The following is a 56,174-nucleotide window of genomic DNA, read 5'->3' on the forward strand; positions in this document are numbered from 1 at the left end:
TCCCCACTACTCCCCCCCCCCCCCCCCCCACCCCCCCCCCCCCCCCCCCCCCCCCCCCCGGGGGGGGGGGCGGGGGGGCCGCCCCCCCCCCCCCCCCCCCGCTTCTCTGCCTGCCGACTCGCCCGACCGCGGCCGCTAATCCGGATCGGTGGTTTCGTGAACCTTGCCGACCGGGCTCGAATCTGGTGACGTCCTTCATGTGGTGGGGAATCGCGGCGAAATAGCGGCGCAGGTCTTCTCGGGTGCGGAGCGGATGGTCACCCAGTGGGGCGAAGGGATGCCTCACATCGGTTTGTCCGGCGTAGAGCAGCGCCAGGCAGATGGCCTCGGCATCCGCTTCCATTGTGGACACGCCTACGGCCAGGCGGCTTACGCCGGCGGCCACGGCTAGGACGATCTCGGCGGGTGTGTTGGTCACCAGCGACCTCCGGGCTCGCGCCGGTCAGCGGCGAAGTGGCCGTGGTGACCGTGAGGGCGACTGCGCCGACCGGCGAGGTGCCGACGATCCCGGTCGGTGACGGCCATCCGCCTACGCTATGCCCCGGTCCGGGACGCGCTGCGGGCGGACGCCGCGTCTCTGGGCGGGCCGGTGCGGCTCCCAGCGGAACGTGGTGATCGCGAGCGCGAGTCCGGCGACCGCCCAGGCGGCGAGGACCAGGACGTCACGGGTGGGGAGCCAGGGTTGGCCGGCGGTGTGGCCGAGGGCGGTGGTCAAGGCGTGGATGAGCGGCTGTGCGGGGAGGTATTCGGCGATGGTGGTCAGCCATGACGGTTCGCTGATGCTGCCGAAGACGCCGGAGATGACGATGACGGGGAAGTAGACGGCCATGCAGGTGGGGGCGGCCGCTTCGATGGTGGGGATCACGGCGGTGAGCGCGGTGGCGGTGGCCGCCCAGGCGCATGCGCCGAGGATGAAGACGACGAGTGCGGCAAGGGCGCCGCTGACGGTCACCCGGGTGTGGAAGAGCAGGGCGGCGGCGGCGACGGTCGCGGCACCCGCGATCGCGGCCACGACCACGGTAGCGAGAATGCGGCCCAGGAAATAGCACCAGCGCGGCAACGGTGTGGCCCGCCATCGTTTGAGGACGCCGGATTCGCGGGCGGCGACGAGGCGTACGCCATAGGTGTTCCAGGCAGTCAGGGTGAGGCCGAAGGTGGCGTAGCCCGCGGCCGCGGCGGTGTCGGCGGCGGTGTCGGTGTGGCGGCCCTGCGAGGCGATCAGCAGGAGGACGGGGAGTCCGACGCCGATGATGATCGCCCGGCCGCCGGCCAGGAGCCGGGCCTGATAAACGATCTGTGCGGCGAGCAGCCGCCCGATGCCCGGCATCCGGGTCTCTTCGGTCATGACGGGCTCACTTTCGGTCCGGCCGGCTCGCCGATCGCGGCGAGGTAGGCGTCCTCCAGGCTCGGTTGTCCGATCTGGACTCCGGCGAGGTCGAGGTGATGGCGGTCGGCCCAGTTCAGGAGGTCCCGCAGGGGAACCGCCGGATCCGTCGCGGGAACGATCAGGGTCTGGGTGTCCGGGTCGAGGTACGGCGCGAGGCTCGGCGGGAGGCCGTCGCGGGACGAGTCCCCGGGCGGCCGGTAGCGGATGACGGCGGGGCCGCCCTGCGATCGGAGCCCCGCCGGCGTCGTGTCGGCCAGCACCCGTCCGCCGGCGAGGAGGATGAGCCGGTCGGCGAGGTGGTCGGCCTCGTCGATGTAGTGGGTGGTGAGGATGACCGTGGTGCCGGCGGTGGTCAGGTTCCCCACGGCCGACCAGGCTCGTCGCCGCGCTTCGGGGTCGAGTCCGGTCGTGGGCTCGTCCAGGAAGAGCACTTCGGGCCGGCCGATGATGCCGATGGCGACATCGACCCGCCGGCGTTGACCGCCGGAGAGAAGCCCGACTCTGGTCCCGGCGTCGTCGGCGAGGTCGACCAGGTCGAGCGCCTCGTCGATCGGGCGTGGGTGGGGGTAGAGGCCCGCGAAGATCGCCAGGGTGTCACGCACGGTCAGCTCGGCGTCCAGGCTGGTGGACTGGAGCACGAGCCCGATCCGCGCCCGCCACCGCCGGTCGCCTCGCCGTGGGTCGACGCCGAGCACCCGGGCGGTGCCCGTGGTGGGAGTGAGGAACCCCTCGAGCATCTCCAGAGTGGTGGTCTTGCCGGCCCCGTTGGGCCCGAGCAGGGCGACGACCTGTCCCGCGGGCACCTCGAAGCTGACGCCGTCGACGGCGGCGAAGTCCGTGAAGCGTTTCGTGAGCGCCTCGACGACGACGGCGTTCACGACTGTCGTCCATTGCCGTGCGGGGTCTGCCGTCGGGCGCTGATAAGTCCGGCCGCGCCCCAGAGGAGGAGCACGGCGCCGATGACGGCCACGATCAGCCAGCCGTGGTGGAGCAGCCCGACGACGAGCATGACCAGGCCGAGGACGATGCGCACCATCGGCCCGTGCCGGCCGCGGAAGAGGAACAGCATGACTGAGCTCGCTTTCTTCTCGATTCAGCGCAGGGTGATGCCGGTGAAGGCGGTGCCACTCGTCGCCAGGGCGACGGCGGTGCGGACGACCTCGATCAACCGGGTCGATCGGGTGCTCTGGCCGGACCAGTGCAGGACGGCCGCTCGTTCGGCGGCGATGACCACCCCGGCGAGCACCAGAGGTCGAAGGCTTCCGGGCTCCGCCCCGGTGCGGCGGGCGATGGCGTCGGCGAGCGCCCGCTCGCCGGCCGCCTGAGTCTTCAGGTATTCGCCCTGGAGCATCGGCTCGGTGGCGACGAGGGCTCGGAAGCCGCCCAGCCATTCTTTGGGCAGACCGTCCTGGCTACCCGGTCCGTAGAGGCCGGCCACGGCTTCGACGAGGGCGTCGGCCAGAAGCTCCCCACTCGGGCGGGCGTCGACGTTCGAGATCAGCTGAGCGCCGCGCAGCGTGGCCGGCCAGACGATCGCCGCCTCCTTGCTGGGGAAGTAGTTGTTGAACGTGCGGGTCGAGACGCCGATGGACTCGGCGATCTGCGGAACCCGCAGGTTGGCCAGGCCCTCGGTCCGGGCCAGCTCGAAGGCGGCCAGGGCGAGGTCGAGCCGGGTCTGCTCCTTTTGAAGGTCCCGGCGCCGCTGGGGCGCCGGGACCGGCGTGCTGGGGAGTTCGGGCATGCCTTCAGCATGGCGCCTAATTGCGTACCACGCAATAACTGCGCGACACGCAAAGCTGACGTGTTGCGCAGAAAGGTGAGGGAATGAATGATCACCGGCGTGCAGCCCGGACGCTGCCTCGACGTCTGGGGCACCGGCAACGGCAGATCTACGACTGCAGCAGGCAGACCACCAGCGATTCAGCCTGAACTGGCACCGACGGTCCGATCGCGGCGCGGCGGCCGTTGCCGCCGAGCCGCTTCAGCGTGTCCTCACCGGCGCGCGGGTGGGATCGGAAAGATCCGGGTCCTCGGCTTCGATCGCCCGCTCCAGTGCCTTCCACCCGTCCCGCCGGATCAGCTCCGCCTCGCCGGTGGTGATCGGGACCAGCCACGTCATGACCACGGGCACCGAGTCGTCGATGTGGGCGACCTCGAACGCCTCCGGCAGGTAGCGGGGGGTGATCGCGACCAGGGCGGTGGCGGTACTGCCGGGGAAGAGCGGCCCGCGCGGGCCGATCACGTGGGCGTGCGGCAGGGCGGCGCCGCGGCGGGTCATCTCGCCGGCCACCTGGAACAGGAGGCCGGCGGCCCGGTCCGGGTAGCCGTTGCTCGGGACGTGCATCAACAGTTCCTGGTGCAGGGCGTTGCCGCCAGGGAGGGCGAGGTGCCGTCGCGACAGCCCTACGGTGACGAGCGTGGTCACGCCGTGGAACGGCCGGTCGGGGAACCAGGCGATCTGTACCCCCTCCGGGGTGGTCTCATCGCCGCGGCTTCCGCCCGTCAAGGGCCCGAGAAAAGATTCCAGATGTTCGATCAGATCGGCCACGTGCTGATCATCGTCGTTTGGCTTCGGGGCGCCAAACGGCATTCAACCCAGGATCCTAGGATGCCAAAGGGGGCGACGGGTGCACCACACCCGCGGGGCTCGCACGGCTTCGCTGGAGAAGGCGGCCACCAGGGTGCTCGGCTCACGCCTTCGGCGACGACGACCTCTGATCATGAGCGGACTCCGAGAACGCCGGGTGCGGCGGCTAGGAACCGGCGGCCACGGCGCCGATCAGGGCCTCCAGGAAGTTGTGGCGCCAGTTGACGTAGTCGTGGGCGCCGGAATATTCGACGTAGGTTACCGGGCAGCCGCGGGCGGTCAGGGCGTCGCGTGGTCGTCGTCGACGCGGTCGAACAGCGGGGCGGACAGGCCGGTGCAGAAGCGTTCGACGGCGCCGGAGAGGTCGTCGAGCAGGGCGGAGAGGCGGGGGCTCCCTTTACCGGCAAGGACCAGCCTTCAGACTCACGCCCGATGTCTCAACAGCGGACGCCGGGTCAGCCGCCGCCGACGCGGAGGACGTCGCTCAGGCGGCGGCGTCGGCGGGTGGCGGCCTCCGCGGCGACCACGGCGAAGAGGGTGCCGATCAGCAGCAGGGCCACGATGCCGAGCAGCCACCACGGGATGAGCGGGGCCGGGTCGGTGGTCTGGCCGGTCAGGTTGCGCAGCGCGAGCGGACCGAAGGTCAACTTGACCAGCAGCAGGGCCAGCAGCGGGCCGCAGATCGCGGCGAGGAGGATCGGCGGGAGCAACTCGGCGGCCGCGACGCGGCGGGTGTCGCGGGTGCGCAGGCCGAGGGTGCGCAGGCGGGCCAGGGTTTCCCAGCGCTCGGGGGCGCTCGCCGCGGCGGCCAGGGCGAAGCCGAGCAGGCCGAGCGCCAGCAGCGTGCCGAAGACCGCCCAGTCGAGCGCGACCAGGCCGGCGTTCAACGGTGCCTTGCGCTGCTCCTGGAGCACCTCGGAGCGGATGGCGGCGTGGTAGCCGTGCGAGGCCATGTGGACCGCGGCGCCCGCGCCGGGACCGGTGACCCAGACCGTGTTGGGGATGAACGGCAGCCCGGCCGCGGCGTCCACGATGACCACGTCGGCGATGTTGTCCACCAACGGTGCCGTGCCGACCGCCTGCACCTGGATCGGAGCCGCGTTTTCCTGCTGCTCGACCTGCATTGTCATGCCGGGGCGCAGGCTGCCGTCGCTGGTGTGGACCAGGGCCGGGATGGGTTTCCCGCCCTTTTTCAACAACGACAGCTGGGATGCGTCGGGAAGCGGGGTGCTCGCGAGAAGGCGCTGGAAGGCGGCCGAGTCCACGACGATCAGGGTCGGGACGACCGCGTTGGAGTTGGCGATGACCCGCACGCCGTTGCTGACGTCGGCCGTCACGGCCTGGGTGACGCCGGGCGCGGCCGCGATGCGGGCCGCGATCTGGGCGGTCGAGCCGGGGTTCGTGGGGTCGGCCGGAAGGTCGAGGCGGGCCTCGGCGCCGACCGTCTGCCACGCGCCCTGCCGCATGCCGTTCGAGGTGGTGCGGTCGAGGGTGGCCGCGAACGCGGCCAGCGCGACCGTCGTGGTCAGCACCAGCACCGGCAGCACCCGGGTGGCGGTCGCGGCGGCCCGGGCGGTGCCGAAGACGGCCAGGGCGCGCCGCGACCGCAGCGACTGCCGCAGGGCGATCCCGGTGCCCGCCGGGAGGAGCCGCAGCAGGACCAGGGCGCCGGTGACGACGCCGAGAGTGGGTGCGCTGGCCGGGAGGGCGGTGTCGGACCCGGGCACGACGCCGCGCTGCCGGAGGGCGACGATCGCGCCGACGGTCAGGGCCACGACGGCCACATCCAGCGCCGCGCGGCGCAACTGCCGGGTGCGTTGCGCCCATCGCCGTGCGGCGCGGTTGGCGGGCGTACGCCGGTCGCGCGTGGCCTTCGCGGCCGCGAGTGTCCCGAAAGCCGGCCCGGCGATCAGTCCACAGAGGATGACCGGAGCAGACCAGGTCACGGACGCCCCGCCGGTCAGCACCAGGGCGAGGACCAGGCCGGCCGCGGCGGCCGGCAGGGTCACCGCGGCCGCCTCGATCAGCAGTTCGGTGGCGAGCGTCGGCAGGCCGGCGCCGCGCTGGCGGGCCGCGGTCAGCGCGGTCGCCCGCCGCCGCACGAGCAGCTCGGCCGCGAGCAGCAGCACCAGCGCGCCCCCGGTCAGCACCGCGATCAGCAGTACCGAGGCCTGGGCGGTCGCCGCGTTCACCTTCTCGCGGACGTTACGCAGCACGCTGTCGAGCTGGGTGGCCCACTTGATCGAGGTGTCGTGGGCCCCGGACGCGGCGGAGGTGGCCTTCAGGTTGGCGACGGTCGCCGCCAGCGTCTGGGCCGATATCCAGGTGAGCTTGCCCGGGTCGGCCGAGAACCAGACGGTGCGCTGCATCTGGTCGGCCAGCATGGCGAGCCGGCCGTCGGGCAGCGAGTCGGCCGACATCAGGCCGCCGAACCGGGTGGTGCCGAGGCCGTCGATGTCGGCGACCGGGCGCAGCAGCCAAGGTATGAGCTGCCAGGCCGGGTCGTTCGGGTCGACCGCCCGGTAAATGCCGCTCACCCGGTAGTTGTATTTGTTGTGCAGGTCGTCCTCGACCGGGACGTGGTCGCCCGGTTTGAGCTTCAGCGCGGCCGCCTCGGGTTCCGAGAGGCCGATCTGTACCTCCCATTTCGGCGCGGTGACCGGGACGTCGACGCTGCCCTCGGCCGTGGCCCGCGGCGCATGACCGGCGACCCAGGTGACGGCCGGACCGCCGTGGTCGTCATGCACATAGTCGATCTGGAAGTGCCGCTGGACGCTGCCGTCGGCGACCGACAGGGTGGTCGCGGTGACCGTGCTGATCGGCGGCTGGAGTTTGGCCCGCAGATCCGGGGCGAGCTGCATTTGGGCCCGCTGGCGGAGGCTGTCGATGTCGGCGGCCAGACCCGGGTTGCGGGTGCGCCCGTCTCCGCTGTCGTCGTACTCGAAGAGGGCCTGGGCCTGCACGGCGGAATCCGACACGGCCTTGCGGACGGCGTCCTGGGACGCCGCGTCGGAGGTCGAGGTGATGAGCGGTGGCACGGCGGCCGCGATCAGCGAGACGATCAGGACGACGCCGGCCGCCAGGAGCAACGGACCGCGGTCGGCGCGGGCCCGGCCGCGGATGCTGGGCCAGTGCAGGGCGGGCGGGTGAGGAGCAGGCAGGTTCATGACGCGACTCGCAGGTGGGCGGCGTCGGCCCGGCGGGCCTGGACGGTGACGACGGCCGCGACCGCCAGGGCGGAGCCGACCACGAGCAGGCCGAGCAGGGCGCCCTCGGCGGCCCACGGCCACTGGGCGAGGGCGCGGGGGACCGGTGCGGCGCCGGTGTCGGACCGGATGAGCAGCGGCGCGACGAGCCAGGTGGCAAGCGCGCCGATGACCGCGCCCGCGACCAGCAGCGGGAGCAGGACGGCGGCGTGCTCGCCGAGCAGCGCCGCCCGGATGTCGCGCCGGGACATGCCCAGGCCGCGCAGCCGGGCCACCTCGAGCGCCCGCAACTGCACGTCGCAGGCGACGTGCAGGACGACGCCGCCGAGCAGCAGCACGATGGCCGCGGCGACCAGCACCCGGAGCACGGCGGGCAGCGAGGCGCGGGCCGGGCTGCCGGTCAGCCGCGCGGTTTCGGCCACCCGGGTCGCGGTCCTGCCGATGTGCAGATCGGCGACCCGGGCCGTGGCTCCGGGCCGGGGATCGCCGGCCCACCAGCCGGTGACCGGCGAGTCGAACTCGCCATGGTTGACCAGCGAGCGGGAGAGGGCGTCGAGGTCGGCCATCGCCGCGGGCGCCCCGGGCGCGGACGGGATCGTCGGCACGATCTCGCTGACCACCGCCGCGACCGGCGTGGTGGAGAAGGTCAGGCTGAGCTCGGAGCCCAGGTGGGCGCTGACGTCGCGGGCGAAAGCGGTCGAGACGGCGACCGGCACCGGGCCCGGGTCCGGGAAGGTCGTGGCGACCAGCACGCGGGTCGAGTCGGCCGGCTCGGAGAAGTAGACCGAGGCGGTCATGCGGAGCCGGTTGCCGGTGGCCTTGACGGTCGTGTTGACGAGCTGGGCCGCCTCGGGGGAGGCCGCGCGAGCGGTCCATGCGATGGGCGGGTCGGCCCCGTCGGGCCAGGTGAGTGTGACGTCGAAGGCGGTGCCCGGCTGGCTCCACGCCTCGGTGGTCACCGGCATGGCGACGGCGACCAGGTGCAGCCCGGCGGTCGGGACGCAGCCGGGCACCGGGTGCGGATGGCCGTCCAGCACGACCGGTGGCCCGCTGCAGGCGGTGCGCAGACCGTTGGCGTCCTGCAACAGCAGGCGAGGAGTCACCGTGAGGCTTCCTTGGCGCGCCTTGCCGGTGATCGTCGGGGTCGCGCCCTTGGCCAGCGCCGGCCCGGTCACCGGGGTCCTGGGGGTGAGGGGCCGGGCCACATCGGCCCAGCTGGTGTCGACGCGGCCGCGCAACACGGCGGACGCCTGCCGGGTGTCGAAAGCCAGCAGCCAGGGCGACGCACCCTCGCCGCCGAGCCACTGGCCGACGGCGATGTTCTGCCCGGCGACCGGGCTGACCGTCCCGCCGGTGGCGGCCGTGACCGCGGCGCCCTGCCCGGCGGTCGGCGGCGCGTCCAGGGTGATGGCGAGGTCGGTGCCGACGGCAAGGTCGGCCTGGTCGTGCTGGGAGGTGTTCCAGGTGGCGGCGAAGGCGGTGCCGAAGGTCGCGGCGGCGCAGGCCAGTCCGATCAGCAGACCGGCCGCGTAGGCCTGGGGACGCCGGGCGGCCTGGAACGCGGCCAGCGGGAGGACGGTGCCCCGCGAGCGGCCGGCCAGCCGCTCGGCCTGGCGCAGCGCGGGCGGGAGCAGCCGCAGGGTCAGGGCCGTGCCGGCGGTGAGGAGCAGGGCCGGGGCCAGCACGCGTACGACGTCGGCGCGCGAGCCGGCCGCCGCGGGCTGCGACTGCAGCTGCCACCAGCCGACGCCGGCCAGGGCGAACAGCAGCACGTCGGCGCCGGACCGGGCGAGCAGTTCGCGGCGGGTGCGCCGGTCACCGGAGTCGGCCGCGGGCCGCACCGCGAGCCCGACGTGCAGCAGCGCGAGGGCCAGCACGCCGCCGGCGATCGCGAGCACCTGGGGCAGCGTGACCGCCGGCCGGGCCGCGAGCCCGGCGCCCTTCAGCGGCGGGAGATGGGTGAGCAGCGCGTGCAGCACCGACGAGGCCGGCACGGCCAGGACGGCCGCGAGTAGGGCCAGGACCGCGGCCTCGATCGCCGAGGCGAAGGCGTTCTGGGCGCGGCTGGTGCCCAGGGCGGTGAACAGGGCGCTCTCCTCGGCGCGTACGCCGGTGGTGAGACGTCCGGCCAGGGCGAGCGCGATCGCGGTGAGCAGCACGCCGATCAGCGTCAGCGCGAGCACCTCGCCCGCGGTCAGCTCCTGCTGGTCGCGGCTCGCCAGCAGGGTATGCGGGAGCGGCGAGGCGACCCGCTCGAGCTGGACGCGGTCGGTGAGCGTGCCCGCCAGCTTGCCGTCGGCCCCGAGCACCGCATCGGTCAGCCGGTCGAGGTCGCGGCTGGTCGGCGCGGACAGGTCGGGGTGGGCGGTGACCTCCAGCCGGGCCAGGTCGGACCTGCTGGCCAGCAGGTCGTCGAGGGTGACCAGGAACGGCCCGTACGCGTTGACGTCGGCCGCGTAGGCCACGTCCTCCGGGTCGGGGTCGAAGCCGGCGCCGCCCAGCACGTCGCGGTCCCAGCCCGCGTCGGGCAGCGGGTGCACGATGCCGACGATCGTCACGTCGAGCTGCGGCGCGTTGAAGCGGCCCAGTTCGGTGCCGAGGTGCTCGTGGCTGCCCACCTTCAGGCCGAGCAGCCGCGCGGTGCTGTCGAACAGCACCGCCTCCAGCGGGGCTCCCGGACGGGCGCCGTCGGCAGCCGACCGCGGCCAGCGCCCGGCGGTCAGGGTGGCCGAGTTTTGCAGGCCGTCGAACCCGGAGAGGTAGCCCTCGCTGAGCAGACCGTGTGCCTCGTCGCTCTGCGCCGGCAGCCGGCGCATCTCCGACGACGCGCGGGTCGACATCGTCGCGGCGAACGGCCGGACCGACGAGATGAGGACCGTACGCGTGTCGGCGGCGACCGACCGCGCGCCGGCCGCCCCGATCGTGCCCGTGTAGGCCGTGACCTCGACGTCGTCGGCGCCGGCGCGCGCGGCCGCGACCTCGACCGCCCGCTGGGAGGTGCGGGTCACCAGCAGCGTGCACGCCCCGAGCAGGGTGGCGCCGATGGTGAGGACCGCGAGCAGGGACAGCAGCAGCGGCCATTGCGCCCGGGCGCGCCGCAGGAGCAGCGCGATCACGGGGTGAGCTGTCCGTCGGCGATGTGGACGATCCGGTCGGCGAGCTCCATCATGACCGGATCGTGGGTGGAGACCAGCGCGGTCACGCCCTCCGACTCGACCACCCCGCGCAGCAGGGCCATGACGGCGAGACCGGTCTCGGCGTCGAGCTGGCCGGTGGGCTCGTCGGCCACCAGCAGCCGCGGCGAGGCGGCGAGCGCCCGGGCGATCGCGACCCGCTGCTGCTGACCGCCGGAGAGCTCACCCGGCCGCTGCCGGGCGTGATCGGACAGCCCGACCAGGTCCAGCAGAAGCTCGACGCGGCGCTCGCGTTCCTTCTGTTCGGTGCGGGCCAGACGCAGCGGGACACCCACGTTCTCGGCCGCGGACAGCACCGGGATGAGGCCGAACGTCTGGAAGACGTACGAGACCTTCTCGCGCCGCAGGAGGGAGAGACCGTCCTCGTCGAGCCCGGTGACCTCGACACCGTCGACGGTGACCGTGCCGCTGTCCGGCCGGTCGAGGCCGCCGATGACGTTGAGCAGGGTCGTCTTGCCGGAGCCGGAGCGTCCGACCAGCGCGACCATCGTGCCCGGCTCGACGGAGAACGTGATGTCGCGCAGCGCGTGCACGACAGCCGGGCCGTTGCCGAAGGTGCGGTGCACCCCCTGCACGGTCAGGAGCGGGGCCGTCATGCGTCGGGCCGGATCGTGACGTGGTCGGGTTCGAGCGCGAGCCGGACCCGGCGGGTGAGGGCCAGGGCCTCGCGGTAGTCGCGCGGGATCTGGACGCGGCCGGCGCGGTCCATCACCGCGTATTCCTCGGCGATGACATGCTCGCCCCCGTCTTCGCGTGTGTGGGTGCGGCGCAGCACCTCGCTGCTGGTGCGCCCGTCGCGGATCGCCACCGTGCGTTCCACCTGGCCGCTGACCCCCGGGTCGTGGGTGACGATGACGATGGTGACGCCGAGGTTGCGGTTGACCGTGCGCAGCATCTCGAACACCTCGGCCGAGGTGGCCGTGTCGAGCTCGCCGGTCGGCTCGTCGGCGAACAGCACGTGCGGCTCGTTGGCCAGCGCCACCGCGATCGCGACCCGCATCTGCTGACCGCCGGAGAGCTGGCCCGGCCTGCGGTCGGCGAGGTCGCCCATGCCGAGCGCGCCCAGCAACTCCATGCTGCGGGCCTTGCGGGTGCGCGCTGGGACCCGCGCCGCGGTCATCGGCAGGTCGACCATCTGGCGCGCGGTCAGGTAGGGAACGAGGTTGCTCGCGGTCTGCTGCCGCACGAAGCCGACGGTGTGCCGCCGGTAGCGCACCCGGTCGGTGCGCGACATCGACAGCAGGTCCCACTTCTCGACCCGGGCCCGGCCGGCGGTCGGCGCGTCGATGCCGGCCAGGATCGACAGCAGCGTCGACTTGCCCGACCCGGAGGCGCCGACGACGGCGACCATCTCGCCGCTCTCGACGATCAGGTCGAGGCCCTGAAGTGCCTGAACCTCGATCGGCCCGGTCTGGTAGATGCGGACCAGGCTCTCGCAGACGATCAGCGCGTCGGCCCCGAATTCGGGCGCCTTGGGAGGTGGTGTGGGCAGTGACAGTGGTGCGGACATTTCCCTCCCCGGGCCGTGAGGCGCCTCACCCTACAACAAGGCTGTAAGTAACAGCGGCCGTTCCGGCGCCAAGCGCAGCGGCCGCCGAGGGTTTCCGAAATCGTCGACGCACCGGCGGTCGGGTGCTCACCAGGTGGTGAGCAGCAGGTGGTTGACGAGCAGGGCGACCGCGGCCTGAGCGAGCAGCCACCAGCGCCGGTCGCGGGCGGGCAACGAGCCGGTGGCGGCGAGCAGCCAGACCGCGAACGGCAACCAGATGCGTTCGACCTCGGCCTTGCTGAACCCCGACAGGTCGGCGGCGACGATGGCCAGGACGGCGCCCACGGCCGCCGTCCGGACCGTACGCGGCAGGGCCGCGGCCGCCGCCGGCCCGGCGCTGACCACGAGGATCGCCAGGTCGGCCCAGACCCAGTAGAAGTACGGCCGGTGGGCCGCCAGACCCTGGTAGTAACGCTGCTGCACGAGGTGGTAGCCGGTCAGCCAGTCGAAACCGGCGGCGGTGAAGGCGGCCGCGACCGCCCCGGCGCCGAGCAGGCCGGCGATCAGTGCTTTTGCGCTGCGGCGCCGGAGGACGACGGCGAAGGCGGGTATCGCCATCAGGACGAGGCCGTAGGACAGGTAGCAGCCGACGCCGAGCAGGACGCCACCGGCCAGCGGCCGCAGCCACCCGTTGGCGGCGAGCAGCATGATGCCGGCCGAGGTGACGCCGGCGAAGAGGCCGTCGGCGGAGACTCCCGACCAGACCGCGCCCGGGAAGAGGACCAGGAACGGGACGCAGGCCCGGGCCGTGGCGTCGTCGCCCAGCCGGCGCACGGTCTGCGGCACGGTGACCGCCACCAGCGCCCCGGCCAGGATGCAGAGCAGGCCCGCCCAGCCGCCGCCGGGCAGGCCGAGCCGGTCGAGGGCGACGAAGACGAGCAGGGCGCCCGGCGGATGCCCGGCCACGTGCGTGGTCCAGGAGTCCGGCTGGAAGTCGAGGATGCGGGCGGTGAAGCCGCGCAACATCGCGGGTATGCCGGTGACACCGCGGACGTCGTGCAGGTATTCCGGGCGGGTGGTCAGGCGCCCGGCGATCCCGCGCTGCCAGCCGTCGATCAGGGCCAGCGAAAGGGTCCAGGCGACCGCGGTCGCGTACGCGGCGGCGTGCAGGGCCGCCCAGCGCAGCCGGGCCGACAGGGCCGGGCCGAAGTGCCAGGTCAGGCCGGCCACCAGCACGGCGAGCGGGGTGCCCGGGCCGACGTGCGGTAGCCAGTGCGCGTAGAGCGGGGCCGCGCTCGCCTGCACCGGATGACCGGCCAGGTAGAGCAGGCCGCCGACGAGCCCGGCGACCGCGAACGACCCCAGCCCGATCCCCGCCGCGACGAGGCCGGCCCTGCGGGTCATCCGCGCAGCGGGGCGTGCGCGAACTCGGCCAGCCCCTCGGCGAGGCCGATCCGGGCCCGGAAGCCGAGCTCGGCCTCGGCCCGGGCCGGCGACGCGACCACGTGCCGCACGTCGCCCAGGCGGAACTCGCCGGTGACGACCGGTTCCGGGCCGCCGGCCGCCAGGGCCAGCCCGGCCGCCATCTCGCCCACCGTCGCCGGCCGGCCGGAGGCGACGTTGAACGCGCGCCAGCCCGCAGGCGCCGCGGTCGCGTCGAGCGCGGCCAGGTTGGCCGCGGCCACGTCGCGTACGTGGACGAAGTCGCGCCGCTGGCCGCCGTCCTCGAACACCCGCGGCGCCGTTCCCGCCTCCAGCGCCGACCGGAAGATCGCGGCCACTCCGCTGTACGGGGTGTCCTTCGGCATCCGCGGGCCGTAGACGTTGTGGTAGCGCAGCGCGGCGACGCTTCCGCCGGTCTGGCGGGCCCAGGCGGCGCTCAGATGCTCCTGGGCGAGCTTGGTCGCGGCGTAGACGCTGCGCGGGTCCAGCGGCGCGTCCTCGCCGATCTCCAGCCAGGCCAGCGCGTGACCGCAGTGCGGGCAGCCGGGCTCGAACCGGCCCGCCGCCAGGTGGTCGATCCGGCGGGCGGCCGGGCGCACCGGGCCGTGTCGGTCGCAGGCGTACGCGCCCTCGCCGTAGACCACCATCGAACTGGCCAGCACCAGGCGCCCTACGCCCCGGCGGGCCATCGCCGCCAGCAGCACGGCCGTGCCGAGGTCGTTGCAGCCGACGTACTCGGGCAGGTCGTCCAGGTCGACGCCGAGACCGACCATCGCGGCCTGGTGGACGACCACGTCGACGCCGGCCAGGAGTGGTTCGAGCGCGGTCCCGTCGCGTACGTCGACAAGCCGCAGCGGAATCCCGGCGACGGAGTCCGGCAGGGGCGCCCGATGGGCGCCCGGGTGTCCGGAGTCGACGATTGTCACCTCGTCGCCGCGGGCCGCCAGGGCCTCGACGACGTGAGATCCGATGAAGCCGGCACCGCCGGTCACGAGTACGTGGGTCACCGCGCCGACGCTAGGGCCCGGCCGGGGTGCCGCGATATGCCCGTCATCGATCCGTAAGAACTGGTCACTTCTTCGTAAGCCCTGGTCACGGCCGTCGTGGCTAGCGTCGCCTCTTATGACCGACGTGGTGTTGCCCTGCCGGAACGAGGCCCCGGCGCTGCCTGCCCTGCTGTCCCGGATGCCGTCGGGCTACCGGCCGATCGTGGTCGACAACGGCTCGTCCGACGGCACCGCCGAGGTGGCCCGGGCGTTCGGGGCCGAAGTGGTGACGGTGGCCGAGCCGGGCTACGGCGCGGCGGTGCACGCCGGAGTGCTGGCGAGCGACCCGGACGACGGGGTGGTGTGCGTGATGGACGCCGACGGCTCGTTCGATCCCGGATTTCTGCCGCTGGTCGCCGGTCCCGTGCTCACCGGAGCCTCTCAGCTGGGTACCGCCCGGCGGCGCCCGACCGGCCGCGGGGCCTGGCCGCTGCACGCCCGGGCCGGCAACGCCCTGCTGGCCCGGCGGATCCGGCGCACGACCGGCCTGGCCGTGCACGACATCGGGCCGATGCGTGCGGTACGCCGGGACGATCTGCTCGGGCTGGGCCTGCGGGACCGCAGGTTCGGCTATCCGCTCGAACTGCTGCTGGCCGCGGGCCGGGCCGGCTGGCGAGTGACCGAAGTGGACGTCGACTACCACCCGCGGGCGGCCGGGACCCGGTCCAAGGTGTCGGGCAGCGTGCTCGGAACCGTGCGCGCGGTGCGGGACATGAGCGCGGTGCTCGCCCGGTGAGCGGCCCCCAGGTGATCGTGCTGGCCAAGGCGCCGGTGCCGGGACGAGTGAAGACGCGGCTGTGCCCGCCGTGCACCCCGGCGCAGGCCGCGCTGGTGGCCGCGGCCGCGCTGGCCGACACGCTCGACGTCGTCGCCGCCTCGCGGGCCGGTCGGCGGATCCTGGCCGTCGACGGCGCTTTCGAGGCGCCGCCCGGCTGGGAGGTGATGCCGCAGCGCGGGGAGTCCCTCGGGGCGCGGCTGGCCCATGCCTTCGCCGACAGCGACCGGCCGGGAACGGCCACGGTGCTGGTCGGGATGGACACGCCGCAGCTGTCGGCCCGCGACCTCGACGAGACGTTCCGGCGGCTGGCCGCGCCGCACGGGCCCGGTGCGGTTCTCGGTCCGGCCGCGGACGGCGGGTGGTGGGCGCTCGGCCTGCGCGACAGCCGGCACGCCTCGGTGCTGGCCGGCATCGCCACGTCGACTGCCAGGACCGGGGCGGACACGTGGGAAGCGCTGCGGCGACGCGGATTGCGAGTGGCCGCGCTGCGCCGGCTGACCGATGTGGACACCGCGGACGACGCGCGCGCCGTGGCCGCCCTGTGCCCGGTCGCCTCCCGCTTCCCGGCCGCGGTGGCCGCGCATGTTCCGGCGGGCTCGCACGCCCCGGCGGCCGTGCCGGCCGGACGGGGGAGTGGCCGGTGAGCGCGGCCGCGCTGTTCGACGCCGCGTTCCGCAACGTCGTCTCGGGCCGGGCCGCCACCTTCACGGTCCGACACCCGGCCGGTGGGATGCACCGGTTCGAGCCGGAACAGTGGTGCCGCGACGCCCTTCCCGGCGACTCCGCGCTGCTCGACCCGTGCACCGGGCCGACCCTCGACGTCGGCTGCGGGCCCGGCCGGCTGGCCGCGGCGCTCGCGGCGGGCGGGACGGCCGCGCTGGGCATCGACCTCAGCCCGGCCGCGGTGCGGCTCGCCCGCTCGCGCGGTGCCACCGCGCTGTGCCGGGACGTCTTCCGGCCGCTGCCGGGCGCCGGGCGCTGGCGGCACCTGCTGCTGGCCGACGGCAACATCGGCATCGGCGGCGACCCGGCCCGGCTGCTGGGCCGGTGCCGCAGCCTGCTCGGGCCGGGCGGGCGCATCCACGCCGAGCTGGCCGCGCCCGGAACCCCCAGCTGGGCCGGGCGTACCGCGGTGACCGGCTCGGATGCGGGACTTCCCTGGGCGGTGCTCTCCGTCGACGACCTCGCCGCACCGGCCGCCGCCGCGGGCCTCCGCGTCCTCGAGACCCGGACGGAGGCCGGCCGATGGTTCGCCACGCTGACCGCCCGCTGAAGGTGCCGGTGGCCCGCCGGGTCCGCGGGATGGTGACCTGGCTGATGGAGCAGCCGTTGCCGGTGCCGCCGGAGCGGCTGCGGCGCGGACCGTTCCGGAAGGAGGCGTTCGGGGCCCGGTCGACCCGGCTGACCAGCCGGCTCGGCCTGCTGCTCGGCGTCGCCTTCGGGATCTGCTTCGCGACCGGGCTGCTCAGCCACCTCATCCAGCACCCGCCGTGGTGGTTCCGGTGGCCGTCGCGGCCGGTCGGGCTCTACCGGGTGACCCAGGGCGTGCACGTGGCGACCGGGCTGGCCTCGATCCCGCTGCTGGGCGCCAAGCTGTGGTCGGTCTATCCGCGGCTGTTCACCTGGCCGCCGGCGCGCGATCTGCGGCACGCGGCCGAGCGGGCGGGGGTGGCCGCGCTGGTCGCCGGTGCGCTGTTTCAGCTGGTCAGCGGCGTTCTCAACGTTTCCCGCTGGTATACCCCGATGCCGTTCTTCTTCACCACCGGCCACTACTGGGTGGCCTGGCTGACCTTCGGCGCCCTGCTGGTGCACATCGGGGTCCAGTTGCCGGTGGTGCGCCGGTCAGTGCGCGGGAGACGTGCAGGCGCCGAGGCAGGGGTCGAGCGGGGGGTCGAACGCCGCCACGTTCTGCTGGGCGCGGGGATCGCGGCCGGCCTGATCACCCTCACCACGGTCGGCGAGACCGTGCGGCCGCTGTCGGGGGTCGCCGTGCTGGCCCCGCGCCGCCCCAGGATCGGGCCGCAGGGCCTGCCGGTCAACAAGACGGCGCTCGGTGCCGGAGTGCGGGAGAGCGCGTCGGACCCGGCGTACACCCTGACCGTGACCGGCCCGGCCGGGCCGATGCGCCTGGGTCTGGAAGCGCTGCAGGCTCTGCCTCAGCACACCGTGGTGCTGCCCATCGCCTGCGTGGAGGGCTGGAGCGCGAGCGCCACCTGGACCGGTGTGCGGCTGCGCGACCTGGTGAAGATGGCCGGCGCCGACCCGGCCCGGGCCCACGTGCTCGTCGAATCGCTGCAGCAGGGCGGCCGCTACGGCAGCTCGACGGTCGAACCGCCGCTCACCGAGGACCCCTTCACGCTGATCGCGCTGCGGCTGAGGGGTGAGGTGCTGCATCTCGACCACGGCTATCCGGCCCGGCTGATCGCCCCCAACCGGCCCGGCGTGCTGCAGACGAAGTGGGTCGCCCGGCTGACCGTCAAGGAGACGCGATGAGGCGATCGCTGATAATGATCGGTGTGCTGGTCATGCTCTACGCGGCGGTCGGCTCCGTCCTCGACCTCGGCGGCAAGGTCGGCGGGGTTCTGATCTTCCTGGTCGCCGTGCTGGTCGTGCACGACGGCATCTGGCTGCCGCTGGTGCTGCTGGCCGGCCGGCGGATCGAGCGGCCACCGGCGCGGGTGGCGGCGATCGTGGCCACCGCGCTGACCGTGACCGCGCTGCCGCTCGCCCTCGGGCTGGGCCGGACCGCCGACAATCCGTCGGCCCTGCCCCTGAATTACGGCCGGAACCTGGCCCTGCTGCTCTTCGGCATCGCCGTGCTGACTGCTGCGGCGCGGGCGTGGGCCGGTAAGAACCGGTCCTCCGATGACGCGAATGAAGCATCCGAGCCTGGGCCTCAGCCGTAAGGATTCCACAACCCGCACCCGCCGAAAGGATCGGTACTGTGCTGATGATGGGGCAGAACGTGCTGGTCGTGGACGACGACCCGACCGTCAGCGACGTCGTGCGGCGATATCTGGAGCAGGCCGGCTGCCGGGTGCGGCTGGCCGGGGACGGCGGCTCCGGCCTCGCCGCGATCGACGCCGAGCGGCCCGACCTGGTGGTGCTCGACATCATGATGCCCGGCATCGACGGCCTCGAGGTGTGCCGGCGGTTGCGCAGCACGCACCCCGGCCTGCCGGTCATCATGCTGACCGCGCTCGGCGAGGAAGTCGACCGGGTGCTGGGCCTCGAGGTCGGCGCCGACGACTACGTGACCAAGCCGTTCTCGCCGCGCGAACTGGTGCTGCGGGTGCGTTCGGTGCTGCGCCGGGCCGCCGGGCCCCCGCCCGAACAGGCCCCGGAGACGCTCGCCGACGGCGACCTGACGGTCGACACGGCCCGGCGCATCGCCCGGCTCGGCGGGTTGCCGCTGGCGCTGACCGTACGGGAGTTCGACCTGCTGGTCTTCCTCATGACCCACCCGCGCAAGGCGTGGTCGCGCAACGAACTGCTGGGCCGGGTGTGGGGCTGGCAGTTCGGTGACCAGTCGACGGTGACCGTGCACGTGCGGCGGCTGCGGGAGAAGGTCGAGGCCGATCCGGCCGAGCCGGCGCGGGTGCTGACCGTGTGGGGCGTCGGCTACCGCTACGAACCGGCGGCCGCCCGATGATCTCGCTCGAGATCGGGCTCTACGCGCTGGCCGCCGGCGGGGCGGTGGCCCTGGTGGGCGCGGTCGTGCTGCGCCTGCTGCGCGGCCGTTCGATCCTGACCCACACCGTGGTGATGCTCGCGGTCACCGTGCTGGCCGTGGTCGCCGGGGTCGTCGCGGTGGCCAAGGCGATGTTCCTCTCCGGGCACGACCTGCGGGTCGTGCTCATCACGGTCAGCGCGTCGGCGGTGGTCAGCCTGGCCGTCGGCGTCGTCTTCGGGCGGCGGCTGGCCGCCTCGGCGGTCTGGGCCGAGACGGCCCGCAAACGCGAGCGGCGGCTCGAGGCCGGGCGGCGCGAGCTGGTCGCCTGGGTCTCGCACGATTTGCGTACGCCGTTGGCCGGGCTGCGCGCGATGGCCGAGGCCCTGGAGGACGGCATCGTCCGCGACCCGGCCACGGTCGCCGACTACCACGGCCGGATCCGGGTCGAGGCCGACCGGATGGCCCAGCTGGTCGACGACCTGTTCGAGCTGTCCCGGATCAACGCGGGCGCGCTGCGGCTCGCCCCGACCCGGGTGCCGCTGCGCGAGGTGGTGTCCGACGCGATCGCCGGCATCGCCCCGCTCGCCGCCAGCAAGCGGATCACCCTGGTGGCGGCCGAGACCGGCTGGCCGATCGTGCGGGGCGGCGAGCGCGAACTGGCCCGGGTGGTCAGCAACCTGCTGGTCAACTCGGTCCGCTACACCCCCGAGGCGGGCACCGTGCAGATCGACGCCGGGCAGGGGCAGGACGGCGTCTGGCTCGCGGTCTCGGACACCTGCGGCGGCATCCCGGCCGGCGATCTCGACCGGGTCTTCGAGGTCGCCTTCCGCGGCGAGCGCGCGCGCACGCCGCAGGCCGCCGGGTCGGGCGCCGGGGGAGGGCTCGGGCTGGCGATCGTACGCGGGCTGGTCGAGGCCCACGGCGGGCACGTCGACGTCCGTAACACCGGCCACGGCTGCCGCTTCGAGGTCCGCCTCCCGGTGACTACCGGATGACGACCGGCCGGTAAGAACGGGCCGCGTTGCGCCGCGTACGGGATATGGCTCTGCTGAAACCGGGGGACGACTTCCCCGCCCTGACCCTGACCCTCGCCGGAGGCGGCCGCCTCGACGTGCCGTCCGCCCTGGCCGGCGACTACGCGGTGGTGCTGTTCAACCGGGGCTCCTGGTGCCCCTACTGTGTGGCCCAGCTGCGCGCCTTCCAGCGAGCCCGGCCCGAGCTGGAGGAGGCCGGCATCGCCGTCGTCTCGCTGTCGGTCGACGACGAGACGACGGCGAAGGAGATGATCGACCGGCACCGGCTCACCTTCCCGATCGGCTACGGCGCCGACGCGGACACGATCGCCGCGGCTACCGGCGCGTTCGTCAACCCCGAGCCGCGCTACCTGCAGTCGACCGGCTTCGTCGTCGACCCGGAGGGCAAGGTGGTGATCAGCGTCTACTCGAGCGGCGCGATCGGCCGGCTGGTGCCGGAGGACGTCCTCGGCCTGGTCCGCTACCTGCGCCGGCGCTGAAGCGCCGTGCTGATCGGACGGCGATCCGGCCGCCGTCGGCGGGCAGGATCGCGCCGTGCACGAACGAGGCCGCGTCGCCGGCCAGGAACGTGATCGCCGCCGCGATCTCGTCCGGGCTCGCCGGCCGCCCGGCCGGGCCCATCGATGCCAGCTGCTGGAGGGAATCGCCCATCGCGGCGGTTCCCTCGGCGAGGCGCGCGCGGTGCTGGCGCGGTACGAGCAGGCGATCACCGCGGCGGGCCGGTTCGGCGGCGCGGGTGCTTCGGTGCTGCGCGTCGGCGTACCGCTGGAGCTGCCGCCGGATCTCCTCCCGGAAGCGCTGAAAGCGCTGGCCGAGGCGCATCCGCGGACCCGGGCCGTGGTGCGCCACCTGTCGTCGGCCGCCCAGCTGGACGCCCTGCGCGACGGTGAGCTGGAGGTCGGGCTGGTGCGCACGAGGCCGCCCGACCGCGAGCTGGACGCGGTGGTCGTGGTCGAGGAGCCGCTCGAGGGTCCTGCTCAGCGGGGCCCACCGGGACGGCGTTCGCCTGGAAGCGCTCGCCGGCCTGGACTGGGTCGGCTTCCCGCGCACCGACAGCCCGGCCTGGTACGACGAGACGGTCGCGATCCTGCGAAGCCACGGCCTGAACCCCGGACCGGCCGCCGGCCCGGGGCAGTCGCTGATCGCCGAGGTGAAGTTCGCCGCGGTCGCCTCCGGGCGGGCGTTCGCGTTCGCCCCGCCGGACTGGGCGCAGCCGCTGCCCGGCGGCGTCGTCCGGGTTCCGCTGGTCGGCGCGCCGCTGGTACGGCGCACGTGGGCGGTGTGGGCCGCCGATTCCCGCCGCCGCGACCTCGGCCTGCTGGTTGCCCGTCTGGACCGAAGCGGTTGACGGGCCCGGCCGGTTCCACAAGCATCGAGCCGTGGATCTCGAACTGGCAGGCAAACGTGTTGTGGTGACCGGCGCAGGCAAGGGCATCGGCCTCGCGATCGTGCGTGGTTTCGTGGCCGAGGGCGCCACCGTGGTGGCCGGCTCGCGCACGATCACCCCCGAACTGTCGAAGCTCGACGGCGTCACGCCGGTCGAGGTCGATCTGTCCGATCCGGCCGGCCCGGGGGAGCTGGTCGCCGCCGCCGGCGACCGCATCGACGTGCTGGTCAACAACGTCGGCATCGCGCCGCCGAGGCCGCAGGGCTTTCTCGAGGTCACCGACGACATGTGGGCGACGACCTGGAACCTCAACGTGATGGCCGCGGTCCGCGCGACCCGGGCGGCGCTGCCGGTCATGCTGGCTGGCGGGGGAGGGGCGATCGTCAACACCGGCTCGGTCAACCACCGGCTGGCCGACCCGCTGGTCATCGACTACTCGGCGGCCAAGGCGGCCCTGACCAGCTTTGCCAAGTCGCTGTCGAAGGAGTTCGGCCCGCGCGGCATCCGGGTCAACACGGTCGCGCCGGGCCCGGTCGCCACCGACCTCTGGCTCGGCGGCAACGGGGTCGCCGCGACCGTCAGCGCGGCCCGCGGCCTCACCCCGGCCCAGGTCGAGGCGGGTGCCAAGGCCGAGATGGTGACCGGTCGCTTCACCCGGCCCGAGGAGGTCGCCGACCTAGTGGTGCTGCTGGCCAGCGACCGTGTCGGCAACGTCACCGGTGCGGAGTACGTCATCGACGGCGGCATGATCACGACAGTCTGAGCAAATCCGCGTCCTTGAATGCGCTGTCCGGCACTCCTAGCATTTGTGAACGTTCACCCGGAGCTCGTCGCAGTCAGGACAACACCATGGTTCAGCCCTTGCAGGTACGCGACGACGCGCTGGTCGCGACGGCCCGGATGGGTGATCGCGACGCGCTGAACGAACTGGCGCGCCGACACCTGCCGATGGTCTACAACCTCGTCCGGCAGGCGCTGCACGACGACCCCGACGTCGACGACGTCGTGCAGGACATCATGGTCCGCGCGATGCGGCAGCTGCCCGAGCTGCGGTCCACGGGCAGCTTCCGAGCCTGGCTGACGGCTATCGCCGTACGTCAGATCGGCAGCCACCTGGCGCGGGAGAACATCGCGGCCCGGCGCGTGGCGCCGCTGGAAGCGGCGATCGGCCGCGCCGGTGCGGAGGCGGAGAGCCTGGTGCTGCTGCAGGTCGAGCTGGCCACGCAGCGCCGCCAGGTCGGCCACGCGACACGGTGGATGGGCGCCGACGACCGCGTGGTCTATTCGCTGTGGTGGCTGGAGACGGTCGGCGAACTCACCCGGCCCGAGGTCGCGGTCGCGCTGGGCACCGGCGTCGCCCACGCCGGCGTACGGCTGCAGCGCATGCGCGAGCAGCTGGAGCTCAGCCGCAAGGTGGTGGCGGCTCTGGAGGCGATGCCCGGGTGTGACGTGCTCACGGACGTGATCGCGGACTGGGACGGCGTGCCCGGACCCTATTGGCGCAAGCGGATCGGGCGCCACGTGCTGACCTGTCCGTGGTGTGCGCCCGCCGCCCGGTCCCTCCTGCCGGTCGAGCGGCTGCTCGCCGGGCTGGTGCTGCTGCCGGTGCCGCTCACGCTCGCGAAAGCCTTCCTGGCGGGCGCCGTGGGTGGCTCCGGAGCGCCGGTGGCCGCCGGTGTGACCTCGTGGCTGGGTCGCGCCTTCCACACCGCCGCCGTCCACCCGGTGGTCACCTCGGTCAGCGTGGGCGTGCTGGCCCTGGGAATCGCGGTGCCCGTCGCGGAGCGGCCCACCGCCGCCCCGCCGGCGCGGGCCGACGCCGTGGCACCCCATCGGCTCCCGGGCACCGGCACGCCGCGGACGAGCCCGTCGGCCGTGTTGCTGCGAACCGGCCGGGTGTCGCTCGAGTCGGCCTCGGCCGCCGGGCGCTACATCGCCGTGGCCGGTGACAGCGGTGTGCTGGCCCCGGCCGGGCCGCAAGCCACGCTGCACGCCGTTCCCGGACTCGCCGAACCGTCCTGCTTCTCGTTCCGCGGCCCGGACGGACGATATCTGCGCCATTCCTCCTTCCGGCTGCGGCTGAGCTCCGACGACCGGACCGCGCTCTTCCGGCGGGATGCCACCTTCTGCGCCCGGGCCGGCTTCCGTGCGGGCTCGGTGTCGCTGGAATCGGTCAACTTTCCCGGGTTCTTCCTGCGTCACGTCGGCAATCAGATGTGGCTCGACCAATTCGACGGGAGCGCGGCCTTCCGTGCGGACAGTTCCTTCCTGGTGCGCCCGCCGGTGAACTGAAAAGTCGTTATGCCGACCGGTTTCAATTGGTCGGATCTTGAGCTGCGGCGAATGGTCCTGGCAACATTGGCGAGCGCGAATGGAAGCGCTCCCACGTCTTCCTGGTGCCGCGGAATCCACCACCGCGGCACCCCGGCTTGCGCTTTTTCCCGTACGCGAGAAAGGCCGTTCCTGCCATGCCAGTCCGTCCCCTGCTCCTCCTGCTGCCCGCCGCGGCCGTAGCCACCGTCTTGACCCTCGTCGGCACCGCCGAGGCCGCGAGCACGCTCGGCGCCTCCGCCGCGCAGTCCGGCCGCTACTTCGGCACCGCGGTCGCCGCCGGCAAACTCGGCGACTCCACCTACACCGGCATCCTGACCCGGGAATTCAACATGATCACCCCGGAGAACGAGATGAAGTGGGACGCCACCGAGCCGTCCCAGGGCCGGTTCACCTACACCAACGGCGACCGCATCGTCACCCAGGCCCAGTCCAACGGCTCGCGGGTGCGCGGGCACAACCTGCTCTGGCACGCCCAGCAGCCCTCCTGGGTGGCCGGCCTGTCCGGCAGCGCGCTGCGCAGCGCCATGATCAATCACGTCACCCAGGTCGCGAGCCACTACAAGGGCAAGATCTACGCCTGGGACGTGGTGAACGAGGCGTTCGCCGACGGCGGCAGCGGCGCCCGCCGCGACTCCAACCTGCAGCGCACCGGCAACGACTGGATCGAGGCCGCCTTCCGGGCCGCCCGCGCCGCCGACCCGGGCGCCAAGCTCTGCTACAACGACTACAACACCGACGGCGTCAACGCGAAGAGCACCGGCGTCTACAACATGGTCGCCGACTTCAAGGCGCGCGGTGTGCCGATCGACTGCGTCGGCTTCCAGTCCCACCTGGGCACCACCATCCCGGGTGACTACCAGGCCAACCTGCAGCGTTTCGCCAACCTCGGCGTCGACGTGCAGATCACCGAGCTCGACGTGGCCCAGGGCGGCAACCAGGCCAACATCTACGCCTCGGTGACCAAGGCCTGCATGGCGGTGTCGCGCTGCACCGGCATCACCGTCTGGGGCATCCGGGACAGCGACTCGTGGCGCACCGGCGAGAACCCGCTGCTGTTCGACGGCTCGGGCAACAAGAAGGCCGCCTACACCTCGGTGCTCAACGCACTCAACGCCGGCGGCTCGACCACGCCCCCGACCACGGGACCGACCACGGCACCGTCCGGCGCCTGCAGTGCCTCCGTCTCGCTCAATTCCTGGAGCGGCGGCTACACCGCGACGGTCCGCGTCACGGCCGGCTCGGCCGCCGTCAACGGCTGGACGGTCACCCTCACGCTGCCGTCGGGCGGTGCGCTCACCGGCATCTGGAACGCCACCAACACCGGCACCACCGGCAGCGTGACCTTCCACAATGTCAGCTACAACGGCCAGATCGCGGCCGGCGGCAACACCGAGTTCGGCTTCCAGGGCACCGGCACCGGCCCCTCCGCCACCCCGGCCTGCCGGGTCGGCTGACCGGTCGCACCGCCACCGCCACCGCCGGCCCGGACGACCCGGGCCGGCGGTTTGCGCAGGGTCCCGGGCGGGCACCTCGCCACTCGTGCAGCCGGGACACGCCATCGGGCATCGGTATCTCCTCCGCGAACCCATCGGCCGGGGCGGCATGTCCGTGGTCTGGAAGGCCGAGGATCAGCTGCTCGGCCGGGAAGTGGCGGTCAAGGTGCTGTCGGCCGGCGTCGCCGCCGACCCGGCGTCACTGACCCGCCTGTACGGGGAGGCCCGGGCCGCCGCTCGCCTGCGCCACGACAACGTGGTGGAGGTCTACGACTACGGCGAGACCTCGGTGCAGGGCACCCCGGTGCCGTACGTCGTCATGGAACTGGTGGAGGGCCGCTCGCTCAGTGCCCTGCTCAGTGCCGGGCCGCTGCCCTGGCGGCTGGCGGTGCTGATCGGCGCCCAGGTGGCCGCCGCGCTCGCCGCCGCACACGACCACGGGGTCGTGCACCGCGACGTCAAACCGGGCAACGTGATGGTCGCCGCCGGCGGCGTCAAACTGGTCGACTTCGGCATCTCGGCCGCCGTCGGGGACCGGGACACCGTCACCGACGAGATCATCGGCACGCCCGCCTATCTGGCCCCGGAACGCCTGGTCAACGGCATCGTGCGGCCGGCCACCGACGTCTACGCGCTGGGTGTGCTGCTCTACCTGATGCTGGCGGGCCGGATGCCGTGGAACGCGTCGACGACCACCCAGATGCTGGTCGCCCACCGCTACCGTGACCCGGCGCCGCTGCCCGCCGTGCCCGGCCTCCCCGGCGACGTCGGCGAACTCGTTCAGCACTGCCTGGCCAAGACGCCGTCGGACCGCCCGCCGGCGGTGGCCGCTGCCCGCATCCTGCGCCAGGCCGCCGGGCTGCCCCCGGCGATGCTTCTGACCACCATGACCGGTGCGGGTGGCGACACCACGGACGCCCGGACCGAGGCGGCCACCGCGGCCTCGCCGACCGCAACGCAGGTGCCCGCGGCGTCCCGGGTGCTCAGCCGCGAGATCCTCGGATGGCCGGTCCGTCACCGAGCGGTCTCGGCCGCCGCCCTGCTGATCCTCGCGGCGACCGTGACCGCGCTCCTCTGGCCGGGCCACGGCCGCGCCGGATCCGAGCCGGCCGCGGCGGCCGCACCGTCCTGCGAAGTGGCATATTCGATGAGCGTGGCGCCGGCCGGCCGGTCCACCACGACGGTGACGGTGACCAACACGGCATCGTCGCCGACCGGGCCCTGGACGCTCACCTTCCGGCTGCCCGGCGGCCAGCGACTGGTGCGTGGTGCCGACGCCTCGTGGCACCAGGACGGCGAGGTCGTCGAGGCCCGGGGCAACGGCCTGCCGGCCGACGCGACGGCGCGCACCTGGTTCGAAGCCACGTACGCCGACACCGCGCGGCTGCCGCAGTCGTTCGCTCTCAACGACGTCGCCTGCGGGTCCGAGTTGTCCGTTCGGGGGCCGTCCGGCACGCCCACGACGCTGCCGGGCGCTCCCGCGGTGACCGTGGCGGCGAAGAGGCCGAAGCCGGCCACCGTCGCCGGACATGTGGCGGCCAAGCCCCGGCCCGGCGTTGCAGGGCCCGGCGCTGCAGCGCCCGGCGCCAAAGGACCGGCCGCTGCTCGGGCGGCCAAGCACCCCGCGCATCCGGCGAAGCCGCCGTCACCGCCGCGGCGCCGGGGCTGGGGCCACTGAGAACGCCTCCTTTCGGCGGTGGCCCCGAGCGGTTTTCCCTATTGGCAAGAATCGCCTACTTAAAAGTTGTTACCGCCGAATCTCTCGGCCGTGAGCAGGGATCACATGCCGCGATAAAAATGCGCTGCGGACTGTTTATTGAGTGTATGGGAGCGCTCCCGTAGCATGCCTGACACGCGTTGTTAACGCTCACTACGCGGCGACCTCCACGAATGCGTAGAGCGCGATCCGGTCAGGAGAAAGTGTTATGAAGAGATTCAGGGTGACCAATGCCGGACTGGTGTCGGCGGGCGTCCTGCTGCTCGCGTCGGCAGCGGTCGCCGTCGCGTTGCCGGCCCAGGCCGCCACGACGGGCTGTTCGGTGAACTATGCCGTGTCGTCGCAGTGGCAGGGCGGGTTCGGCGCCAGCGTGTCGATCACGAACCTGGGTGATGCGTTGAACGGCTGGACCTTGACGTGGTCGTTCGGTGGCGGGCAGACCGTCACACAGGCCTGGAACGCGTCGGTGACCCAGAGCGGCTCGGCGGTGACCGCGAAGAACGTAAGTTACAACGGCGCGGTCCCGACCAACGGCACGGTGTCGTTCGGTTTCAACGGATCGTGGACGAGCGGCAACCCGGTGCCGATGAGCTTCGCCGTCAACGGGGTGTCCTGCACCGGGAGCACGGGTCCGACGACTACGCCGCCGACGACCACGCCTCCGACCACCCCGCCCACGACGTCGCCCAGCAGCTGCACGCTTCCGTCGAGCTATCGGTGGACGTCGACCGGCCCGCTGGCCACCCCCAAGTCGGGATGGGTGTCGTTGAAGGACTTCACCAACGTCGTCTACAACGGCAAACACCTGGTCTACGCCTCGGACGTCTCCGGGTCGGGGTACGGCTCGATGAACTTCGGCCTGTTCACCAACTGGTCCGACATGGCTTCGGCCAGCCAGAACGGGATGAGCCAGGGCACGGTGGCGCCCACGCTGTTCTACTTCGCCCCGAAGAACATCTGGGTACTGGCCTACCAGTGGGGTCCGACCGCGTTCAGCTACAAGACCTCCAGCGACCCGACCAACGCCAACGGATGGTCGGCGGCGCAGACACTGTTCACCGGCAGCATCTCCGGCTCCGGCACCGGCGTCATCGACCAGACGGTCATCGGCGACGGCCAGAACATGTACCTGTTCTTCGCCGGCGACAACGGCAAGATCTACCGGGCCAGCATGCCGATCGGGAACTTCCCCGGCAGCTTCGGCTCGTCGTACACCACGGTCATGAGCGACTCGACGAACAACCTCTTCGAGGCGGTTCAGGTCTACAAGGTCCAGGGCCAGAACCAGTACCTGATGATCGTCGAGGCGATCGGTAGCCAGGGGCGGTACTTCCGCTCGTTCACCGCCACCAGCCTGGGCGGATCGTGGACCCCGCAGGCGGCCAGCGAGAGCAACCCCTTCGCCGGCAAGGCCAACAGCGGTGCGACCTGGACCAACGACATCAGCCACGGAGACCTCGTGCGCAGCAACCCCGACCAGACCATGACCGTCGACCCCTGCAACCTGCAGTTGCTCTACCAGGGCAAGGATCCCAACGCCGGTGGCGCTTACGACCAGCTCCCCTGGCGACCGGGTGTGCTGACCCTGAAGCGCTGACGCACGACGGAGGGGCCCGGCGCTCGCGCCGGGCCCCTCCTTCCTCTCAATTGCCGTAGCTACGCCACGCTGATCGTCCACTGCAGGTTGGCGCTGGAGTCAGGCGCCCAGAGCTTCACCGGAGCCCCGACCGTGGTGACGCCACCGCTGTCGAGGGCGGTGCCGGTGCCACGGTTGACGACCTGGTAGCGGCCGTTGCCCATGTCGTTGAGCCGCCACTGCTGGTTGTTGCCGGCGTTCCAGGAGGCCTCGGTCGCCAGGGCACCGTTCGCGGCGTTGCCTCCGCTGTCGGCGACCAGGCCGTTGGTGCGGTTGGTGATCCGGTACCAGCCGCTGCCGAGGGAGACGAACTGCCACTGCAGGTTGGTGCTGCCGTCGTAGTTCCACTGCTTCAGCTGCGAGCCCGAGCCGACGTTGCCCCCGCCGTCGAGCACGAGTCCCGTGGCGACGTTGGTGACGCGCGCCCAGCCGGTGGGCACCCCGGCGTTGCCGGAATCGAGCTGCGGGATCGTCCCCGAGAAGGCCAGCCTCAGCACGTAGGCCGGGGCGCTGTGCGGCGCGGCGGACGGAAGCGTGACGTGCAGGCCGCCGCCGTCCTGGGTGTGGGCGGGCGGATCGGTGTACGCGCCGGCATCGCTGCCGAGCAGCTGCACCGTGGTGAGCGTCGACAGATCGATCCGGCCCGAGCTCAGCGTGCTGATCGTCGCCGTGCTGCCGGGCCAGCCGAGGAAGGTCGCATAGAGCACCCGGCTGTCCTTGTTCCGGGTGAACCGGATGTCCTGTGCGGTGCCGGTGCGCGGCGTCTGAAAGGTTCCGCCACCCCATCTGGGTGGAGCCCTCGCCGAACGTCGTCCAGGCGCGGGTCGCGTACACCGATTCACCGAAGCGCCGGAGGTAGTCGCCGATGCCCCGTAGCACGGACTGCTGCCCGGACGGTATCGTGCCGTCCGCCATCGGGGCGATGTTGAGCACCATGGTGCCGTTCTTGCTGACCCGGTCGAGGAGTGCGTGCAGCAGCGCGTTGGTGGAGTAGTAACCGATGCCGGTCGTGTAGCACCAGCTCGAGCTGCTGATGCTGTCGTCGGTCAGCCAGTACGGAACCTGGATGCCGGCCGGGCCGCCCCGCTCGAAGTCGAAGACCTCGCCGGAGTTGTCGAAGCCGTCCTTGTAGGTCGCGACGACTTCCTTGTTCCAGGCCACGGCCCGGTTGTAGTAGTACGACAAGAAGTCCAGCCGCCGCGACTCGGGCAGTTGAGTGAGGTTGAAGTCCTGCCAGAGGATGTCCGGCTGGTAGCCGTCGACCACCTCGCGCAACTTGTCGTACCACAGCTGCTGTTCGGCCGCCGCGCCGAGCTGGCCGTAGAGTTTCTTGAGGCTCGAGTCGGACTGGGCCGGCGCCCACTGGTAGTAGCCGGTGAAGTTGTACGCGTGGTGCATCGCCACCATCAGCTTGAGGCCTCTGCCGCGGATCGCGTCCGAATGCAGGCGGAGCAGGTCCAGCTTCGGTCCCCCGGCTGACCGAGTTCCACTCGTTCACGCTGCTGTTCCACATCGAGAAGCCGTCGTGGTGCTCGGCGACCGGCCCGGCGAACTTCGCGCCGGCGTCGACGAACAGCTGGGCCCACGCCGCGGGATCGAAGTGACCGCCGGCCGAGGCGAGCGCGGGCGCGAACTGGACCCAGTTGCGGGAACGCTGAACGCGCCCCAGTGGTAGTAGATGCCGAACTTGGCGTCCTGGAACCATTCCGGCGCCGGCGGATGCTGGTCGACCGACGGCCAGGTGGGCGAATAGCTCGATGGGCCCGGAACAGCGCCCGAGGCAGACGTCGTCCGCAGGAAGGTAGCGCTCGCGGCGCCGGCCGCGGCCAGCAGGGACCGCCGGGTGAGATGGTGACGGGGCATGGGATCCCTCTCGGTCATCGGTAGCCGGCCGCGACGATGCTCGCCTGGACGGCGTTCTCGGTGGCGTCGCTCGGATAGCCGGCCACCATGGCGCCTTCGTAGAACGTGCCGGCGCTGAGGTTGGTGTTGGTGGCGCAGCAGTCGCCGCCGCTGCCGAGGATGATGGCGCCCTGCTTCTTCATGGGGCTGTACCCGGGTGGCAGCGAGCCGTCCCAGAGTGTGGCGAGCCCGCCCGACTGGGCGTTGCTGCCCTTGATGGCGAACCGTGAGGTGCCGTTGTTCTTCAGCGTGGCGGTTACGAACTTGCTGGTGAACGCGCGTTGATTGGGGTTCCACGAGCTGCTGCCGCCGGGGTACAGGCCGTACTCGAGATCGGCCTGGACCCAGGGCCCGGAGCCGGAGCAGCCGCCGAACCAGCAACTCGTACCGAAGTAGATCGCGTCCATGGCGCCCGCGCCGTCGGCGCGGCGGTCGGTTTCGCTGTTGCCGTAGTCGAAGCAGCATTCGCCGTTCACGTGGGTTCCGCTGGTGACCATGTAGACGCCCTCCGGAGCGCTCCCGGTCGCGACGCCGGAGGCCGAACCGTTGCGCCAGTAGCTGTTTCCCGGGTTGATGTAGAGCGAATAGGCCTTGTAGCCGCCGAGGGTGACCGTCTCCCGGGTGGCGGTCGCCGGGGTGTCCTTGCCGCCCGCGCCGCCCGGACCCTGGTAGGCCACGTTGTTTCCGTGCCCGGACTGGTCGTAGACGACGGTGACGACGCAGGTCGCGCCGGCGCAGAAGCCGTCCTGTGTGGACGCGTTCCCGACGCCGCCGCGGCTCACCACCCCGATGTCCCGGGTGGTGTTGTCCGAGGACCGGCGCACCTGGTAGAGCGCCCCGGTGTAGGAGCCGAACAGCGCCCGTGTCGTACTGTGCGCGGCGACGCACGGTGTGCCGCCCGCGGCGTAGATGTCGCACGGAAGGCTGCCGGGCGACGACGACGGGGTCGGCGTGGGCGACGACGGGGCTGGGGCACCCGTACAGGACGTGCCGTTGAGAACGAACCCGGCCGGAGCCGGGTTGCTGCCGGTCGATGCGCCGTTGAGGCCGAAGGTGGCGCTGCCCCCGGTGGGCAGAGCGGCGTTGTAGCTTGCGTTGGTGACGGTGACCTGCGCCCCGGACTGCTGCACGACACCGCTCCACAACTGGGTGACGGTCTGCCCGGCGGCGTACGTCCACGACAGCTGCCAGCCGGTGAGCGGGTCACCGAGGTTGGTGACGGTGACCGAGGCGCCGAAGCCACCGGGCCAGGAGTTCGTTACGGCGTAGTCGACCCGGCAGCCGGTGGCCGCCTGGGCCGAGGCGGCCGTGGCGGCCACCGCGCCGACGGCGCCGGCCAGGACGAGGCTGAGGACGACAGCTCGGCTCTTCATGAGTGGCTCCACTACTTCGCGCTGCAGGTCAGAGCCGGCGTCGTGGCCGGAGTCCCGGAGACGAGCACGCCGAAGCTGGTGGTGGATCCCGGCGTGAGCGTCCCGTTGTAGGCGACGTTGGTGACCGTCACCGTGCTACCGCTGGTGGTCAGCGAGCCGTTCCAGATCTGGCTGATCGACTGGCCGGAGGGCGCCGTCCAGCCCACGCTCCACCCGGTGGTCGTCGTCGAGCCGGTGCTGGAAACCTTGACGTCGGCCTGGAAACCACCGGGCCAGCTGCTGACGACCTGGTAGCCGGCGGTGCAGGTGCCGGCCTGTGCCGGGGGAGTGGTGACGGGCGGCGTGGTGACGGGCGGAGTGGTGACCGGCGGCGTGGTCGGCGGAGTGGTGCTGGGCAGCTGGGAGAAGAACTTCCAGATCTCACCGGCGGTCCAGGTCCGCGTGCCGCTGGTCGCGGTGGACCCGTCCACCGGGTCGGGAGTGTGGTCGCCGTCGAAGGCGACCCACTCCACCGGATAGCCGGCCCGGCAGCCGGCATAGCTGGTCGCGATGTGCGTGAGGCTTCCCTGCGACGGCTCCCGTGGGGTCTGCGCCGTGCAGCCGTTGTTCCGCACGAAGGTGTCGCGCAGCGAACGGCCGAGGGAGATGTTGAGCACGCTGTCGTGGATGCCGTGGATGCCGAGGTAGGCAACGGGTTGGGTGCCGCCGTTGCAGCCGCTCAGATTGGCGCCGGACAGGACGGCGACCGCGCGGAAGACGGTCGGGCGGGCGCACGCGACGGCGTAGCTGATCGCGCCGCCGTAGCTCCATCCGAGGGCGAACAGCTGCGATGTGTCGACGCACAGGCCGTTCTCGATGAGCGCGGTCAGGTCGTCGACGAGGGTCAGGTCACGGCCGCCAGTATTGGCCCAGCCGTTGTCGATACCCTGCGGGGCGACCAGGATCGCACCGTTGTCGGACAGGCGCTGCTGCCCGTAGTACGCCCACGTCGACCCGTCCGCACCGCCGGTCGCCACGTCGTTGGCGGTCCCGTTCAGCCAGTGGAAGGCGAAGATCAGCTTGTACGGCCGGTTGGCGTCGTAGTTGTCGGGAAGGCGCAGGATGTAGGTCCGGTTCTGCCCGCTGCTGGCGATGGTGTGGGTGCCGTTGGTCAGCGCCGGCGCCTTGCCACATCCGGCGGTCGACGCCGCGGCGGAAGGTCCAGCGGCCGATGCGGTTCCCTCGAGGAGGCCGGTCGACAGCGAGGCCCCGAGCGTCAGTGTCACGACGGCGGCCGCGACGCCGGCGAATCCCGATCTGAACATGAGGCGTTTCCTTCCCTGGCGAGTCATGGGAGCGCTTCCATCTACGTTCGCCAATGTTGCCAATGTGTTGCCCGGCGCAACAGGTCCGACCATTCGGCACGCCTGCTCATAACGCCTTTTCACCAGGTGGCTCCACCTTGACGGGGGCGACAGACGCTCCATACCTTGGTGCGGAAACCGTTTTCCTATTTTCCTTCGCCGCCCTCGTTGCTGCAGCTCCAGTCGGGCGCGCCCCGAAACCGTCGGCCTCCACCGAGCCGGTCGGGAAACGGAACATCGGAAAGGACCCCCGCACCATGATCCACACCGTCCCCATCGGATTCCGCCGGCCGGGTCGCGGCTCTGCGCTCGCGACCTCCGCCGCCGTCCTCGCCGGTGCCCTCGTGGCAGCCGGCCTCGCCGTCGTCCCGGCCTCGGCCGCGACCGCGTCCAACACGCTCACCGTCAACGCCGCCCAGGTGCTGCGGCCGGTGACCCACGTCGCGACCGGCAGCCTCTACGGGCTGGCGAACGCGACGCAACCGTCGGTCTCGCTGGCCCAGGCGATCAAGCCGAACACCTTCGTCCAGATGCCGGCGGGCGGCCACCAGCAACCCACCGGTGACATCTCCGTCGTCGCGCCCACCGCGGTCAGCGTCGGCGCGAAGCTCGTCAACCGGCTCTCCGACTACTACGCCGGCTGGCCTTACCAGTTCAGCTGGAGCACCTGGACGCCCTTCGTCAACTCGCAGATCACCGCGATGAAGCAGTCGTCGTACTACAACAGCATCGCCGCGTACGCGCCGTGGAACGAGTCGGACAACACCTGGAACTCGGCCAACGGCACCTATGAGTCCTTCTGGACGACCACGTTCCGGCAGATCCGCTCGCTGGACGCGAACAAGCCGATCCAAGGCCCCAGCTTCTCCGACAACATCGGCGACATGCGGAACTTCCTGCAGAACGCCGTCGCGACGAACACCGTGCCGGACATCCTCGCCTGGCACGAGCTGTCACGGTCCTCGAAGATCGCCGGGGACGTGGCCACCGTGCAGGGCATCGAGCAACAGCTCGGCATCAGCCCGCGGCCCATCGCGATCGAGGAGTACGCCGCCCCGAGTGAGGTCGGGCTGCCGGGGCCGCTCGTCGGCTACATCTCGAAGTTCGAACGGCTGGGAATCCACGACGCCGAACTCGCCTTCTGGAACCAGTCCGGTGCCCTCGGCGATCTGCTGACCGGCCGCGGCGGCAGCCCGAACGCCGCCTACTGGCTCTACACGTGGTACGCCGCGATGACCGGCAACATGGTGGCGACCACCCCGCCCGCCCAGACCGGCATCGACGGATTCGCCTCCGTGCCGTCCGGCGGCAACCAGGTCAGCATCGTGGCCGGAAACTGCTCCGGATCCTGTGCGGTGACGGTCAACGGGCTCAACTCGCTCAATCTCGGAAGCACGGTCACCGTCAAGGTGGAGCAGACCGTGTCGCTGGGCCGCACGGTCGCCTCGTCCGGGCCGGGCACGGTCTCGACCGCCACCTACACGCCGGCCGGCGGTTCGATCACAGTTCCGATCACCATGGCCACCAACAACGCCTACCGCATCACGATCACGACCGGTTCGGGCAGTTCCACACCGCCGCTGTCCGGCGACTACCGCATCGCCAACGCCAACAGCAGGCTGCAACTGGCCACGGCCAACGGCGCGACGGCCTGGGGCACGATGGCGGTCCAGTCATCGGCGAGCAGCAGCACCTCGCAGGTGTGGACGATGGTCTCGGACGGCGCGGGCCACTACAAGATCACCAACAAGGCCGGCGGCGTGGTTCTCGGCATCCAGAACGCCTCGACCAGCCAGGGTGCACCGGCCCTGGTGTGGGGCGACTCGGGCACCGCCGATCACCTGTGGACGGCGGTGCCGGACGGCGCCGGCCACTACAAGCTGTGGAACGTCAACAGCGGTCTGCTGCTCGGCGTCACGAACATGAGCACTGCCTCCGGCGCACAGGTGCTCCAGTGGTCCGACAGCGGCACCGCCGACCATCTCTGGAGCTTCGCCAAGGCCTGACCCCCGACCGGCGGCCGGCCCCGGCTGCGAAGGCTCCACCTATTCGGAGGAGTCGGGAACCAGCCGGAGACCGGCCCGATGTAGCCGGGGTGCTGCTGAGCGACCTTCTCGCCGAGCGCCTGATATTGCTCCCACGTCGTGGCGATAGGCGTCGGCGTACACTCGCCGAACTGGTGAAGGCCGTGCGCGGCGGGCCATCCGGAGGAGACATGACGGCAGGGCAGCGACCGGCGACCGGCGCCCCGCCCGCACCGGCGTGGTCGCAGCGGCCCGCGAGCCTGGGCCGTGCGCTCACCGCCGAGCTGGTCGATCGGATCGTTCGCGGAGTGCATCCGCCGGGCTCGACGTTGCCGCCCGAGCCGGTGCTGTGCGAGACCTTCTCGGTGAGCCGCACCGTCGTCCGGGAAGCGATGAAGGTCCTTCAGGAAAAGGGCCTGGTGCAGGTCCGTCCGGGCTCCGGCACGATGGTCACGCCATCCACGAGCTGGGACATGCTCGACGAGCTGGTACTCGGGACGACGATCGCCGAGGACAACACGCTGGCGATACTGGACGATCTCGTGGTCACTCGCCGCCTGCTCGAGTCCGACATGGCCAACGTGACGGCGCGCTCGGCGGACGAGGAGACCGTCGAGCGGTTGCGCGCCCTCGTGGAACGCATGGACGAGCTGGTCGACGATCCGGTGGCCTACGCCGACCAGGATCGGGCGTTCCACGACACGATCATGCAGGCGTCCGGTAACCGCATCGCGCGTGCGGTGGTCCGCTCCCTCGAAACTCAGGCGATCAACACCGCCCGCTACATGGGACGCACCGAGCGGGCGCTGTGCGTGGCGTCCAATCTGGGCCATCGGCACGTCTACGAGCGCACTGCGGCGCACGATCCGAGCGGCGCTTCGGAAGCGATGTTCACCCACATCACCGAGGCGTGGATCGTCCGGCGCAGCGGCCGGGACGGGCCGGCGCGGCTGCAGCGATAGCGAGCCGACGAGTACGTCCGGCAATCTCCGCAACAGGCGGACTCTGTCCTGCCGTCGCCGGAGCCGTGATCATCGGCGCCGGTCCGGCGCTCGCCGCACCGGCGCGACCCAGACTCCGAACGCGGCGGAGCACAACAACCAGCTGGTGGACAACGTGCAGGTGACCGGCACCGACTGGCCGGCGGACGCCCAGCGGGTGATCGCCGGCGCCGGGATCGAACCGGCCCTCGGGCGGCCGTAGATCCGGGCATGCGTACGCTGGCCGGCCGCCCGAGTCACGAGAGTCTCGGGCGGCCGGCCGCATCATGTGTCAGCTGAGCGTCCACTTCTGGTTGCCGGCACCGGTGCAGGTCCACAACTGCACCGTGGTGTTGTTCGCCGTTCCGGCGCCCGTCACGTCCAGGCACAGTCCGGACTGGACGCCGGTGATGCTGCCGTCGGTGTTGACGTTCCACTGCTGGTTGAGCTGGCCGTTGCAGTCCCAGATCTCGACTTTCGTGCCGGGGGAGGTCTGGTTGTCGTAGGCGTCCAGGCACTTGCCGACCACCTGCAGCTGCTTGGCGTCGGTGTACGTCCACAGCTGGTTGGTGCCGCCGTTGCAGTCCCAGATCACCGGCTGCGTGCCGTTGGTGGTGGTTCCGTTCGGATCGTCGAGGCAACGGTTGGACGCGCTCCCGCGGATGGCCTTGGCCGTGCCGCCGCCGGTGCCACCGCCCGCGGTGCCGCCGGAAACCCGGTACATCACCACACTGTGTCCGCCGACGGTGGCGCTGATCGTGCCGGTGGTGGTGCTGGTCGTGGAGGCCCACAGATCGTTCAGGGTGTAGCTCGACGCGCCGGTCTTGCCGATCGCCGACACGGTGGTGCTGATGGTCGCCGACGACGCGTTCTCGTTGAACAGCACCACCGAGACATCGCCGTTGGCGAGCGGCTTGGCCAGCACGTCGAGGCCGCCGGAACTGCTGACCATGCGGCCCTGCTTGCCCGCCGAGTCCTGGTCGACGCCGACGACCGCCTTGTTGCCCAGGATCGACAGCGTGGTGGAGCTGGCGTTGACGAGGTTGTTGCCGGCCAGCAGCGGCGCGGCCATCTCCGCCCAGAGGCTGAAGTGGGCGCGGTCCTCGGCGGCCGACATGCCGTTGCCGACCTCGAGCATGTCCGGGTCGTTCCACTGCCCGGGTCCGGCGTACGCCGACAGGCCGACGTTCTGATGGAAGATCGAAAGCATGCTGCTGTAGTTGGCCTGGATGTCGCCGGTCGTACGCCACAGGTTGCCGACGCTCCCGGCCCAGGTCCACGGCGCGTTGACGCCCCACTCGCAGATGCTGTAGACGATCGGGCGCCCGGTGGCGGCCAGCGCGTCACGCATCTCGGAGTAGCGCGCGATGTACTGCTGGGTCGTCGAGCTGCCGCTGTTGTTGCAGTTGTCGTACTTGAGGTAGTCCACGCCCCACGAGGCGAACGACCGCGCGTCCTGGGTCTCGTGGCCCAGGCTGCCCGGATAGCCGGCGCAGGTAGCGGTGCCCGCGTCCTCGTAGATGCCCAGCTTCAGGCCCTTGGAGTGCACGTAGGCCGCGGTGCCGGAGATGCCGTCGGGGAACTTGCCGTAGTCGGGCTGCAGGTTGCCGGCACCGTCCCGGCTGTGCTGCATCCAGCAGTCGTCGATGTTGACGTACTGGTAGCCCGCGCCCGCCAGGCCGGATGACACGATCTTGTCCGCGGTCTGCTTGACCAGCGTCTCGGAGACGTTGCAGCCGTACGCGTTCCAGTCGTTCCAGCCCATCGGCGGCGTCAGGGCGAGATTGTTGGCCAGCGCCTGAGCCGGTGCCGCCGTACGTACGCCGACGAACCAGCCGGCCGCGCTCACCGCGAGCAGGACCACGGCCAGGCGCGTCAGCCAGCGACGACCGTCGAAATGAGGTGCCAGGTACATCGAGTTTCCTCTCGAAAAGGGTCAGTTGCGCTGGGTCCACTGCTGGTTCGATCCGCCGTTGCACGACCAGAGGATGACCTTCGTGCCGTTGGCGGTCGCGGCGCCGTTCGCGTCCAGGCACAGTCCGGACTGCACGCCGGTGATCGTGCCGTTGGAGTTGACGTTCCACTGCTGGTTGGCCTGGCCGTTGCAGTCCCAGATGATGACGTTGGTCCCGTTGGTGGTGCCCTGGTTGTTCGCGTCGAGACACTTGTTGCCGTACACCTGCAGTTGCTTGCCTGAGGTGTACGTCCACCGCTCGTTGGCGTTGCCGGAGCAGTCCCACAGCTGCGCCTGGGCGCCGTTGGCCGTGCTCTGACCGGTGACGTCGAGACAACGGCCGGACTGCCCGCCCACGAGCTCGGCGTTGCTCGGGCCGCCGCCGGTGCTGCCGCCGAACGAGTAGTCGGCGCCCGTGATGTTCGCCTGCACCGCGCTCTCGGTGGCGTCCGACGGGTAGCCGGCGGTGATGGCGCCCTCGAAGAAGTAGCCGACGCCGGTGACGCTGTTGTCGCCGCCGGTGCCGAGCAGCAGCGAGCTGTCGATGCGCATCGGCGAGTAGCCGTTCGGCAGCGGCCCCGAGAACGTGGTGGTCAGCCCGCCGCTGTCGGCGTTGCCGTACTTGAGCGTGAAATTGCTGGTGCCGTTGTTCTTCTCCCATGCGCTGACGAACGGGTAGTGCACGCCGGAATTCGCGGCGTCCTTATTGGAGCCGGTGTTCGTGTGGTACATCCCGTTCTCCAGATCGGCCTCGACCCAGGGGCCGGTGCCGACACACCCGCCGAACCAGCAGGCGGTGCCCCACTCGATCGCGTTCATCGTGGCGTTGCCGGTGTCGGTGTGGGAGTTCTCGCCGCTGCCGTAGTCGAAGCAGCACCACTGGTCGACCGAGTTCGAGGACGTCACCATGTAGATGCCCTCGGGCTGCGAGCCGGTCGGCGCGTTCCGGGCATTGTCCACCCGGTAACCGACGCCATGAGTGACCTTGATCCCGTAGGCCCGGTTACCGGCGACCGTGAGCGGCAGGGCCTTGGCGTCGGCGCCCACGTCGGCGCCGTTCGGGCCCGGGCCCTTCCAGTAGCCGCCCCAGGAGATCGGCATGTCGTTGCGGTTGGCGGTCTGGTCGTAGATCTTGGTGATCGTGCAGGACGTGCCGGCGCAGAACGAGTCCTGGGTCGCCGCGTTGGCGTAGCCGCCGGCCGAGAGCAGGCCGACGTCGGTGTACGCCTTGTCCGAGGCCCGTTGCACCTGATAGAGCGGGCCGTTGTAGGAACCGTACAGAGCTCGCGTGGTGCTGTGTGCGCCGATGCACGGTGTGCCACCGGCCGCGTAGAGGTCGCAGACTCCGGAGGTCGCGGCCAGTGCGGTGGTGGCCGGTGAAGCCACCACCATGGCGACACCGGCAAGCAGCACCGCTCCGACGAGCGCGGCCGCCGCCCGGAAGCGGCCCTTCTTCCATCTCATGACATCGCCTTTCTGCGGGGGCGGCCGCCGGCTCAGACCCGGGACCATCGTTGGTTGGCGGCGGCGGTGCAGGTCCACAGCAGTACGGCGGTGCCGTTCGCGGTGGCGTTGTGGTCGACGTCGAGGCACAACCCGGAGGCGGCGCCGCGGACCGTGCCGTCACCGTTGAGCGTCCATTGCTGGTTGGTGCCGCCGTTGCAGTCCCACACCTGGGCCTTCGTGCCGGCCGTGGCGTTGACCGGCGCGTCCAGGCACTTGCCGAGGACCTGGATCGACGTGCCGTTGACGGCCCAGCGCTGGTTGGCGCCGCCGTTGCAGTCCCAGATGACCGGCTGGGTGCCGTTGGCGGTGTTGCTGCCGGGTAGGTCCAGGCAGCGTCCGGAGGCCGCGCTGACCAGGGTTCCGGCCGGTGTGCTCCCGCCCGGGTCGCCGATCGTGCCGGGCACCGACCGCAGCGCGGCGTACCAGGTGGCGGCCATCTTGTCGTAGCCGGCGGCGGTGGGGTGGATGCCGTCGGTCAGGTCCGCGGCGGTGAGAGCGGCGTGCATGTCGACGAGATGGACCCGCTTGCCGGCGTTCACCTTGCTCTGCACGATGCCGGGCAGGGCGGCATTGAAGGTGCGGACGGCGGCCTCCTGGCTCGCCGAGGCCAGCGGAATGATCGTCGCCACGAAGACGTCCGCCGCGGGTGCGCCGGCGGTGATGTGATCGATCAGGGTGGACAGCCGGCCCGGCGCCCCGGCCACGTTGTAGTTCTGAAGTATGTCGTTGGTGCCGATGTGCAGCAGCACGGTGCGCGGGCCGGCGGTGCTCAGCCACCCGGCGATGTTGGCGTCGATCTGGTCGATCCGCCATCCCGGGTGGCCCTCGTGGTCGTGATCGCCCAGGCTCGCCGGGCCGTTGTACTGGGTGCCGGCGAAGTCGACCCGGTAGCCGCCCGCGGCCAGGCGCTGCCACAGGCCGATGCGGTAGCCGCCGGGCACCTGGGTGCCTTCGGTGATGGAGTCGCCGAGCGGCATGACGCGAACGCCGCCGTTCGACTCGGCCACCGCCGGCCCGGCCCCCGTGACCACGCCGGTCAGGGCGACGACGGTGGCGAGTACGGTGCCGAGGGCGAGCCTTCTTGTTCTGCGCATGCGTGCTCCTGTGGTCGATGGTGGGTCCGCCGGGCCGGGCCGGTTGCGTCAGGAGCTGTTGTTGCCTTCATTCCGCTCCCCGGTGATCCGGCCGGTCAAGGTGCCTAGGCATAGGCGGGAGTGAATGGGAGCGCTCCCCGGCAGGACCGTCATGTTGCCAGCATGTTTCGGATCCTTCAATACGTCATTCGCCTGATGAGTCGGGCCGGTGATCCCCCATAGCACCTGTTCACGCTGATGGTGGCCGGGCGGTCGTGGCGTAACCAGTATTCAGCATCCGAATTTTGCGCGATCTGATACGAGAGCCGGCGTCGGTGAATATCCGTTATCCGGATCGGCGCGGATTGGTCACGTCTTGAATCTGCGGGAAACGGCCCGGCAAGATTGGCCGACGCGAATGGAAGCCTCCCCATCTTCCGCGCTGAACCGCCCCGCTCGGCATCGGCCGGCCGGGGCACTTCCCTGGTTCCTCCCGGAGGAGATGACCCCGTGAAACGTCTGCAATGGCTCGCAACGCTCATGGTCGTCGCCTGGATCCTTCCGCTGCTGTGCCTGCCGGCCCTGATCCCCACTCTGGGGCGACGCCGGCCCGGGCCGACAACCCGATCGTCCAGACATCTGCACCGCTGATCCGGCGCCGCTGGACCGATCACGGGTCTCCACTGAACCTGGCCAGTTTCCCGCTGACCACCGCCGGGTTCGGCACCCGCACCGGTGACGCCGGCCGGCCCACGCTGTTCGAGGAGGGGCCGTGGGTCTACAGGCGCAACGGCCTCTACTACATCGTCTTCGCCGCGAGATGCTGCTCGGAATTCATCGCCTGCTCCAGCGCGCCCGGCCCGACCGGCCCCTGGACCTGTCGCGGCACCATCATGCCGACTCCGGGCAGCAGCTTCACCAACCACCCGGGTGTGATCGACTTCAACGGCGGTTCGTACTTCTTCTATCACAACGGAGCCCTGGCCGGCGGCGGTGGCTACACCCGATCGGTCGCCGTCGAGAAATTCAGCTACCGCAGCGACGGAACCATCCCCACGATCAATATGACTTCGGCCGGGGCGCCGCAGATCGGCACCCTCGATCCGTACGCCCGGCGGGAAGCCGAAACCATCGCGTGGGAGTCCGGCGTGGAGACCGAGCCGTCCGGCGAGGGTGGCCGGGACGTCGGCTACATCGACAACGGCGAATACCTTAAGGTCAAGGGTGTGGCCTTCGGCAGCGGGGCGGCCTCGTTCACCGCACGCGTCGCCTCCGGTAGCGGCGGCGGGCGCATCGAGGTGGGCCTGGACAGCCCCACCGGCACTCTCGCCGGCACCTGCACGGTCCCGGGCACCGGCGGCTGGCAGAACTGGACCTCGGTCACCTGCCCGACCGGCGGCGCGACCGGGACCCGCGACCTGTACCTGCGGTTCACCGGCGGCAGCGGTTACCTGATGAACGTCAACTGGTGGCAGTTCAGCCCGCAGTCCTGACGGCCGGACCGGAAGGCGAAATTTCGAAAACCTCATTGTTGCTGGTCAATGTATTTAGTCCGATGTTATGAATCGACAATCCACCGCATCGATTCTTTGGGGTACTACTCATGCGCAGATTTCCCGCCGTCCGTCTGAGAACGCTCCTGCTCGCACTGCTGTCCGGGATCGCCGCCCTGGCCGTCACCGGCACGGCCGCCCAGGCCGCCGGTCCGTCCATCGCCGCAGTCAGCTCCGGTTACGGCCACACCTGCGCGGTCCGCACCGACGGCACGCTCTGGTGCTGGGGCAGCAACGGCACCGGTCAGCTCGGCCTCGGCAGCACCACCGACGCGACCAGGCCCGCACGCGTCGGCACCGCCGCCAACTGGGCCGCCGTCGACGGCGGCACCAGCTACACCTGCGGCGTGCAGACCGACGGGACCCTGTGGTGCTGGGGCAGCAACAACCGGGGCCAGCTCGGCGACGGCACCACGACCAGCCGGAACGCCCCGGTGCGGGTGGGCACCGCGAGCAACTGGGCGAGCGTCAGCGCCGGCGACAGCCACACCTGCGGCGTGCGGACCGACGGCACGCTCTGGTGCTGGGGCTTCAACCGGCTCGGACAGCTCGCCCGCGACTCGTCCACCTGGTACGCCACCAGCCCGCTCCAGATCGGCACCGCCACCACCTGGGTGAGCGTGACCACCGGCTTCGCGCACACCTGCGCGATCCGCACCGACGGCACCCTCTGGTGCTGGGGCGACAGCACGACCGGCCAGCTCGGCATCGGCAGCCTGAGCTACTCCATCACCCCGACCCAGGTCGGCACGGCGACCAACTGGACCGGCGTGACGGCCGGATACGCGTACACCTGCGGCGTCCGCGGCGACGGCACGCTGTGGTGCTGGGGTGAGAACGGCTACGGCCAGTTGGGCGCCGACACCACGTACCAGACCACGCCGCTGCAGGTCGGGGCCGCCACCACCTGGGCCCGGGTGAACGCCAGCTTCAACACGACATGCGCCACCCGCAGCGACGGGAGCCTGTGGTGCTGGGGCAACAACATGAACGGCCAGGTGGGCAACGGCACCACCGCCAACCAGTACGCCCCGGTCCAGGTCGGATCGTCGGGCGCCGCCTTCGTCACCGGCTATCACACCTGCGCCGGACGCACCGACGGCAGCCTGTGGTGCTGGGGATACAACTGGGCGGGTCAGCTTGGTGACGGGACCACCATCACCCGCTCCGCTCCGGTGCAGGCCGCCTTCGCGGCGCAGTAGACGACGGCGTAATTCGGCCGATCGGGCGCCGGGACGGAGCCCATGCCGGAATAGTCTTCCGGCATGGCCACCGTCCGCGTGACCGATCGGCCGCGCCTGGTTGCGATCCGGGCGGCGGCTCTGTTCGACGGCTCTGTTCGACGGCTGGTCGGGGACGCTGCTGGCCGAGCCGACGGTGGTGGTCGACGGTTCCACCGTGATCACCGTCGGGTCGGCGATCGACGCACCGGACGGTGCCGTGACCGTCGACCTGGCCGGTGCCACGCTCCTGCCCGGCCTGATCGACACGCACGTCCATCTGGTGTCCGACCGCCACGAGCAAGGGCCGGCTGGCGCCGGGTTATGACGCCGACATCCTCGCGGTGGACGGCGACCCGCTGGCCGACCTGTCGGCGCTGCACCGCATCCGCGCGGTCTTCCTCCGCGGCGGGCGGATCGACCTGCGCTGAGGCGCCGGTGGCGGGGTCAGCGCGTCGAACGCACCCGGGACGGTGTGCGGCCCCACCAGCGGCGGGCGCAGCGGGTCAGCACGGCCGGCTCGGCGAAGCCCAACCGGGCGCTGATCGAAGTGAACGGCAGGTCGGTGCCGGTCAGCAGCTCGCGGGCCCGCTCGCGGCGGACGCAATCCAGGATCTCGGCGAAGGTCAGGCCCTCGTCGCCGAGGGCGCGCTGGAGCGTACGCGGATGGACCGCGATCGACCGCGCGAGCTCGCCCAGGGTGGGTGCCGGTCCGCCCGGCCACCCGGTGCGGAGGCCCGGCCCGGTGCCGCCGGTCAGGCGCTCGGACAGTACGGTGCGGACGCGCCAGGCCAGCGCCGAGCGCTCGACGTGGCCGACCGGCGCCGATAGCACCCCGGCGGGCAGTCGCAGCAGGCCGACCGGGCGCCCCGGCCGCACCCGGGCGCCGAACCGTTCCACCCAGCTATGCAGGTCGGCGGCGGGAAACGGCAGGTCGACCGAGCGCACGCCGTAGTCGCCGGCCAGGTGGCGGAGACGGCGGTGCAGGTCGAGGAGGGCGCGGCCCGGTTCGCGTACGCCCGAACGCAGCCGCAGCCCGACCACCTGGCGCGACCCCTCGGGGTCGTCGACGACGTCGAAGGGCGCGCCGGTCAGCTCATCCGCGATCACGTCCCCCAAACTATCCGCCGCGCACGATCAAGGACGTGGTGGAGGCCGGGGCCTAACTTCGGGAACCGTGAATACCGAAGTGATCATCGTCGGGGCGGGGCCGGTCGGCCTGCTGGTCGCCGCCGAGTTGCGGCTGGCCGGCGTGGACGTCGTCGTGCTGGAACGCCTGGCCGAGCCGAACCCGCACCCGAAAGCGCTCGGCCTGCACGCCCGGACGCTCGAACAGCTGGCCATGCGCGGCCTGGCCGAACCTTTCCTGTCCGGCGGCGTCAAGGTGCCGGCCTGGCACTTCGGCTTCCTCGAGCAGCGCCTCGACCTGACCAGGATGGACACCCCGTTCCCGTTCATGCTGGCCTTCCCGCAGCACCGCACCGAGGCCCTGCTGGCCGGGCGCGCCCTCGAGCTCGGGGCGCGGATCGTCCGCGGCGCGGCGGTGACCGGCGTGATCCAGAGCGGCGACCGGGTTCGCGTCGACACCGACGGGCAGAGCTGGGAAGCCGGCTGGGTGGTCGGGGCGGACGGTGCCGGCAGCACGGTGCGCAAGGCGGCCGGGATCGGCTTCCCGGGCACCGACGCCGACACCTTCGCCTACCTCGGCGATGTGCACGCCGACGCGCCGCCGGCGCCCGGCTACGGGATGCAGAACGAGCGGGGCGCGCTTATCGTCGCGCACCTGCCGGGCGGGCTGCTGCGGTTCACCGGGTTCGACCCGTTGCGGCAGGACCCGGCGAACCGCGAGCTCACGATGGAGGAGCTCGGCGAGACGGTGGAACGCATCTCGGGCGTGGAGTTCGGTCTGCGCGATCCCGAGTGGCTGACCAGGTTCGGCAACGCCACGCGGGTCGCCGCCGACTTTCGCCGCGGCCGCGTCCTGCTGGCCGGGGACTCGGCGCACATGCACTTCCCGGCCGGCGGCGTCGGCCTCAACCTGGGCCTGCAGGACGCGATGAACCTCGGGTGGAAGCTCGCCGCGGTCGTGCAGGGCCGGGCCGCGGACACGCTCCTGGACACCTATTCCGCGGAGCGCAGGCCGTGGGCCGCGGACGTCGCCGAGCACACGCTCGCCCAGACCGCGCTGATCACGGCGACGAACCCGACCGGGCAGGCCCTGCGAGCCCTGCTGAGCGGTCTGGTCCGTACGCTTCCCGACCTGTCCCTGGTCCTGGCCCGGCGCCTGTCCGCGTTGGACGTCCACTACCCGGCTCCGGGCGCCCATCCGCTGGTCGGCACCCGGGTCGCCGATGCGCTTCTGCTCGAGGGAAAGCCGCTGGTCAGCGGCCGAACCTTGATCCGGCCGGACGGTTACGTCTGGTGGGCGACCGAGGGGGAGGACAACCCACCCGACCTGGGCGTCACCTTCCGCGACTGACCCGGCGGCCATGTGGTCCGACCCTTGTGAACGGCAATGGTCATACCATATGGTCGATGCCATGGCGGTCACGGATGTTACGGACGTGAAGTTATCTGGAAACGATCACTTGTGCGCCGAGGACGTGGAGATCGTTTATGCGGGGTCGCGGCGTGATGCCACGACCACGTCCGCCGTGGACCGGGTCAGCCTGGCCGTCCGGCGCGGCGAATTCGTCGTCATCGTGGGACCCTCCGGCTGCGGCAAGACCACGCTGCTGAACGCCGTAGCCGGCTTCATCGCCATCAACGGCGGCGCGCTGACGCTGGACGGCGCGCCGATCACCGGGCCGTCGCCCCAGCGCGCGATGGTCTTCCAGCAGCCGAGCCTGCTGCCGTGGCGCACGGTGCTCGGCAACATCGCGTACGGCCTGGACCTGGCCCGGCAGCAGCCGGCGGCCGACCGCCGGGCCCGGGCCACCGAACTGCTGCACCTCGTCGGTCTCGGCGAGTTCGGCGCCCGCTATCCGGGCCAGCTCTCGGGCGGGCAGCAGCAGCGCGTCAACCTGGCCCGGGCGCTCGCCGTCCGGCCGTCGCTGCTGCTGCTCGACGAGCCGTTCGCCTCGATCGACGCGCAGACCCGCGAGCAGATGCAGGCCGAACTGCTGCGGATCTGCGCCGAGGAGGCGGTGACCGCGCTCTTCGTCACCCACGACATCACCGAGGCGGCGTTCCTGGCCGACCGCGTCATCGTCTTCGGGCCGCGCCCGGGTCGCATCGTGCGGGAGGTGACGGTGCCCTTCCCGCGGCCCCGCGAGGCCGCGCTGCGGCGCGACACCCGATTCGCCGAGGTGGTCGAGGAGATCGCGACCGCGCTCTACGCGTCGGAGGTGCCGCGATGACCGCGCTCTCGACCCGGGAAACCACCGCGATCACCCCGGCCAGGAAGGGCCGGCGCGACCGCACCGGCCAGATCCTGTACGGGACGGCCGCGGTCGTCGTCGTGCTCGCGGCCTGGCAGATCGTCGCCGCACTGCGCATCAAGCCCGAGGTGATCCTGCCCGGCCCGCTCGACGTGGCCGACGCGTTGAAGCAGCTCTTCAGCACCAGCGAGATCTGGACCGACCTGGGCACCAGCGGCTCCGAGATGCTCTTCGGCCTGCTGCTGGCCACGGTCGTCGGACTGCCGGCCGGCCTGCTCATCGGCTGGTACCGCCGCCTGTCGTGGGCGCTCGGGCCGTTCGTGTCGTTTCTCTACTCGACGCCGCGGATCGCGCTCACCCCGTTGCTGATCGTCTGGTTCGGCATCGGGCAGACCTCGAAAATCGCGATCGTGTTCCTGATGGCCGTCTTCCCGATCGTCATCAACGTGACCACCGGCATGCAGAACCTCGACCCGGCAATGCTGCGGGTGGCCCGGCAGTTCGGGGCGACCGACCTCCAGGTCTTCACCACGATCGCCCTGCCGGGGACGGTTCCCTACATCATCAGCGGGCTGCGCCTCGCGGTCGGGCAGGCGCTCATCGGCGTCTTCGTCTGCGAGCTCTCCGGCGCCACCCACGGCATCGGCATGCTGATGAACAACGCCGGTCAGCAGTTCCAGACGCCTGTCGTCTTCGCCGGCGTCATCATCTTCGCGCTGACCGGTGTCCTGATCTCCTGGTTGCTGCGGCTGCTCGAGCGGTCGGTGGCCGCCTGGCGCCCCGATCCACACTGAGAAAGGCGTCTCGATGCTCAGAAAACTGGTCGCGGCGGCGGCGATCCTCTCGCTGGCCGCCTGCGGAAGCAACAACGGGCCGGGCGACGGAGGCACCCTCAAGGTCAGCTTCAGTGAGGTCGTCGCGGACGAACTCCCGCTCTGGATCGCGCAGGACTCGGGCCTGTTCGCCAAGCACAACGTCAAGGTCGACCTGACCAACCTGTCCAGTTCGGACGGCTTCCCGGCGCTCATCTCCGGCCAGACCCAGCTCGCCTCGATCGGCGCCTCCGAGATGGTCTCGGGCGCCGCGTCCGGCGCCGACGTCAGCTACATCGCGACGCTCACGCCGGTCTTCCCCTACCAGCTGTACTCGAAGGTGCCCGCCGGCCAGTTGCGGGGCAAGAAGATCGGCATCACCTCGACCAGCGGCTCGCTCTACATCGCGACCCTGCAGGCCCTGCAGCAGCTCGGGATGACGACCAAGGACGTCCAGCTCATCACGCTCGGCTCGGTCACCAACGTGAACAACGCGCTGGTCTCCGGCTCGATCGACGCCGCACTCTCGCACCCGCCGGGCTCGGCCAAGATCGAGGCGGCCGGCTACCGGCCGGTGCTCGACCTGGCCAAGCAGAAGATCCCGACCTCCAACGTCGGCATCGCGGTGCTCAAGTCGTACGCCAAGGGGCATCACGCCCAGGTGCAGAACTTCATCTCGGCGCTGCTCGAGGCGATCGCCCGGGAGAAGTCCGATCGGGCGTACGCGATCTCCGAACTGAAGACGCACCTCAAGGTCGACGACCAGAAGGCGCTGGACGAGACCTACCAGTTCTATGCCCAGGAGGTGCTGCCGGCGGTTCCGACGCCGACCGTGCAGCAGCTGGCCACGTCGCAGACCGTGCTCGGCGCGGCCAACCCGAAGGTCAGACAACTCGACCTCAGCACGATCGTCGACACCTCGTTCGTCAGCTCGGCCGGAAACCAGGGGTAGGCCACATGGCATCGCGTACCACCACCGAAACCACCCACTACCACGTGCAGAAGCGGCGCCGGGCGGCGTTCCTGGACGAGTGGAAGGGCTACCAGAAGACGGTCCGGAGGGCCGACGAGGTCGGCCTCTCCCGCACCTCCCGGCGTACGCGGGTGGGCGTCTACACCGGCATCGACGGCGACCAGCCGACGCGGTCGATGGACGCGCTGGTCCACGAGATCGACCCCGGCGTCACCTCGACGATCCACCGGCACTCCTGGGACGCCATGGTGTTCGTGGTCGCCGGTCGCGGCTGGACCGAGATCGACGGGCAGCGCATCGAATGGGGCCCGGGCGACTCGCTGCACCTCCCGGCGTGGGCCTGGCATCGCAGCGGCAACGACTCGGCGGGCATTGTCCGCTACATGACGTTCTCCAGTGAGCCGATGCTGGCCACCATGGGCATGTCGGTCATCGATGACCGCGGTGACACGCCGTTCGGTGAATTGCCGGGACGACCGCCGTTCTCCGAAGGGGTCGACGGAGACGACGCGTACGCGAGAAGGCTGCGCCGCATCCACCGTGACCAGACCGCCCGGCGCTCGGGCCGCCTGCATACGAATTGGGATGAACTCGAGCTCCTGCCGACGCCGCGGGGCACGCGGACCACGTTCCTGCTCGACCGGGCGATCGGCTATCAGGCGTCGGGCATCACGATGGCGATGTTCGAGATCGGGCCCGGCCGCGGGCAGTCGATGCACCGGCACCCGGGCGAGGCGTGGCTCTACGTCGTCGAGGGCGAGGGCCACAGCTACCTCGGCACCGAACCGACCGGCGGCGTCGACCACCCGTGGAAGCAGGGCGACCTGATCGTGGTCGACCACTTCCTGTGGCACCAGCACTTCAACGACTCGCAGACCAACACCGCCAAGGTCGTGCGCGTCCACATGTTCGACAGCCTGCTCGAGACCATGCGGGTGCTGATGGACCCGATGGTGCTGTTCGAGGAGCCGCCGGATGCGATCCGCGACGCCCAGGCCGGGAACTATCACGACATTGTCTGGCCTGCAGTCGTCCGACCGGTCTGGGAGCGCTGACGTGCCGGTTGCCCTCCCGCCGGGCGTGCTGTCGCTGCACGCCCTGCCGGCCGACCACCACGACGGGCCGTGGGACCACATCGTCACCGCGCCCGGCACCAAGCAGCGCCTGCTCAACCAGGCGCTGCTCACCCTGCGGCACGGGCAGCGGCTGGCCGCGCTGGCCGGCCTCCCGCACGGCCTCATCATCCTGGCCGGGCCGCCGGGAACCGGCAAGACCACACTCGCCCGCGGCCTCGCCCAGGCCGCGGCCCGGGCGCTCGCCCCGATCGGCGCCACTACGTACGCCGAGATCGACCCGCACGCCTTCCCGAGCGAACTGCTGGGGGAGAGCCAGCGCAACATCACCCGGTTCCTCACCGACACCGTTCCCGAACTGGCCTCCCGGCGGCCGCACCTGATCGTGCTGATCGACGAGGTGGAGAGCCTCGCGGTCAGCCGGTCGGCGGCCTCCTTCGGCAGCAACCCGGTCGACGTGCACCGGGCGACCGACGCGGTGCTCCTCGGGATCGACCGGCTGGCGCAGGCCTGTCCGCGGCTGCTGTTCGTGACGACGACCAACTTTCCGTCCGCATTGGACGATGCGTTCCGGTCCCGGGCCGATCTGGTGCTCACGCTGGATCTGCCGGGGGAGGAGACGATCGCGGCGATCCTCGGGCACGCGCTCACCGAACTGGCGGGGCTGTGGCCGGGCGTACGCGACCTCTCGGGTGACGTCACGCTGCACCGCAAGCTCGCGGCGGCATGCGCGGGATGGGACGGACGCCGCGTGCGTAAGCTGGTTCTGTCGGCGCTGGCGCAGCGCCGAGAGGTGACCGACGATCCCAATCGGCTGACTGCCGACGACCTTCTGGCGGCGATCGGGTGAGACTTTCGCTTGCGTGCGGCGACTATGACCGCACACGGCCGCTCATCGACGGCACGGTTCGGCCGAACGGCCTCGAACTGACGTGCCTGCCGATGCCGGTCGAGGAGATCTTCTTCCGGATGGCCCGCTTCCGCGAGTTCGACGCGGCCGAGTTGTCGCTGGGCAGCTACCTGGTTTCGCGACCGCTGTCCGGCCCGTTCGTCGCCATTCCGGTCTTTCCCTCGCGGTCGTTCCGGCACAGCGGGATCTACGTTCCCGTCGACAGCCCGGCTTCCTCGCCGTCCGACCTGGCCGGGAAAACCGTTGGGCTGGCCGAATATCAGCTGACCGCCAACATCTGGATCCGTGGGATCCTGGCCGAGCGGCACGGGTTGCCGGTCGAGGCGGTGCGCTACCGGACCGGCGGCCTGCACGCGCCCGGCCGTCCGGAAAAGCTCGCGGTCTCCCTGCCGCCCACCATCGACATCGCGCCGATCGGCGCGGGGGAGACCCTCTCCGACCTGCTGGCGGCCGGTTCGATCGACGCGCTCTACACCCCGCGTACGCCTCGTGCCTACGTCGAAGGACGCGCCCGCCGGCTGTTCCCCGACTTCCCCGCGGTCGAGGAACAGTATTTCCGCGACACCGGCATCTTCCCGATCATGCACGTGGTGGTCCTCCGCGCCGACGTCTATCAGCGGGACCGCTGGATCGCCCGGTCGTTGCTGGACGCCTTCGTGCGGGCCCGGCAGATCACGCTGGACGGGATGGCCGAGACGGCGGCGCTGCGCTACATGCTGCCGTGGCTGGTGGCCGACGTGGAGCACGCCCGGAGCGTCCTCGGCGACAACTATTGGACCTACGGTCTGCCGGGCAACGAGGCCGCCCTTTCGGCTCTGGTGGGATACGCCCATTCGCAGGGTCTGATCGACGGCGTTCCGGCGCCCGCCGACCTTTTCGCCCCCGAGACCCTCGCCGACACCGTCATCTGACGACGACCGTCGGCCCACCGGGCGGGCTGTCCACGCTCATCGTCCCGTCCAGGGCCGCGACGCGGCGGGCCAGCCCGGTCAGCCCGCCGCCCGTGGGGCCGGCGCCTCCGGTCCCGTCGTCGCGTACTTCAACCGGGACCCTCGCTGCCGTCCGGGTCGTACGCACTGCGATCCGGGCGGCGCCCGAGTGCTTGATCGCGTTGGTGACGGCCTCGCAGACGAGGAAGTAGATCGCCGCCTCCGGGCCACGCACAGCGTGCTCACCGGGGCGGGCACCACCACCCGCGGCGGCGAGTACATCTTCGCGCCGACGTCACTGAGCCCGGGCGGCGCGTGCATCGAGACGACCACGGCTTACACCCCCAGCGGGCCGCTGGTGTGGGGCTGGGACTGGTGCGGCGGGCGGTCACGGGCCGGCAAGACCATCGCTATCGACAGCACCTTCCTCGCCCGGTACACGACCACGGTGAACGGACTGCCGGCGTCGACATGGCCGGGAAGACGTTCGACGCCAGCTCCATCACAGCCGAGCTCAACGGCAGCTGGGCCCTGGCGACGCCGGCCAACTCGTACGACTACGGCAACCCGCCGCCGTCCGGGAGCAGCTTCCAATGCCCCCGGCTGACCCTGGCCATGAACAGCCCGAACAATCACTGGAGCGCCCACATCAGCTGATCAGGGCGCCGGCCCGGAGGCGGCCGATCAGGGCGTCGCCGACCCGGGCGGTCTCCTCGCGGTAGGGGGTGTCGGACAGGACGAAGTGGTCGATGCCGAGGTCGGCGTATTTGCGGAGGGCCGCCGCCACGTCGTCGGGCGAGCCGACCAGCCAGGTCGTACCCGCACCGCCTCCGCCGTGGCGGCCCGGGGCGGTGTAGAGGCAGCTGTCGAGCACGTCGCCGCGTTCGGTCAGGTCGAGCAGGCGCTGCTGGCCGACCGCGGGCCCGCGCCGGCGGAAGACGCCGGCCTGGCCCTCGAAGCCGGCCTGGTCGGCCGCCGAGGACATCGCCGCCACCTTGGCCTCGGCGTCGCGCCAGGCCTCTTCCGTCGTGTCGCGGACCAGCGTCGTGATGCGCAGGCCGAACTCCAGCGGCGGCAGGTCGCGGCCGAGGTCGGCGCTGAGGCGGCGCAGGCGGTCGATGCGCTCGGCCACGCCGTCGAGCGGCTCGCCCCAGAAGAGCTGGACGTCGGCCTCGGTGGCCGCGACCTTCTCCGCCGCCGGGGACGCGCCGCCGAAGTAGAGGCGCGGGCCGGTGCCGTGCGGGTGGGGCACCACGGTGGAGTCGGTGACGTGGAAGTGCTCGCCCGAGAAGGTGACGCGCTCGGACGTCCACAGCAGCCGGGTGAGGCGCATGAACTCCCTGGTGCGGGCGTACCGCTGGGCCTGGTCGCCCTCGACGTCGCCGTAGGCGGCCAGGTTGTCCTGACCGCTGACGATGTTGATGAGCAGCCGCCCGCCGCTCAGGTGGTCGAGTGTCGCCGCCGAACTGGCGAAGTGGGCCGGCTGCCAGTAGCCCGGCCGGATGGCGACCAACGGCCGGAACGTGGTCGTGCGGGCGGCAACCGTCGCGGCGACCGTGAACGTGTCCGGCCGGCCCCAGCCGGTGCCGAACAGCGCACCCTCCCAGCCGTGCTGTTCGGCGATGCGGGCGAGTTCGACGCTGTCGTCGACCGTGGCACTGTCGTCGCCGCGATGACCTGGCGCGACCGTGTTCGGGATGTACCAGAGGAACCTCACGCGAGGGCCCCTTCCAGTGCGGGCCGCGGCAGGCCGTAGTGCTCGCGCAGCATCGTGCCGGTGTATTCGGTGCGGAAGAGCCCGCGTTCCTGCAGGATCGGCACGACCTTGCCGGCGAACGCCTCGATGCCGGAGGGGAGTACCGCCGGCATGATGTTGAAGCCGTCGGCCGCCCCGTTCTCGAAATAGTGCTGGATGGTGTCGGCGACCTGAACGGGCGTACCGGTGAAGGTCCGGTGGCCGCGGCCACCGCCCAGTTTCCCGATGAGCTGGCGGACGGTCAGGTTTTCTCGCCGCGCCCAATCGACGATGAGGGTGCGGCGGCTCTTCGCGCCTTCGATCTGCTCCTCGCCCGGCAGGTCGTCCGGGAGGGGACGATCGAGGCTCAGCAGATCCGGGTCGACGCCGAGCGTGTGCGCGATCGTGGCCAGCGCGTACTGCGGCGCGATCAGCCGATCCAGTTCGGCCTCGAGCTCCCGCGCCTGCGCGGGCGTGTCGCCGATGACCGGCACGATGCCGGGGAGAATCACGACGTGGTCCGGGTTACGGCCCAAGGCTGCCGCCCGCCGCTTGAGGTCGGCGTAGAACGCCTGGCTCTCGGACAGGGTCGGCTGCGCGGTGAAGACCGCCTCGGCCCACTTCGCGGCGAAGTCCTTGCCGTCCTCCGACGAACCGGCCTGCACCAGCAACGGATGCGCCTGCGGCGAGCGCGGCAGGTTGAGGGCGCCGTCGACGCGGAAGAACGCGCCGCGGTGGTTGATGCCGCGTACCCGGTCGGTGCGGGCGTGCACGCCCGCCTCCTTGTCGGCGACGATCGCGTCGTCGGCCCAGCTGTCCCAGAGCCTCGTCGAGACCTCGAGGAACTCGTCGGCACGCTCGTAACGGGCCTTGTGCAGGGGCTGGTCGTCGAGGCCGAAGTTGCGGGCGGCCGCCTCGCCGGCCGTGGTGACGATGTTCCAGCCGGCCCGGCCGCCGCTCAGGTGGTCGAGCGAGGCGAAGCGACGGGCCAGGTTGTAGGGCTCGTTGTAGGAGGTGGAGGCGGTCGCGATCAGGCCGATCCGGCTGGTCGTCGCCACCAGCGCGGCCAGCAGCAGCGTCGGCTCGAGCTTGCCCGCCGGGCGGCGCCCGGGATCGCTCCACAGCACCGGGCTGTCGGCCAGGAAGACCGAATCGAACTTCGCCTCCTCGGCGATTTTCGCCAGATGTTGGTGGGCGGCGAGCGAGAGGTTCGCGTACGGGTCGGATTCCGGCAGCCGCCACGACGCCTCGTGGTGGCCGGTGTCGTGCAGGAACAGGTTGAAGTGCAGTTGCCTCATCGGTGATTCTCCTCGTTCACGCCCAGCTTGTTCAGCAGGAAGGCCCGCAGGTCGGCGGGCGAACCGTCCACCGGGACGTCGGCGCGCACCACGCCGCCGTCCAGCAGGATCACCCGGTCGGCGAGCTCGATCGCCTCGTCGACGTCGTGGGTCACCAGCAGCACGGCCGGCTTGTGTACCTCGCAGAGCTTGCGGAGCAGGGCGTGCATGCGGATGCGGGTCAGGGCGTCCAGGGCCCCGAACGGCTCGTCGGCCAGGAGCAGCTGCGGTTCCCGTACGAGCGAACGCGCGAGCGACGCGCGCTGCTGCTCACCGCCGGAGAGTTGATAGGGCCACGCGCGCTCCCGTCCGGCCAGGCCCACCTCCTCGAGGGCCGTCCTGCCCAACGCGACGGCGTCCTTGGCCCGCAGGCCGAAGACCACGTTGTCGAGCACCCGTTTCCACGGCAGCAGCCGGGAATCCTGGAAGACGACCGAGACCGCCTCCGGCACGACGATCCGGCCGTGCCCGGCGACGTCCCGGTCGAGCCCGGCCAACGCCCGCAGAAGCGTGCTCTTCCCGGTGCCCGAACGCCCGATCAGGGCCACGAACTCGCCTGCCGCGATGTCCAGGTCGAGTCCGTTGAGGACACCGCCGTTGCGGTTGAAACTGCGGTGCAGATCGCGGACCTGGACGGCCGGTTCGGTGATCACCCCTCCAGCGTGCGGCGCCATGCGAGGACCTTCCTTTCGGTGCGGCGTACGGCGGTGTCGGCGAGAAATCCGAAGATGCCGTAGATGACCAGGCCCACCACGAGGACGTCGGTCTGGCCGTACTCCTCGGCCAGCGTCATCATGTGGCCGACGCCGCTGGTGGCGTTGTACTGCTCGACGACGACCAGGCCGAGCAGCGCCGAGGTGACCGCGAACCGCATGCCGAGCAGGAAGCCGGGCAGGGCGCCGGGCAGCACGATGTGGCGGATGAACTCGGCGCGCCCGATCCCGATCGTCTCGGCCAGTTCGGCGTACTTGCCGTCGATGCTGCGCAGCCCGTTGTGGGTGTTCACGTAGACGGGAATCATGCTGATCAGCGCGATCGTCACGATCTTCATCTCCTGGCCGATGCCGAACCAGGCGATGAACAGTGGGATCAGCGCCAGGGTGGGCACCGAACGCTTGATCTGGATCGGGCCGTCGATCAGTGTCTCGCCGATCCTCCACAGGCCCGAGAGCACGGCCAGCACCGTGCCCCCGAGCACCCCGAGGGCGAGGCCGGCCCCGGCCCGGCCGAGCGAGGCGAGGATGTCGCCGAGCAGGTCGTGCTCGGTCCATTGGGTCTTCAACGCGATCGCGACGTCCCACGGCGCGGTCAGGACCGACGGGCTGATGAAGCCGGCCTTCGAACCGATGGACCAGACCGCGAGCAGGAGGGCCGGGCCGATCCAGAAGGTGAACCGGCGCCGCCGGCCGGGGCCGAGCCTCCGGCGGAGGACCCGATCGGTCCCGCGCGCGGGCGGCGCCTGCAGAGTGAGCGTCATGACGCATCACCGGTCACCACTCGGTCGCCCGCGGCGGCCGCCTCGACCTGCTCGAAGCGGCGGTCGGCGAGGGTGCTGACGTCGAGCTTCCGGTGGTCCTGCTCGGCGGCGAGCAGGTCGGCGGTCGCCTGCAGCCGGGCTTGGGCGGCGTCCCACGATGCCGGGATGCCCACCTTGCCGTGCACGTCGAGGTAGGCCTGGGCGGCGGCCGGGCTG

The 56,174-nt window shown here is 71.5% G+C and carries 51 protein-coding genes and 4 pseudogenes (1 of these 55 only partly in view); 28 read left to right on the top strand and 27 right to left on the bottom strand.

Annotated elements, in window-relative coordinates; translation table 11 throughout:
- Nucleotides 1–529: 529 nt before the first annotated feature.
- The 11 genes from ACIA5C_RS21060 to ACIA5C_RS21110 form a co-directional block, all read right to left on the bottom strand.
- Nucleotides 530–1,345 carry an ABC transporter permease gene (locus ACIA5C_RS21060; protein WP_396056982.1) on the bottom strand — a complete coding sequence of 272 codons (816 nt, stop codon included), beginning with the start codon at nt 1,343–1,345 and terminating at the stop codon, nt 530–532.
- Nucleotides 1,342–2,265 carry an ABC transporter ATP-binding protein gene (locus tag ACIA5C_RS21065; RefSeq protein ID WP_396056984.1) on the bottom strand — a complete coding sequence of 308 codons (924 nt, stop codon included), beginning with the start codon at nt 2,263–2,265 and terminating at the stop codon, nt 1,342–1,344. Before ACIA5C_RS21065 ends, ACIA5C_RS21060 begins: the two co-directional genes overlap by 4 nt.
- Nucleotides 2,262–2,456: a hypothetical protein gene (locus ACIA5C_RS21070; protein WP_396056986.1), complete on the bottom strand. Its 195-nt coding sequence runs from the start codon at nt 2,454–2,456 to the stop codon at nt 2,262–2,264. The genes ACIA5C_RS21065 and ACIA5C_RS21070 overlap by 4 nt, the downstream gene beginning before the upstream one ends.
- Nucleotides 2,457–2,480: 24 nt before the next feature.
- Entirely contained in the window at nt 2,481–3,128 is a 648-nt protein-coding gene (locus ACIA5C_RS21075) for a TetR family transcriptional regulator (RefSeq protein ID WP_396056988.1), read from the bottom strand.
- A 240-nt stretch (nt 3,129–3,368) separates the two neighbouring features.
- The gene (locus ACIA5C_RS21080) at nt 3,369–3,935 is read right to left on the bottom strand and encodes a suppressor of fused domain protein (protein ID WP_396056990.1); all 567 of its coding nucleotides are present in this window, start codon (nt 3,933–3,935) and stop codon (nt 3,369–3,371) included.
- Nucleotides 3,936–4,429: 494 nt separating this feature from the next.
- Nucleotides 4,430–7,141 carry an FtsX-like permease family protein gene (locus ACIA5C_RS21085; protein ID WP_396056992.1) on the bottom strand — a complete coding sequence of 904 codons (2,712 nt, stop codon included), beginning with the start codon at nt 7,139–7,141 and terminating at the stop codon, nt 4,430–4,432.
- Entirely contained in the window at nt 7,138–10,296 is a 3,159-nt protein-coding gene (locus tag ACIA5C_RS21090) for an FtsX-like permease family protein (RefSeq protein ID WP_396056994.1), read from the bottom strand. The genes ACIA5C_RS21085 and ACIA5C_RS21090 overlap by 4 nt, the downstream gene beginning before the upstream one ends.
- Nucleotides 10,293–10,970, bottom strand: a complete 678-nt coding sequence (locus ACIA5C_RS21095) for an ABC transporter ATP-binding protein (protein ID WP_396056996.1) — start codon at nt 10,968–10,970, stop codon at nt 10,293–10,295. The genes ACIA5C_RS21090 and ACIA5C_RS21095 overlap by 4 nt, the downstream gene beginning before the upstream one ends.
- The gene (locus tag ACIA5C_RS21100) at nt 10,967–11,884 is read right to left on the bottom strand and encodes an ABC transporter ATP-binding protein (protein WP_396056998.1); all 918 of its coding nucleotides are present in this window, start codon (nt 11,882–11,884) and stop codon (nt 10,967–10,969) included. The genes ACIA5C_RS21095 and ACIA5C_RS21100 overlap by 4 nt, the downstream gene beginning before the upstream one ends.
- Nucleotides 11,885–12,010: 126 nt before the next feature.
- Entirely contained in the window at nt 12,011–13,267 is a 1,257-nt protein-coding gene (locus ACIA5C_RS21105; protein WP_396057000.1) for a hypothetical protein, read from the bottom strand.
- Nucleotides 13,264–14,313, bottom strand: coding sequence for an NAD-dependent epimerase/dehydratase family protein (locus tag ACIA5C_RS21110; RefSeq protein WP_396057002.1), 1,050 nt, complete (start codon nt 14,311–14,313; stop codon nt 13,264–13,266). The genes ACIA5C_RS21105 and ACIA5C_RS21110 overlap by 4 nt, the downstream gene beginning before the upstream one ends.
- A 115-nt stretch (nt 14,314–14,428) precedes the next feature.
- Between ACIA5C_RS21110 and ACIA5C_RS21115 the strand changes: the two genes are divergently transcribed.
- The 8 genes from ACIA5C_RS21115 to ACIA5C_RS21150 are packed head-to-tail and all read left to right on the top strand — an operon-like array spanning nt 14,429 to nt 20,316.
- The gene (locus ACIA5C_RS21115) at nt 14,429–15,088 is read left to right on the top strand and encodes a glycosyltransferase family 2 protein (RefSeq protein ID WP_396057004.1); all 660 of its coding nucleotides are present in this window, start codon (nt 14,429–14,431) and stop codon (nt 15,086–15,088) included.
- A complete protein-coding gene (locus ACIA5C_RS21120; RefSeq protein ID WP_396057006.1) occupies nt 15,085–15,774 on the top strand; it encodes a DUF2064 domain-containing protein in 690 nt (229 codons plus the stop codon). Before ACIA5C_RS21115 ends, ACIA5C_RS21120 begins: the two co-directional genes overlap by 4 nt.
- The gene (locus ACIA5C_RS21125) at nt 15,771–16,403 is read left to right on the top strand and encodes a methyltransferase domain-containing protein (RefSeq protein WP_396057008.1); all 633 of its coding nucleotides are present in this window, start codon (nt 15,771–15,773) and stop codon (nt 16,401–16,403) included. Before ACIA5C_RS21120 ends, ACIA5C_RS21125 begins: the two co-directional genes overlap by 4 nt.
- Nucleotides 16,376–17,623: a molybdopterin-dependent oxidoreductase gene (locus ACIA5C_RS21130; protein WP_396057010.1), complete on the top strand. Its 1,248-nt coding sequence runs from the start codon at nt 16,376–16,378 to the stop codon at nt 17,621–17,623. Before ACIA5C_RS21125 ends, ACIA5C_RS21130 begins: the two co-directional genes overlap by 28 nt.
- Complete coding sequence (locus ACIA5C_RS21135) at nt 17,620–18,036, top strand: hypothetical protein (protein WP_396057012.1); 417 nt, start codon at nt 17,620–17,622, stop codon at nt 18,034–18,036. Before ACIA5C_RS21130 ends, ACIA5C_RS21135 begins: the two co-directional genes overlap by 4 nt.
- Before the next feature lie 47 nt (nt 18,037–18,083).
- Complete coding sequence (locus tag ACIA5C_RS21140; protein ID WP_396057686.1) at nt 18,084–18,782, top strand: response regulator transcription factor; 699 nt, start codon at nt 18,084–18,086, stop codon at nt 18,780–18,782.
- On the top strand, nt 18,779–19,798 hold the full coding sequence (locus ACIA5C_RS21145; RefSeq protein ID WP_396057014.1) for a sensor histidine kinase: 1,020 nt from the start codon (nt 18,779–18,781) through the stop codon (nt 19,796–19,798). Before ACIA5C_RS21140 ends, ACIA5C_RS21145 begins: the two co-directional genes overlap by 4 nt.
- A gap of 44 nt (nt 19,799–19,842) precedes the next feature.
- Nucleotides 19,843–20,316, top strand: coding sequence for a peroxiredoxin family protein (locus tag ACIA5C_RS21150; protein ID WP_396057016.1), 474 nt, complete (start codon nt 19,843–19,845; stop codon nt 20,314–20,316).
- Here the strand turns inward: ACIA5C_RS21150 and ACIA5C_RS21155 are convergent.
- Entirely contained in the window at nt 20,234–20,488 is a 255-nt protein-coding gene (locus ACIA5C_RS21155; protein WP_396057688.1) for an SDR family oxidoreductase, read from the bottom strand. The genes ACIA5C_RS21150 and ACIA5C_RS21155 overlap by 83 nt on opposite strands.
- A 93-nt stretch (nt 20,489–20,581) precedes the next feature.
- On the opposite strand from ACIA5C_RS21155, the pseudogene ACIA5C_RS21160 reads away from it, so the two are divergent.
- From ACIA5C_RS21160 to ACIA5C_RS21190, 7 genes and pseudogenes are all read left to right on the top strand, one after another.
- Nucleotides 20,582–20,737: pseudogene (locus ACIA5C_RS21160) on the top strand (LysR substrate-binding domain-containing protein); the annotation flags it as partial.
- Nucleotides 20,724–21,185 carry a LysR substrate-binding domain-containing protein gene (locus ACIA5C_RS21165; RefSeq protein ID WP_396057018.1) on the top strand — a complete coding sequence of 154 codons (462 nt, stop codon included), beginning with the start codon at nt 20,724–20,726 and terminating at the stop codon, nt 21,183–21,185. The pseudogene ACIA5C_RS21160 and the gene ACIA5C_RS21165, both read left to right, overlap by 14 nt.
- Nucleotides 21,186–21,216: 31 nt before the next feature.
- On the top strand, nt 21,217–21,987 hold the full coding sequence (locus tag ACIA5C_RS21170) for an SDR family NAD(P)-dependent oxidoreductase (RefSeq protein ID WP_396057020.1): 771 nt from the start codon (nt 21,217–21,219) through the stop codon (nt 21,985–21,987).
- A gap of 86 nt (nt 21,988–22,073) precedes the next feature.
- A complete protein-coding gene (locus tag ACIA5C_RS21175; protein WP_396057022.1) occupies nt 22,074–23,516 on the top strand; it encodes a sigma-70 family RNA polymerase sigma factor in 1,443 nt (480 codons plus the stop codon).
- 176 nt (nt 23,517–23,692) lie between these two features.
- Nucleotides 23,693–25,012, top strand: coding sequence for an endo-1,4-beta-xylanase (locus ACIA5C_RS21180; RefSeq protein WP_396057024.1), 1,320 nt, complete (start codon nt 23,693–23,695; stop codon nt 25,010–25,012).
- A complete protein-coding gene (locus ACIA5C_RS21185) occupies nt 24,909–26,729 on the top strand; it encodes a serine/threonine-protein kinase (protein WP_396057026.1) in 1,821 nt (606 codons plus the stop codon). Before ACIA5C_RS21180 ends, ACIA5C_RS21185 begins: the two co-directional genes overlap by 104 nt.
- A gap of 247 nt (nt 26,730–26,976) precedes the next feature.
- Nucleotides 26,977–28,365 (top strand): non-reducing end alpha-L-arabinofuranosidase family hydrolase, encoded by a 1,389-nt coding sequence (locus ACIA5C_RS21190; RefSeq protein WP_396057028.1) that lies wholly within the window; start codon nt 26,977–26,979, stop codon nt 28,363–28,365.
- Between the two features lie 59 nt (nt 28,366–28,424).
- On the opposite strand, the gene ACIA5C_RS21195 is transcribed toward ACIA5C_RS21190, so the two are convergent.
- From ACIA5C_RS21195 to ACIA5C_RS21215, 5 genes and pseudogenes are all read right to left on the bottom strand, one after another.
- Nucleotides 28,425–29,111: an RICIN domain-containing protein gene (locus tag ACIA5C_RS21195; protein ID WP_396057030.1), complete on the bottom strand. Its 687-nt coding sequence runs from the start codon at nt 29,109–29,111 to the stop codon at nt 28,425–28,427.
- A 190-nt stretch (nt 29,112–29,301) separates the two neighbouring features.
- Nucleotides 29,302–29,811 (bottom strand): annotated as a pseudogene (locus ACIA5C_RS21200) (alpha-L-fucosidase); the annotation flags it as partial.
- A gap of 118 nt (nt 29,812–29,929) precedes the next feature.
- Nucleotides 29,930–30,285 (bottom strand): annotated as a pseudogene (locus tag ACIA5C_RS21205) (alpha-L-fucosidase); the annotation flags it as partial.
- On the bottom strand, nt 30,282–31,679 hold the full coding sequence (locus ACIA5C_RS21210; protein ID WP_396057032.1) for an arabinofuranosidase catalytic domain-containing protein: 1,398 nt from the start codon (nt 31,677–31,679) through the stop codon (nt 30,282–30,284). The gene ACIA5C_RS21210 and the pseudogene ACIA5C_RS21205, both read right to left, overlap by 4 nt.
- Nucleotides 31,680–31,690: 11 nt before the next feature.
- Entirely contained in the window at nt 31,691–32,983 is a 1,293-nt protein-coding gene (locus ACIA5C_RS21215) for a cellulose binding domain-containing protein (protein ID WP_396057034.1), read from the bottom strand.
- Between the two features lie 296 nt (nt 32,984–33,279).
- On the opposite strand from ACIA5C_RS21215, the gene ACIA5C_RS21220 reads away from it, so the two are divergent.
- Together ACIA5C_RS21220 and ACIA5C_RS21225 are read left to right on the top strand one after the other, a co-directional pair.
- Nucleotides 33,280–35,028 carry an RICIN domain-containing protein gene (locus ACIA5C_RS21220; protein ID WP_396057036.1) on the top strand — a complete coding sequence of 583 codons (1,749 nt, stop codon included), beginning with the start codon at nt 33,280–33,282 and terminating at the stop codon, nt 35,026–35,028.
- Nucleotides 35,029–35,237: 209 nt separating this feature from the next.
- Nucleotides 35,238–36,008 carry a FadR/GntR family transcriptional regulator gene (locus ACIA5C_RS21225; protein ID WP_396057038.1) on the top strand — a complete coding sequence of 257 codons (771 nt, stop codon included), beginning with the start codon at nt 35,238–35,240 and terminating at the stop codon, nt 36,006–36,008.
- 310 nt (nt 36,009–36,318) lie between these two features.
- On the opposite strand, the gene ACIA5C_RS21230 is transcribed toward ACIA5C_RS21225, so the two are convergent.
- From ACIA5C_RS21230 to ACIA5C_RS21240, 3 genes are read right to left on the bottom strand one after another with little or no spacing between them, the layout of a single operon-like run.
- Entirely contained in the window at nt 36,319–37,941 is a 1,623-nt protein-coding gene (locus ACIA5C_RS21230) for a glycoside hydrolase family 27 protein (protein WP_396057040.1), read from the bottom strand.
- Between the two features lie 21 nt (nt 37,942–37,962).
- The gene (locus tag ACIA5C_RS21235) at nt 37,963–39,444 is read right to left on the bottom strand and encodes an arabinofuranosidase catalytic domain-containing protein (protein WP_396057042.1); all 1,482 of its coding nucleotides are present in this window, start codon (nt 39,442–39,444) and stop codon (nt 37,963–37,965) included.
- 32 nt (nt 39,445–39,476) lie between these two features.
- Nucleotides 39,477–40,580: a ricin-type beta-trefoil lectin domain protein gene (locus tag ACIA5C_RS21240; protein WP_396057044.1), complete on the bottom strand. Its 1,104-nt coding sequence runs from the start codon at nt 40,578–40,580 to the stop codon at nt 39,477–39,479.
- 680 nt (nt 40,581–41,260) lie between these two features.
- On the opposite strand from ACIA5C_RS21240, the pseudogene ACIA5C_RS21245 reads away from it, so the two are divergent.
- The 3 genes and pseudogenes from ACIA5C_RS21245 to ACIA5C_RS21255 form a co-directional block, all read left to right on the top strand.
- Nucleotides 41,261–42,052: pseudogene (locus ACIA5C_RS21245) on the top strand (carbohydrate-binding protein); the annotation flags it as partial.
- Nucleotides 42,053–42,162: 110 nt separating this feature from the next.
- Entirely contained in the window at nt 42,163–43,314 is a 1,152-nt protein-coding gene (locus ACIA5C_RS21250; RefSeq protein ID WP_396057046.1) for an RCC1 domain-containing protein, read from the top strand.
- Nucleotides 43,315–43,414: 100 nt separating this feature from the next.
- Nucleotides 43,415–43,660: a hypothetical protein gene (locus ACIA5C_RS21255; protein WP_396057048.1), complete on the top strand. Its 246-nt coding sequence runs from the start codon at nt 43,415–43,417 to the stop codon at nt 43,658–43,660.
- Between the two features lie 119 nt (nt 43,661–43,779).
- On the opposite strand, the gene ACIA5C_RS21260 is transcribed toward ACIA5C_RS21255, so the two are convergent.
- The gene (locus ACIA5C_RS21260; RefSeq protein WP_396057050.1) at nt 43,780–44,442 is read right to left on the bottom strand and encodes a helix-turn-helix transcriptional regulator; all 663 of its coding nucleotides are present in this window, start codon (nt 44,440–44,442) and stop codon (nt 43,780–43,782) included.
- 67 nt (nt 44,443–44,509) lie between these two features.
- Between ACIA5C_RS21260 and ACIA5C_RS21265 the strand changes: the two genes are divergently transcribed.
- The 7 genes from ACIA5C_RS21265 (at nt 44,510) to ACIA5C_RS21295 (ending at nt 51,391) form a co-directional block, all read left to right on the top strand.
- Nucleotides 44,510–45,811 (top strand): FAD-dependent monooxygenase, encoded by a 1,302-nt coding sequence (locus tag ACIA5C_RS21265; protein ID WP_396057052.1) that lies wholly within the window; start codon nt 44,510–44,512, stop codon nt 45,809–45,811.
- Between the two features lie 61 nt (nt 45,812–45,872).
- Nucleotides 45,873–46,691, top strand: coding sequence for an ABC transporter ATP-binding protein (locus tag ACIA5C_RS21270; RefSeq protein WP_396057054.1), 819 nt, complete (start codon nt 45,873–45,875; stop codon nt 46,689–46,691).
- Entirely contained in the window at nt 46,688–47,506 is an 819-nt protein-coding gene (locus ACIA5C_RS21275; RefSeq protein ID WP_396057056.1) for an ABC transporter permease, read from the top strand. Before ACIA5C_RS21270 ends, ACIA5C_RS21275 begins: the two co-directional genes overlap by 4 nt.
- A 13-nt stretch (nt 47,507–47,519) precedes the next feature.
- Nucleotides 47,520–48,476: an ABC transporter substrate-binding protein gene (locus tag ACIA5C_RS21280; RefSeq protein ID WP_396057058.1), complete on the top strand. Its 957-nt coding sequence runs from the start codon at nt 47,520–47,522 to the stop codon at nt 48,474–48,476.
- A gap of 5 nt (nt 48,477–48,481) precedes the next feature.
- Entirely contained in the window at nt 48,482–49,552 is a 1,071-nt protein-coding gene (locus ACIA5C_RS21285; protein WP_396057060.1) for a cupin domain-containing protein, read from the top strand.
- Between the two features lies 1 nt (nt 49,553).
- A complete protein-coding gene (locus ACIA5C_RS21290) occupies nt 49,554–50,420 on the top strand; it encodes an AAA family ATPase (RefSeq protein ID WP_396057062.1) in 867 nt (288 codons plus the stop codon).
- Nucleotides 50,417–51,391 carry an ABC transporter substrate-binding protein gene (locus tag ACIA5C_RS21295; RefSeq protein WP_396057064.1) on the top strand — a complete coding sequence of 325 codons (975 nt, stop codon included), beginning with the start codon at nt 50,417–50,419 and terminating at the stop codon, nt 51,389–51,391. The genes ACIA5C_RS21290 and ACIA5C_RS21295 overlap by 4 nt, the downstream gene beginning before the upstream one ends.
- Here ACIA5C_RS21295 and ACIA5C_RS21300 read toward each other — a convergent pair.
- On the bottom strand, nt 51,384–51,644 hold the full coding sequence (locus ACIA5C_RS21300; RefSeq protein WP_396057066.1) for an ATP-binding protein: 261 nt from the start codon (nt 51,642–51,644) through the stop codon (nt 51,384–51,386). The two genes, ACIA5C_RS21295 and ACIA5C_RS21300, sit on opposite strands and share 8 nt — an antisense overlap.
- 236 nt (nt 51,645–51,880) lie before the next feature.
- Here ACIA5C_RS21300 and ACIA5C_RS21305 point away from each other — a divergent pair, with 236 nt between their 5' ends.
- Nucleotides 51,881–52,066 (top strand): hypothetical protein, encoded by a 186-nt coding sequence (locus tag ACIA5C_RS21305; RefSeq protein ID WP_396057068.1) that lies wholly within the window; start codon nt 51,881–51,883, stop codon nt 52,064–52,066.
- Here ACIA5C_RS21305 and ACIA5C_RS21310 read toward each other — a convergent pair.
- The 5 genes in view from ACIA5C_RS21310 to ACIA5C_RS21330 are tightly spaced (each overlapping or abutting the next) and all read right to left on the bottom strand, a layout consistent with a single transcriptional unit that may run on beyond the window.
- A complete protein-coding gene (locus ACIA5C_RS21310; protein WP_396057070.1) occupies nt 52,059–53,126 on the bottom strand; it encodes an LLM class flavin-dependent oxidoreductase in 1,068 nt (355 codons plus the stop codon). The two genes, ACIA5C_RS21305 and ACIA5C_RS21310, sit on opposite strands and share 8 nt — an antisense overlap.
- Nucleotides 53,123–54,442, bottom strand: coding sequence for an LLM class flavin-dependent oxidoreductase (locus ACIA5C_RS21315; protein ID WP_396057072.1), 1,320 nt, complete (start codon nt 54,440–54,442; stop codon nt 53,123–53,125). Before ACIA5C_RS21315 ends, ACIA5C_RS21310 begins: the two co-directional genes overlap by 4 nt.
- Entirely contained in the window at nt 54,439–55,155 is a 717-nt protein-coding gene (locus ACIA5C_RS21320) for an ABC transporter ATP-binding protein (protein ID WP_396057074.1), read from the bottom strand. The genes ACIA5C_RS21315 and ACIA5C_RS21320 overlap by 4 nt, the downstream gene beginning before the upstream one ends.
- Nucleotides 55,131–55,958 (bottom strand): ABC transporter permease, encoded by an 828-nt coding sequence (locus tag ACIA5C_RS21325; RefSeq protein ID WP_396057076.1) that lies wholly within the window; start codon nt 55,956–55,958, stop codon nt 55,131–55,133. Before ACIA5C_RS21325 ends, ACIA5C_RS21320 begins: the two co-directional genes overlap by 25 nt.
- Nucleotides 55,955–56,174, bottom strand: the final stretch of a protein-coding gene (locus ACIA5C_RS21330; protein WP_396057078.1) for an ABC transporter substrate-binding protein. The gene runs 836 nt beyond the window's last position; the window shows 220 of its 1,056 coding nt (coding positions 837–1,056); the start codon falls outside the window, past its right edge — the gene reads right to left on this strand; its stop codon occupies nt 55,955–55,957. Before ACIA5C_RS21330 ends, ACIA5C_RS21325 begins: the two co-directional genes overlap by 4 nt.

Source organism: Actinoplanes sp. NPDC051343 (genome assembly GCF_044455125.1).
Lineage (GTDB): Bacteria > Actinomycetota > Actinomycetes > Mycobacteriales > Micromonosporaceae > Actinoplanes.

What these genes read in the sequence shown, in the direction of transcription:
- ACIA5C_RS21105 (WP_396057000.1), bottom strand. Translation starts at nt 13,267, where the DNA reads ATGACCCGCAGGGCCGGCCTCGTCGCGGCGGGGATCGGGCTGGGGTCG.
- ACIA5C_RS21305 (WP_396057068.1), top strand. Translation starts at nt 51,881, where the DNA reads ATGGCCGGGAAGACGTTCGACGCCAGCTCCATCACAGCCGAGCTCAAC.
- ACIA5C_RS21250 (WP_396057046.1), top strand. Translation starts at nt 42,163, where the DNA reads ATGCGCAGATTTCCCGCCGTCCGTCTGAGAACGCTCCTGCTCGCACTG.
- ACIA5C_RS21280 (WP_396057058.1), top strand. Translation starts at nt 47,520, where the DNA reads ATGCTCAGAAAACTGGTCGCGGCGGCGGCGATCCTCTCGCTGGCCGCC.
- ACIA5C_RS21095 (WP_396056996.1), bottom strand. Translation starts at nt 10,970, where the DNA reads ATGACGGCCCCGCTCCTGACCGTGCAGGGGGTGCACCGCACCTTCGGC.
- ACIA5C_RS21235 (WP_396057042.1), bottom strand. Translation starts at nt 39,444, where the DNA reads ATGAGATGGAAGAAGGGCCGCTTCCGGGCGGCGGCCGCGCTCGTCGGA.
- ACIA5C_RS21275 (WP_396057056.1), top strand. Translation starts at nt 46,688, where the DNA reads ATGACCGCGCTCTCGACCCGGGAAACCACCGCGATCACCCCGGCCAGG.
- ACIA5C_RS21135 (WP_396057012.1), top strand. Translation starts at nt 17,620, where the DNA reads ATGAGGCGATCGCTGATAATGATCGGTGTGCTGGTCATGCTCTACGCG.
- ACIA5C_RS21285 (WP_396057060.1), top strand. Translation starts at nt 48,482, where the DNA reads ATGGCATCGCGTACCACCACCGAAACCACCCACTACCACGTGCAGAAG.
- ACIA5C_RS21315 (WP_396057072.1), bottom strand. Translation starts at nt 54,442, where the DNA reads ATGAGGCAACTGCACTTCAACCTGTTCCTGCACGACACCGGCCACCAC.
- ACIA5C_RS21075 (WP_396056988.1), bottom strand. Translation starts at nt 3,128, where the DNA reads ATGCCCGAACTCCCCAGCACGCCGGTCCCGGCGCCCCAGCGGCGCCGG.
- ACIA5C_RS21270 (WP_396057054.1), top strand. Translation starts at nt 45,873, where the DNA reads ATGGCGGTCACGGATGTTACGGACGTGAAGTTATCTGGAAACGATCAC.
- ACIA5C_RS21215 (WP_396057034.1), bottom strand. Translation starts at nt 32,983, where the DNA reads ATGTTCAGATCGGGATTCGCCGGCGTCGCGGCCGCCGTCGTGACACTG.
- ACIA5C_RS21175 (WP_396057022.1), top strand. Translation starts at nt 22,074, where the DNA reads ATGGTTCAGCCCTTGCAGGTACGCGACGACGCGCTGGTCGCGACGGCC.
- ACIA5C_RS21220 (WP_396057036.1), top strand. Translation starts at nt 33,280, where the DNA reads ATGATCCACACCGTCCCCATCGGATTCCGCCGGCCGGGTCGCGGCTCT.
- ACIA5C_RS21190 (WP_396057028.1), top strand. Translation starts at nt 26,977, where the DNA reads ATGAAGAGATTCAGGGTGACCAATGCCGGACTGGTGTCGGCGGGCGTC.
- ACIA5C_RS21225 (WP_396057038.1), top strand. Translation starts at nt 35,238, where the DNA reads ATGACGGCAGGGCAGCGACCGGCGACCGGCGCCCCGCCCGCACCGGCG.
- ACIA5C_RS21185 (WP_396057026.1), top strand. Translation starts at nt 24,909, where the DNA reads ATGTCAGCTACAACGGCCAGATCGCGGCCGGCGGCAACACCGAGTTCG.
- ACIA5C_RS21210 (WP_396057032.1), bottom strand. Translation starts at nt 31,679, where the DNA reads ATGAAGAGCCGAGCTGTCGTCCTCAGCCTCGTCCTGGCCGGCGCCGTC.
- ACIA5C_RS21130 (WP_396057010.1), top strand. Translation starts at nt 16,376, where the DNA reads ATGGTTCGCCACGCTGACCGCCCGCTGAAGGTGCCGGTGGCCCGCCGG.
- ACIA5C_RS21325 (WP_396057076.1), bottom strand. Translation starts at nt 55,958, where the DNA reads ATGACGCTCACTCTGCAGGCGCCGCCCGCGCGCGGGACCGATCGGGTC.
- ACIA5C_RS21085 (WP_396056992.1), bottom strand. Translation starts at nt 7,141, where the DNA reads ATGAACCTGCCTGCTCCTCACCCGCCCGCCCTGCACTGGCCCAGCATC.
- ACIA5C_RS21100 (WP_396056998.1), bottom strand. Translation starts at nt 11,884, where the DNA reads ATGTCCGCACCACTGTCACTGCCCACACCACCTCCCAAGGCGCCCGAA.
- ACIA5C_RS21115 (WP_396057004.1), top strand. Translation starts at nt 14,429, where the DNA reads ATGACCGACGTGGTGTTGCCCTGCCGGAACGAGGCCCCGGCGCTGCCT.
- ACIA5C_RS21150 (WP_396057016.1), top strand. Translation starts at nt 19,843, where the DNA reads ATGGCTCTGCTGAAACCGGGGGACGACTTCCCCGCCCTGACCCTGACC.
- ACIA5C_RS21180 (WP_396057024.1), top strand. Translation starts at nt 23,693, where the DNA reads ATGCCAGTCCGTCCCCTGCTCCTCCTGCTGCCCGCCGCGGCCGTAGCC.
- ACIA5C_RS21240 (WP_396057044.1), bottom strand. Translation starts at nt 40,580, where the DNA reads ATGCGCAGAACAAGAAGGCTCGCCCTCGGCACCGTACTCGCCACCGTC.
- ACIA5C_RS21060 (WP_396056982.1), bottom strand. Translation starts at nt 1,345, where the DNA reads ATGACCGAAGAGACCCGGATGCCGGGCATCGGGCGGCTGCTCGCCGCA.
- ACIA5C_RS21155 (WP_396057688.1), bottom strand. Translation starts at nt 20,488, where the DNA reads ATGGGCGATTCCCTCCAGCAGCTGGCATCGATGGGCCCGGCCGGGCGG.
- ACIA5C_RS21320 (WP_396057074.1), bottom strand. Translation starts at nt 55,155, where the DNA reads ATGGCGCCGCACGCTGGAGGGGTGATCACCGAACCGGCCGTCCAGGTC.
- ACIA5C_RS21140 (WP_396057686.1), top strand. Translation starts at nt 18,084, where the DNA reads ATGGGGCAGAACGTGCTGGTCGTGGACGACGACCCGACCGTCAGCGAC.
- ACIA5C_RS21145 (WP_396057014.1), top strand. Translation starts at nt 18,779, where the DNA reads ATGATCTCGCTCGAGATCGGGCTCTACGCGCTGGCCGCCGGCGGGGCG.
- ACIA5C_RS21230 (WP_396057040.1), bottom strand. Translation starts at nt 37,941, where the DNA reads ATGTACCTGGCACCTCATTTCGACGGTCGTCGCTGGCTGACGCGCCTG.
- ACIA5C_RS21070 (WP_396056986.1), bottom strand. Translation starts at nt 2,456, where the DNA reads ATGCTGTTCCTCTTCCGCGGCCGGCACGGGCCGATGGTGCGCATCGTC.